This is a genomic window from Sphingomonas sp. SORGH_AS_0950, assembly GCF_030818415.1.
Lineage (GTDB): Bacteria > Pseudomonadota > Alphaproteobacteria > Sphingomonadales > Sphingomonadaceae > Sphingomonas.
In genome coordinates this window covers 3,222,119-3,273,940 of sequence record NZ_JAUTAE010000001.1, presented here as the reverse complement: position 1 = coordinate 3,273,940, position 51,822 = coordinate 3,222,119, and the positions used below count along the sequence as shown (strand labels likewise).

The following is a 51,822-nucleotide window of genomic DNA, read 5'->3' as shown; positions in this document are numbered from 1 at the left end:
CGTCGCGAATGTCTTCGCGATATTCCTGCCGCGCTTCCCAACCATTGCGCTGCGCTTCGGCAGGCAGGGCGGCAAATGCGGTGGCGGCCATGGCAACCGACAACAGAGCGATACGCATAACTCAACTCCCGATGATGATGCGGATAAAACCCGTCATCTTTCAAACTGTTGCGTGAACCGGAAACTACTTGCCGTTCACCAGAGGGACAGGCGCCCTCCCCGCCCGGCCACGAAAAAGGGCGCCACCCGCAGGTGACGCCCCTTTGAGAGCCCGGTGCGCCGTCGGATCAGCGGCAGCGGCGATTGCTCGTGCCGCGCTCGATCTCGCGACCGGCCAGCGCGCCCACGGCGGCACCGCCCAACGTACCCAGCGTACGGTCGCCGCGCGTGTCGATCGTGCGGCCCAGCAGCGCACCCGCGACGCCGCCGACGACCAGGCCGGTGGTGCCGTCCGGCTTGCGGCAGCGGACGCGGCCGCGATCGTCACGCCATTCGCGATACTTGTAGCGGCGCTGCGCATCGGCGGCGGTGGCCGGCAGGACCAGCGAGGGGACGACCATGGCGGTGCAGCCCAGAGCAAGCATCAATTTGCGCATGAGATATATCCTTCCAATTTGATCTGATGCCGTAACGTCCGCATTCTACTGTCCGTTGCATGAACATGAGATAACGCCGCATTCATCTTCGCCGCGCCCTTTCCGACCCCGGTCCGTCGCTCTAGGGTCGCGCGATGCTGCCCGAACCGACCGCCATGCTGCCCGCCGTCATGCCCTGGCTCGACCTGGCGGGTCTGGCCGTCTTTGCCGTGTCGGGCGCGCTGGCTGCGGCCCGGCATCGCCAGACGATGGTGACGCTGGTCTTCTTCGCGCTGATCACCGGGGTCGGCGGAGGCACGCTACGCGACCTGCTGCTCAATGCGCCGGTCTTCTGGGTGCATGATCCGCGCGTGCCGCTCGTCTGCCTGGTCGCCGCCGTCGCGGTCTGGGCGACGCCCGCGCGCTGGTGGCGGGGCAGCGCGCTCGACTGGTTCGACGCGGTGGGGCTGGCGGCCTATGCCGTCTATGGCGCGGCCAAGGCGAGCGGCTATGGCATCTCGCCGATCCCGGCCGCGATGCTGGGCGTGGTGTCGGCCTGTGTCGGCGGCATCATCCGCGACGTGATCGCGGGGGAGCCGTCGATCCTGATGCGGCCCGAACTCTACGTCACCGCCGCCGCGCTGGCCTCGACCAGCTATGTGCTGCTCAGCGCGCTCGGCGTGCCGGGGGCGGGACCGATCGCCGCGCTGGCGGGATTCGCCCTGCGCGGGGCGGCGATCCGGTATCGGCTCGCCTTGCCTGCCTATCCGGCGAAGGGGTAGGATCGAGCGGTAGCGCCGGGGCGTGGCCTTCGACTTCGCTCAGGCTGAACGGAGCGAGGAAGCATCCCCGAACCCCCGTTCGGGCTGAGCGAAGTCGAAGCCCAAGGGAATCCCTCACCGCCCCAACATCAACTCCGGCCGCACCACCCGGTCGAACGTCGCTTCGTCGACCAGTCCCAGTTCCAGCCCGGCTTCCTTCAGCGTCTGTCCCTTGTGATGCGCATGCTTGGCGATCTTGGCGGCATTGTCATAGCCGATCTCTGGCGCGAGCGCGGTCACCAGCATCAGCGAGCGGTCGAGCAATTCGGTGATCCGTTCGCGATTGACCGTCATGCCATCGACCGTGCGCTCGGCGAAACTCTCCATGCCGACCGACAGCAAATGGATCGAACGCAGCACATTCGCACCGATCAACGGCTTGAACACATTGAGCTCCAGATGACCCTGCAGCCCGCCGACCGTGACGGCGGCATTGTTGCCGATCACCTGCGCGGCGACCATGGTCAGCATCTCGTTCTGGGTCGGATTGACCTTGCCCGGCATGATCGAGCTGCCCGGTTCGTTGGCCGGAAGCTCCAGCTCGCCCAGCCCCGAGCGCGGGCCCGAGCCCAGCAGGCGGATGTCGTTGGCGATCTTGGTCAACGCCACGGCGAGGACATTCAAGGTGCCGTGCAGATCGACCAGCCCGTCATTGCTCGCCAGCGCCTCGAACTTGTTGGGCGCGGTGACGAAGTCGAGCCCGGTCGCCTCCGCGATTTCCGCCGCTATCGCCTCGGCAAAGCCATGGGGGGCGTTCAGCCCGGTGCCGACCGCCGTACCGCCCTGCGCCAGCGGCAGGATGTTGCGGTGGAGCGTCCCCTCGATCCGGGCGCGGGCATTGGCGAGTTGCTGGACATAACCCGAAAATTCCTGGCCCAGCGTCAGCGGGGTCGCGTCCTGCAAATGGGTGCGGCCGATCTTGACGATCGAATCCCATTCCTTCGCCTTGGCATCGAACGCGGCGTGCAGCCGGTCGAGCGCGGGATAAAGCTGCCGCGTCACGGCCAGCGCGGCGGCGACGTGCAGCGCGGTCGGGAAGGTGTCGTTGGACGACTGGCCGCGATTCACATCGTCATTGGGGTGGACGGGGCTCTTGCCGCCGCGCGTGCCGGTCAGGATTTCATTGGCGCGGCCCGCAATCACCTCATTGGCGTTCATGTTGGACTGGGTGCCCGAGCCGGTCTGCCAGATGACCAGCGGGAACTGGTCGTCATGCCGCCCGTCGATCACCTCCTGCGCCGCCGCCTCGATCGCATCGGCCTTTTCCGCCGCCAGCCCGTGCCCGCGATTGATTCGCGCGGCGGCCTTTTTGACGATAGCCAGCGCATGGACGATGCCGATCGGCATCTGCTCGCGCGCGCCAAAGGGGAAGTTTTCGAGGCTCCGCTCGGTCTGCGCGCCCCAATAGGCGTGGGCGGGGACTTCGATCGGGCCGATCGAATCGGTTTCGGTGCGGGTAGCGGTGGGGGTCTGGGTCATGGGCTAGGGACTCACCGGATGGGGAATGGGTTCCCGGTGAATATCAAGCCCTCTCCTCTCCGGGGAGAGGGTTGGGTGAGGGGTTGGGGCTTGGCGAGACGGCGGAGTGCAGGCCCGGCCCCAGCCCCTCACCCCGGCCCTCTCCCCGAGGGGGAGAGGGAGAAGGGTCTCGTCCTTCTCCGCTTCCGCTTTACTTCTTCCGCTTGAAATCCACCGCGACGACGTTGCTGCCGTCTTCGACCGGCTTGGCGACCGGCTCGTCATTCTCGGCCGAATCATGCGGATCGGGATCGCCCTGGGGATCGTCGGCGACATGGAAGCCCAGCTCGAACTGCACTTCCGGGTCATGGAAGCGGGTGATCGCCGAATAGGGAATCACCAGCTTCGACGGCACCTGGTTGAAGCTGAGCCCCACCGAAAAGCGATTCTCGTCCACCGTCAGGTCCCAGAAGCGATTCTGGAGGACGATGGTCATTTCGTCCGGGAATCGCTCGACCAGCCGCTGCGGGATGTCGACGCCGGGCGCCTGGGTCTTGAAGGTGATGTAGAAATGGTGGGTCCCGGGCAGATGCCCCGTCTCCGCCACCGGGCCGAGTACACGCCCCACCACGGCGCGCAGGGCCTCCTGCACGATGTCGTCATAGGGGATGAGGCTGTCGGGCAATCCTTCGGTCATGTCCCTTGGACTAGCGGCCTTTGATCGCGGGTCAAGATTGCATGGGACGGATAGGTGTTTAAGGGAGGGGCCATGCGCACCGCCTCCGTCCACCGCGCCACCGCGGAAACCGTCATCGACGTCACCGTCAATCTCGACGGCACCGGCGTCTATCAGAACGCCACCGGCATCGGCTTTCTCGACCATATGCTCGACCAGCTGTCGCGGCATTCGCTGATCGACCTGTCGGTCAAGGTCGAGGGCGACCTGCATATCGACGGGCATCACACGACCGAGGACAGCGCGCTGGCGATCGGACAGGCCTTCGCCAAGGCGCTGGGCGACAAGCGCGGCATCACTCGCTATGGCGAGGCGCTGTCGCCGATGGACGAGGTGCTGACCCGCACCGCGCTCGACATTTCGGGGCGGCCCTGGCTGGTGTGGAAGGTGCCGTTCACCAACCCGATGCTGGGCACGCTCCAGACCGAGATGATCGAGCACTGGTTCCACAGCTTCGCGCAGGAGGCGGGCATTACGCTGCACGTCGAGCTGCTGCACGGCCACAACAACCATCACATCGCCGAGAGCGTCTTCAAGGGCCTGGCGCGCGCCCTGCGGATGGCGGTCGAGATCGACCCGCGCAAGGCCGACGCCATCCCCTCGACCAAGGGCATGTTGTGACGCTGGCGCTGATCGACATCGAGTCGGGCAATCTCCACTCGGTCGACAATGCCCTGCGCGCGGCGGGGGCGAGCGATGTCGTCATCACCGCCGACCCGGATGTGATCGCGCACGCCGACCGGATCGTGTTGCCGGGCGTTGGCGCGTTCGGAGCGTGCGCGGCCAATCTCCGCGCGGTCGACGGGCTGGAAGAGGCGCTGCGCGAGGCGGCCCTCACCCGTGCCCGCCCGTTCCTGGGCATTTGCGTGGGCATGCAGCTGCTCGCCGACACCGGCGAGGAGATGGGCGAGCATCGCGGACTGGGCTGGATTCCCGGCCGGGTCGCGCGACTCACCCCCTCCGACCCGGCGGCCAAGGTCCCGCATATGGGCTGGAACGATGTCCGCCCGACGCGCGACCACCCGCTGATCATGCCGGGCGAGGCCTATTTCCTCCACAGCTTTGCCTTTACCGGCGAGCATGTGCTGGCGACCACCGACCATGACGGCCCCGTCACCGCCGCGATCGGTCGCGACACGGTGGTCGGCGCGCAATTCCACCCCGAGAAGAGCCAGCGTTATGGCCTCTCCTTCCTCACCCGTTTCCTGGAGTGGCATCCGTGAGCCTGATCGTCTTCCCCGCCATCGACCTGAAGGGCGGCCAAGTGGTGCGTCTGGCCGAGGGCGATATGGACCGCGCGACCGTCTATGGCGACGATCCCACCCATCAGGCGATGCTGTTCGCCGAGGCGGGCGCGCAGCATTTGCACGTCGTCGACCTCGACGGCGCCTTTGCGGGCGAGTCGGTCAATGGCGAGGCGGTGCAGGCCATCGTCAAAGCCTTTCCCGGCCATGTCCAGCTGGGCGGTGGCATCCGTAACCCTCAGAATGTCGAACGCTGGTTCGACCTGGGCGTCTCGCGCGTGGTGATCGGCACCGCGGCGCTGGAGAATCCCGACTTCGTGCGCGACATGGCCAAGGCCTATCCGGGCGGCATCGTCGTCGCGGTCGATGCCAAGGACGGCATGGTCGCCACGCGCGGCTGGGCGGACGTGTCGGACGTGTCGGTCGAGGATCTGGCGCGGCGGTTCGAGGATGCGGGCGTCGCGTCGCTGCTGTTTACGGACGTGGGCCGCGACGGTCTGCTCAAGGGCTGCAACGTGCCCGCGACCGTCGACCTGGCCCGCGCGGTGCGCATCCCGGTGATCGCCAGCGGCGGCGTGGCGGGGATCGGCGACATTCATATGCTGGCGCTTCATCATCAGGACGGAGTCGAAGGCGTCATCACCGGCCGCGCGCTCTATGACGGGCGGCTCGATCTGGCGGCGGCGCTGTCGGTGGCGGCGGCCGCATGACCGTCCGTGCGCGCGTCATCCCCTGCCTCGACGTCGCCAATGGGCGCGTGGTCAAGGGCGTCAACTTCGTCGACCTGATCGATGCGGGCGATCCCGTCGAGCAGGCGCGCGCCTATGACGCAGCGGGCGCGGACGAGCTGTGCTTCCTCGACATCACCGCCAGCCATGAGGCGCGCGGCACCATATTGGACGTGGTGCGGCGGACGGCGGCGGTGTGCTTCATGCCGCTGACCGTCGGCGGCGGGGTCCGCACGGCGGAGGATGCGCGCGCGCTGCTGCTGGCAGGCGCAGACAAGGTGGCGGTCAACTCCGCCGCGGTCAGCCGCCCGGAAGTCGTCTCGGACATTGCCGAGCGATTCGGCAGCCAGTGCTGCGTGGCCAGCATCGATGCGCGGCGGACGGCCGATGGCTGGGAGGTGTTCACCCATGGCGGGCGGCGCGCGACCGGCATCGATGCGGTGGAGCACGCGCTGCGCCTGGCAGAACTGGGCGCGGGCGAGTTGCTAGTCACCTCGATGGACCGGGACGGGACGCGGGGTGGCTATGACCTCGACCTGATCCGCACCATCGCCGACCGGACCAGCGTGCCGGTCGTGGCGTCGGGCGGCGTCGGCGGGCTGGACGATCTGGTCGCGGGCGTGCGCGACGGCCATGCCTCGGCAGTGCTGGCGGCGTCGATCTTCCACTTCGGCGATGCGTCGATCGCGGACGCCCACCGCGCGCTCGCGGCGGCGGGAGTGCCGGTTCGGGCGCATTGAGTTCGGGCGACGACGCGGAGGGTTTGGTTTCCGGGCGGTCGGCTTGGCGCCCCTTCGACCGATCCCGTCCCCCGTTCGTGCTGAGCGAAGTCGAAGCGCACGCCCTGCCCTTTACCGCGTCGGATTCCCGTGGCCTTCGACTTCGCTCAGGCTGAACGGAGGTGGGGTTGTGGCGCTATCACTTTCGATCGGGAGACCGTCCCGCATCCGGTGCGCGGGCCGGCGCCCGCCCCAGATCGAAACCCTCCGCGCCTCCGCGCCTCTGCGCGAACCAAAAAACCTTCGCGGCTTCGCGTCTTCGCGTGAAAATCTCTCTCCGATGACCGCCGCCGAACAGAGCTGCGCCCCCGGGCCACTCGCCATCCCGATCCCGGCCAACGACCCTAACGGCGTCGTCGACCTGCACAGCCATTCCGAACCGTCGGAGGATGCGGACCAATCGCTTGCGGCAGCAGGTTCGCAGGTCTGGGTTCATTAGGTTCACGCGAAGCCGCGAAGCCGCGAAGCCGCGAAGGTTTTTTGGTTCGCGCGGAGGCGCGGAGAGATTGGTCACGCGGCGGCCCCGCTTTGCCCTTTGGCACGCCGGACTCCCGTGGCCTTCGACTTCGCTCAGGCTGAACGGAGGTGGGGTTGCGGAGCCATCGCTTTCGGGCGGGAGACCTTTCCACATCGGGGGCACGGGCCAGCGCCCGCCCCAAATCGAAACCCTCCGCGCCTCCGCGCCTCCGCGCGAACCAAAAAAATTTCGCGGCTTCGCGGCTTCGCGTGGAAATCTCCCCCGATGACCGCCGCCGAACAGGCTGCTAAACATCCCCCATGCCACTCGCCATCATGACCCCGGCCAATGGCCATAGCGGTGTCGTCCGCCTGCGCAGCCATCCCGAGCTGTCGGACATCGCGCTGTTCGTCTTCGCGATCGGCGCGATCTGGTTTTTGCGGCGTGCGCTCCGTCGCCGGAATCGCAAGGATTGACGCCGCCCGCCGCCTGCGCCACCCACGCCGCCATGGACATGCTCGACCGCCTCGAAGCCACGATCCGCGCGCGCCGGGACGAGGGCGACGCCGCCACCTCCTACGCCGCCAGCCTGTTCGCCAAGGGGCGGCCCAAGATCGCGCAGAAACTGGGCGAGGAAGCGGTGGAAACCGTCATCGCCGCCATGGCGCAGCCCGACAAGATCGTGTCCGAGGCCGCCGACCTGCTCTTCCACCTGATCGTGCTGCTGACCGATGCGGGGCTGTCGCTGGACGATGTCCGCGCCGAACTCGCGCGGCGCGAGGGCATATCGGGTCACGACGAAAAGGCCGCGCGCGCGCGCTGATCCCACGGAGACCATCGATGCCGATCGACGCCACGCTTCCCTATGACGACCAGAATATCTTCGCGAAGATCCTGCGCGACGAAATCCCCTCGAAGCGCATCTATGAGGATGAATGGGCGGTCGCATTCCACGACATCGCGCCGCACGCCCCGACGCATATCCTGGTGATCCCGCGCGGCCCCTATGTGTCGTGGGACGATTTCTCGGCGCGCGCCAGCGAGGCGGAGATTGCGGGCTTCGTTCGCGCGGTCGGCCGTGTCGCGCGCGAGGCGGGCGCGGTGGCGCCGGGTTACCGCCTGCTGGCGAATATCGGCCCGGACGCCGGGCAGGAGGTGCCGCATCTCCACGTCCATATCCTGGCGGGCAAGCCGCTCGGCCCGATGCTGGCGCGCTGATCGAGCCACTTGCCCCTCCTCCTGCCGGGGCAGGGGCTTTAAACGCACGCCTTTCTCCTCCCCTGGCCGCATCGGCTGCGTCTTAGGGATTGCGCGTAATAAAATTGCAGCTAACTTCCCGGATCATTCACCGAACGCCGGGTGCGCCCCCTGTCGGGGCGGCCCTTCCCTTGGGGGGATTGGACATTCATGATTTTCGGGCGCGTTAAGCCTCTGGACGCCATTCTGGCGACCGCTGAGAAGAAGGGGCTGCAACGATCGCTAGGCGCGTTCCAGCTGACCATGCTGGGCATCGGCGCCGTCATCGGCACGGGCATCTTCGTCCTCACCTCCGAAGCCGCGCAAAAGGCGGGGCCGGGCATGATGCTGTCCTTCGTGCTGGCGGGTTTCGTCTGCGCGGTGGCGGCGCTGTGCTATTCCGAGCTGGCCTCGATGGTGCCGGTCGCGGGGTCGGCCTATACCTATACCTATGCGGTCATGGGCGAATTGCTCGCCTGGATGGTCGGCTGGGCGCTGATCCTGGAATATGCGGTCGGCGCGTCCGCCGTCGCGGTCGGCTGGTCGGGTTATGTGGTGGGGCAGATCCGCAACCTGCTGGGCATCGACATACCGATGGAATGGGTCAACGGCCCCTCCTCGGGCGGTTACATCAACCTGCCCGCCGTCATCATCTCGCTGCTGGTCACCTGGCTGCTCGTCGTCGGCACGACCGAGAGCGCGCGCGTCAACGCGATCCTGGTCGCGATCAAGGTCGCCGCGCTGACACTGTTCATCGCGCTGTCGGTGCCGGTCATGAACGGCGCGCATTTCGAACCCTTCATGCCGACCGGCCTGACCGGCGTCGCGGGGGCGGCGGCGTCGATCTTCTTCGCCTATGTCGGCTTCGACGCGGTGTCGACCGCCGCCGAGGAAACCAAGAACCCGCAGCGCAACGTGCCGATCGGGCTGATCGCCTCGCTGCTGTTCTGCACTATCTTCTACCTGCTGGTATCGGCGGGCGCGATCGGATCGCCGCTGGGCGCGCAGCCGGTGCGGGACGCCGCGGGCGTCCTGCTGTCGCCGGGCACCTCGGAACTGGCCGATCGCTGCAAGGCGATCGTCGCGGGCGGCGCGGCCGAGCCGCTGTCCTGCTCGCGCGAGGCGCTGGCGCATGTGCTGCGCACCATCGGCTGGGAAAAGATCGGCAACCTGATCGGCCTGGCCGCCACGCTGGCGCTGCCCTCGGTCGTGCTGATGATGATGTTCGGCCAGACCCGCGTGTTCTTCACCATGGCGCGCGACGGCCTGCTGCCCGAAAAGCTCGCCTCGGTGCATCCGCGCTATCGCACCCCGCACGTCGTGACGATCGTCACCGGCATCGCCGCGACCATCGCCTCGGCCTTCCTGCCGGTCGGCAAGCTGGCCGACTATTCCAACTCGGGCACGCTGTTCGCCTTCTTCATGGTGGCGCTGTCGGTGATGGTGCTGCGTCGGACCGATCCGGGCCGCAAGCGCCCCTTCCGCACCCCGGCGGTGTGGATCGTCGCCCCCGCCGCGATGATCGGGTGCGCCTATCTGTACTTCTCGCTGCCGCTGATCGCGATCCTGGTCCTGCCGGGCTGGGGTGCGGTCGGCCTGCTGATCTACTTCCTCTACAGCCGCAAGCGCAGCCATGTCGGGCGCGGCATCATCGACGTGGTCGAGGATCCCGCAATGCAGCCGGAGGTCGCCCGGCCGCTCGATCGCTGATCGGTTTCACGACCATGGAAAAGGGCCGGAGGAGCGATCCTCCGGCCCTTTCTGTTTGGGGCCCTGCCGTTCCCCCCAGGCCAAGGCCCGGGGGGCGGATGGCGGATTACAGGCTGGCGGCCAGGGCCTTCAGGTCGACCTGCGGGCGCGCGCCGAAATGGCTGATGATCTCGGCCGCACAAGCGGCGCCCAGGGTCAGCGAGGCCTGAAGGTCGCGGCCATGCGTCTGGCCATGGAGGAAGCCCGCCGCGAACAGGTCGCCCGCGCCCGTCGTGTCGACCACCTTGTCCACCGGCTGGGCGGGCACGGTCACGCGCTCGTCGCCGCGCACCGCCAGCGCGCCCTTTTCGGCGAGCGTGACGACCAGCGTCTCGACCTTGTCCTTCAGGAAGGCGATCGCCGCCTCGACATCCGCCGTCTCGGTCAGTGCGACGATCTCGGTCTCGTTGGCGAAGATCACGTCGATCAGCCCGGCATCGATCAGCGCATGGAAATCGGCGCGGTGGCGGTCGATGACGAACTCGGCCGAGGCGGTGAAGGCGATCTTGCGACCCGCCTCGCGCGCGACCTGGATCGCGGCGCGCATCGCGGCGCGCGGTTCCTCGGGATCCCAGAGATAGCCCTCGATATAGAGATAGGCGGCATCGGCGATCAGCGCGCGGTCGAGCGCCTGAGCAGGCAGGTAATGCGACGCGCCCAGGAAGGTGTTCATCGTCCGCTGCCCGTCGGGGCTGACGAAGATCATGCAGCGGCCCGTCGTCGGCTGTCCGGCGCGGACCGGCGTGTCGTAGCGGACGCCCGCCGCCCGGATGTCATGCGCGAAGACCTCGCCCAGCTGGTCGTCGGCGACCTGGCCGATGAACGCGGTCTTGCCGCCCAGCGCCGCGATCCCCGCCAGCGTATTGGCCGCCGAGCCGCCCGAAATCTCGCGCCCCGGCCCCATCTTGGCATAAAGCGCATCGGCCTCCTCGGGCGAGAAGACCAGCTGCATCGCGCCCTTGGTCATGCCGTTTTCGGCGATGAAGTCATCTTCGGCCGGGCTGAGGATGTCGACGATGGCATTGCCGATCGCCACCACGTCGTAAGTGGGGTTGGTCAAGAAAGGGACTCCGGGAAAAAGCTGTGATGCCGCCGCCCTAGTCAGCACGCTACCCCCGCGCAAGGGAGGCGCGGACGCCGCCGCCGCGCATTGACTCAAGCCTGGGCCCCGCGCCATTCCCGACGCCATGATCCGCGCCTTTTTCCTGTCGCTGGCCCAGCTTGGCGATCCTGCGATCCGCCGGGTGCTGTTTCGCTCGCTGGCGGTCACGCTTGCCCTGTTCGCGGGTGCCGGGATCGCGCTGTGGTGGGGCGTGCGCGCGGTACTGAGCGGGTGGCTGGGCGCGCAGGCGGGCGGATGGTCGGCCGCGCTGATCGTGGTGGTCGAGCTGCTGGCCTTCTGGCTCGCCTTTCGGGCGGTGGCGGTCGCGGTGGTCGGCCTGTTCGCCGACGACATCGTCGCTGCGGTCGAGGCGCGTCATTATCCCGACCGGCTGGCAAGGGCGCGGCCGGTGCCCTTCGCGCGCGGGGTCGCCATGGGCCTGGGGTCGGCGGGGCGCGTGATCGCGATCAACCTGGTCCTCCTGCCGCTCTATATCGTCCTGCTGGCAACCGGGGTGGGTACGGCCGCGGCCTTTCTGGTCGTCAATGGCTGGCTGCTCGCGCGCGATCTGGGCGACATGGTGGCGGCGCGGCACATGGACCGGGCCGCCATGCGTCGCTGGCGCAAGGCGACCGGACCCGCGCGCTTCCTGTTGGGGCTTGCCGCCGCCGCCCTGTTCGTGGTTCCGGGGGTGAACCTGCTGGCCCCCGTCCTGGGGGCGAGCATGGCGACCCATTTCTTTCACATGAGACGTAAGGCATGAACCGCCCCTTCGCGCTGATGCTGCTGCCCCCGATCGCGCTGGCGGGCTGTACCGTACCGCAGACCGCCGCGCCGGTCCGCACCGGCGGCATGGCCCCGGTGCCGGTGCCCTATACCAGCGTCGGGCTGGAGCGGGTGCTGGGGCAGGACGCCGCCGGACTGACCAAGCTGTTCGGCGCGGCCGATGCCGATGTGCGCGAGGGGACCGCGCGCAAGTTGCAATATCAGGGCCGCTTCTGCGTCCTCGACGCCTATCTCTACCCCAAGGACGGGGCCGAGCCGCGCGTCACCTATATCGACGCGCGCGAACCCGATGGCAGCGCGATCGACCGCGCCAGTTGTGTCGCGGCGCTGACCAGGCGTGACGGCGGACGCTGACCGGCGGGCGGCACCGGCTCCCGGTGTGGATGAAATGCGCCGCAGGTCCGGCGATGGCCGTGACCTGCTCATGACCGGGACGCCAAGTGGTTAACAAATCTTCATGATTTATGGGTGTTGCAAAAGGGTTCCGTGCATTTGCAAAAAATTGATGCGCTGCAGGAACAATTTTGCGGATCGAAGCGTATGCGCTATCGGGACAAAGAACAACGCCGCGTCTTGGCTGTAGTTCGCCATGGGAGAATATATATGATGAAGTTCCTGTCTGCCGTTGCTGCCACCGCCCTCGTCGCTGCTCCGGTCGCCGCTGCGCCGACCAACGCCGCTTCGAGCCTGTCGGTCGCCAAGTCGGTCCGCGCCTCGGCTCCGACCGCCAAGGGCAACAAGCTGGCCGGCGGCGGCATCCTCGCCGCGCTGATCGCTGCTGGCGTGGTCGCCATCGGCGTCGTCGCGATCGTCAAGGACGACAACTCGGACAGCAACTGATCGTCGGGGGCGGGTTGGCGCCCGCCCCGGCCATCATCGCATGGTGACATGCACGGAAAAGGGGGCCGTTTCGGCTCCCTTTTTTGTTGCCCGTAACAGGGGCTCAGGCGCCCCAGTCGGGGCCGTCCGGGTCGGGGAAGAAATCATCGCCCTGGGCGGGCGCGTCCGGGCGTAGCGGCGGCAGGCTTGGCGGCTCGCCCCCGAAGCGGACCCGGATATAGGCGACCGATCCGCTTAGCCCCTGAAAGACGGCGCGCACCACCTCGCCACGCCGGATTCGGGCGCCGATCAGCGGCGCGCGTTCGGCGGAGAGATAGCCGACCTGGACATCCCGCGCGCTGAATACCGCGACCGCATGGGGATCGTGCCGGTTGCGCGGCTCGGGCCGCAGCGTCACGGGATCGCCGATGGCCGATGCCAGCAGTTCGAAGCGCCGGTTGCTCCGCGCCTTGTCCTCATTGGGAAAGTCGATCCCGACCACGGCCAGCGTCAATTCATCCATGCGCCCCTAACTGGGTATCCCGGCCGCCCGGGTCCAGAGCCCTCCCAATCCGGGCCGGGCGGGCTATAGTGCAATCATCCTGTCCCATCCGGAGTATCCATGTCCGTTGCCGCCCTGGCGATGCTGCTCGCCGCCCAAAGCCCCGCCCCGACCGTCGCGCCTGTCCTGGCCAGCCCCGATGCGCGCGACGTGCACAGCTATGCCCGACCGCTGGAGGCGCGGGTCACGCATGTCTCGCTGAACCTCTATGCCGATTTCGACACCCATGTGATGCGCGGCATCGCGACCCTGTCGGTCGATGCGAAGCCGGATGCCCGGCAGCTGGTCGTCGACGACAACGGCCTGCGCATCGTCACCGTCACCGATGCGCAGGACCGGCCCCTGCCCTATAGCGTGGGCGCGAACGACAAGGTGCACGGCGCGCCGCTGACCATCACGCTGAACGGCAATCGCACGGTGAAGATCGCCTATGCCTCCGCGCCGGGGGCCAAGGCGCTGCAATGGCTGTCGCCCGAGCAGACGGCGGGCAAGAAACAACCCTATCTGTTCAGCCAGGGCGAGGCGATCCTCAACCGCAGCTGGATTCCGACCCAGGATTCGCCCGGCATCCGCCAGACCTGGGACGCCACCGTCAACGCCCCCTGCGCGCTGACCGTGGTGATGAGCGGCGAGCGGACCGGCGAGACGCCCTGCAACGATGGCCGTCACACCGCCAGCTATCGCATGGACAAGCCGGTCGCCCCCTATCTGATCGCGCTCGCGATCGGCGACCTGAAGTTCAAGCCGCTCAGCGCCCATACCGGCATCTGGACCGAGCCCGCGATGCTCGACAAGGCGGCGTGGGAGTTCGCCGGGCTCGACAAGTTCGTCACCGCCGCCGAGGGGCTGTACGGCCCCTATCGCTGGGGCCGCTATGACGTACTGGTCCTGCCGCCCAGCTTTCCGTTCGGCGGCATGGAAAACCCGATGCTGACCTTCGCCACGCCGACCGTGCTGGCGGGCGACCGCAGCCTCGTCAGCCTGATCGCGCATGAGCTGGCGCATAGCTGGTCGGGCAATCTCGTCACCAACGCGACCTGGGACGATTTCTGGCTGAACGAGGGCTTCACCAGCTATTTCGAGAACCGGATCATGGAGTCGATGTACGGCAAGCGCCGCGCCGCGATGGAGGCGGACCTGGCCTGGACCGACATGCAGAACGCGGTGAAGGAAGCCGGTGGCCCGCAGTCGCCCGACACCAAGCTGCATCTCGACCTGAATGCCGCGCGCGATCCCGATGATGGCATGACCCAGATCGCCTATGACAAGGGCGCGACCTTCCTGCGGACGATCGAGTCCGTCGTCGGGCGCGCACGCTGGGACGCCTATCTGCGCGGCTATTTCGACCGCCATGCCTTCCAGCCGCAGACCAGCGCCGGGTTCCTGGCCGATTTGCGCCAGAACCTGCTCAAGCCCGGCGAGGACGCCAGGATCGGCGTCGACCAATGGGTCTATCAGCCCGGCATTCCCGCCAATGCGGTCCATGTCCGCTCCGACGCCTTTCCCGCGATCGACGCGGCGGCCAAGGCCTTCGCGGCGGGTGGCCCGGTCTCGGCGGTGCCGGACAAGGTCACGACGCAGGAATATGTCCGCTTCCTCGACCAGTTGCCCCGCCAGCTGTCCGCCGAACGGCTCGCCACGCTCGATGGCCGTTTCCACTGGAACGGGACGGGCAATAGCGAAATCCGCTTCGCCTGGCTCCGCCTCGCGCTCGCCAACCGCTATCCGCCCGCCGAGGCGTCGGCCGAGCAATTCCTGACCGCGCAGGGCCGCCGCAAGTTCGTCGCACCGCTGTTCCAGCAGCTTCAGGGACAGGGCGAATGGGGCCAGGCGCTGGCCAGGCGAATCTATGACAAGGCGCGTCCCGGCTATCATTCGGTGACCCAGGTTACGGTCGACCGCCTGCTCGGACGATAAAGCGAGCCTGCCGCGCGGCGAAACGAGGAACGAAAAACTCGTTTCGCCGCCGGATTTTCAAGTCATCGCCGCCGCAACACCGTTCACCGGATATGGTTGCGCCTGCGCTTTCCAACCCGTTTAGCCCCGGTTAATCGACACTCACACCGACATTCCGACCGGGGGGTCATGTGAAGTTCAAGGCATTTGCAGTGCGATTCGCGCTGATGGCATCGTGCGGCCTGATGATGGCCACCCCTGCTGCGGCGCAGTTCTGGCAGTGCGCACCCTATGCCCGCGAGATTTCGGGCATCGATCTTCACGGCAACGCCAACACCTGGTGGGGCCAGGCCGAGGGCCGTTACGAGCGCGGCCACATCCCGAAGGAAGGATCGGTCCTCGCCTTCGAAGCGACCCATCGGATGCGCGTCGGCCATGTCGCGATGGTCAGCCGGGTCGTCAGCAACCGCGAAGTCCTGCTCACCCATGCCAACTGGTCGCGCCGCGGCGGCATCGAGCGCGACGTCCGCGCGATCGACGTCTCGCCCGACAATGACTGGTCGATGGTCAAGGTGTGGTACGGCCCCAATGGCGACCTGGGCACGTCGGCCTATCCGACCAAGGGCTTCATCTATGCGGACCATGCGCCGAGCAGCGCCATGCCCGCCAACGAGATCGCCTCGCGCACCGACAGCCGCGTCTCGGGCATCCTGACCTTCGCGGCCCCGACCCAGTAAGATTTTCCGCCCGGCCCGCATCGACGATGGTCGGGAGAGCCCAGCGCATCACGCGGGACATACGCTTCGACGTCGCACAGCGTGACTAGATAAGGTCGAACGGGGCGGAAGCTGCCCCCATTCCTCTCCCAAACCCCCGTTCAGCCTGAGCGAAGTCGAAGGCCAAGGGAACACCCCACCCCCAGCGCGCAGCCTATGCTTCGATTGCGCTCAGCGTGAAGGGCCGTTTCCCCCTCACCCCGCCCGAAACGTCATCGCCACGCCGTTCATGCAATAACGCTTGCCCGTCGGCTTGGGCCCGTCGTCGAAGACATGGCCGAGATGCCCGCCGCAGCGGCTGCAATGCACCTCCACCCGCTCCATCATCAGCGATCGGTCGGACGTGGTGCCGACCGCGCGGGGCAGGGATGCCCAGAAGCTCGGCCAGCCGGTGCCGCTGTCGAACTTCGTCCTGGACGAAAAGAGCGGCTGGCCACAGCCCTTGCACCCGAAGATACCGGCGCGATGCTCCTCGTTGAGCGGGCTGCTATAAGGCCGCTCGGTCCCTTCCTTCCGCAACACCGCATAGGCCGCCGGGCCAAGCTTCTGCCGCCATGCCGCCTCGCTCATCGCCACCGGATAGCGCTCGGCGGCCACCGCCTCGCGGCCGCAGGCGGAAAGGCCCATCCCCGCCAGCCCCAGACCGGCAAGCGAGAGAAAGGCGCGGCGATCGGCAGGTTGCGTGCTCATGCCGCCAAGATAGGAAGGCCGCCGCCCGATGACAGGGGGTCAGCCCTTGCGCCGCCAGAAGGGCCGCGTGCTGCCCGATTGCAGCACGCCGCGCCGGAACAGCCGCGCCCCCAGCGTCACGAAGATCGCCACCCACAGCGCCTGCCACGCCAGCGCCAGCGCATGCGGCCAGAGCGAGGGGCTCGCCGCCGCCATGCCCGCCATCGCGAAGGGCGAGGATAGCGGGAATATCTCCGCCACCCGTGCCAGCCAGCTGTCGGGCTTGGACAGGCCGCTCAGCGTCAGGGTGAACATGCCGACCTGGACGATCGTGATGGGCAGCGAGAGCATCTGGATCTCGCGCATCGTGGTCGCCTGCGCGCCGATCGTCAGGAATACCGATCCCAGCAACAGATAGGCCATGGTGAAATAGCTGACGAACAGGATCGCGAATATCGGCAGCCCGACCGCCGGGGACAATTCGCCGACCACCCCGCTGAACGCCGGGGGAAGGACGCTCGTCACCTGGCCCAGCACCGTGCCCCAGAAGCCGACGAACAGCACCGCCACCCCGAACATGCCCAGCAGCTTGCCCAGGAACACCGCCTCCAGCGGCACGGCGGCGGCCAGCACCTCGATCACCTTGTTCGAGCGTTCCTCCGCCATGGTGCCGACGACCTGCCCCGCCAGGAACAGGGTCAGGAAGAACACGCCGAACACCGCCAGGAACGCGGTCTGGTTCTGCCCGCCCAGCGTCGCGCGCTGGCGCGAAAAGCTGATCTTGGTCGGCGTGACGCGCGGCAATTTTCCGCCCAGCCGCTCGGCCGCCAGCGCGCTGCCCGCCAGCACGGCCAGATAATCCGCCGCGCGCGAGCCGCGTGCGCCATAGAGCAGGGTCGGCCGGTCGAGCGGGCCATAGAGCACCGCGGTCGCGTCATAATCCCGCGATTCGAACGCGGCGCGCGCCTGGGCCGCCGGATCGCGTGCCGGGGCAAGGGTGACCAGCGCGGGCGGCTCCTCATCGCGGCGGAAGATCGCGCGCGACCGCCGGTCGGCCTCCACGAAGCTGCCCGCCAGGGCGTCGGGGACGATCGCGACGATGCGGACATGGTCGGCGCCGTGATCGGCGGCCTGCGCCGCGCCCATCGCGCCGATGGTGCTGAACGCGACCATGATGAGCGGCGCGAACAGGAACAGGAGGAAGATCGGCGTGAAGACGGTCGCGATGAAATCGCGGCGTGCGATCGTCATCGTCTGGCGGATCAGGCGGCGGGTGGAATTCATGCCGCAATCTCCTCGGCGGGCGCACCGACGATGCGGACAAAGGCTTCGTGCAGGCTGGGGCGCTCGATCGACAGGTTCAGCACCCCGGCCCCGGCCGCGAGCAGCCGTCCGAGCACCGGCTCGATCCCCTCATCGGGCAACGGGAATCGCCAGTCCTCGCCGTCGCGCACCGCATCGGCGGGCAAGAGCGGCGGCAGGACCTGCACGGGATCGCGCGGACGATACCGGACCCAGGAGCGCAGCGTGCCGCGCGCCTCGTCCACCGTCCCCTCAAACCGCCGCTGTCCGCCCGCGATGATCGCCAGCCGGTCGCACAGCCGCTCGGCATGCGCCATGACATGGGTGGAGAACAGGATCGTCGCTCCCCGGTCGCGCTCACCCAGGATCAGCGATTCCAGCCGTTCCTGGTTGACCGGGTCGAGGCCCGAGAACGGCTCGTCCAGCACCAGCAGCTTCGGGCGGTGCACGACCGAGCCGAGCAGCTGGACCAGCTGCGCCATGCCCTTGGACAATTTGCGGATCTTGTTGTCGGCGGCGTGGCCGAGCCCGGCCTGCTCCAGCAGTTCGACCGCGCGGGCGCGCCCGGTCGCCCAGTCGAGCCCGCGCAGCGCGCCCATGAAGGCGATCGCCTCGCGCGCCTTCATCGCCGGGTACAGCCCGCGCTCCTCCGGAAGATAGCCGACCATGTCGCTGGCATCGCGCGGATGGGCATGGCCCAGCAGCGTGCGCTGCCCCTCATCGGGTTCGATGATGCCGAGCAGCATCCGAAGCGTGGTCGTCTTGCCGGCGCCGTTGGGGCCCAGCACGCCGTACACCGCGCCGGTCGGCACCGCGATGTCGACCCCATCGACCACCCGGCGATCCCCGAAGCGTTTGGCGAGGCCCGAGGCGCTGACCGCCCACTGATTATCCACGCAACTGTTCCTCCCTGAATGCCTGTGGTAGCGGGCTGATGTGGCGCAAGACAAGCTGGAAACCCGGATCAAGGCGAAGGCGGCCGAACTGGGCTTTGCCGCGATCGGCATCACCCATGCCGACGCCGCGCCCAGGACCGTCGAGCGGCTGCACCAATGGCTGGCCGAGGGGCGGCACGGATCGATGATCTGGATGGCCGACCGCGCGCACCAGCGGCAGAGCCCCGCCAGCCTGTGGCCCGAGGTGAAGAGCATCATCTCGCTGGGCGTCAGCTATGCCCCCGCCGAGGACCCGATGCGGCTGGCCGATCACGGGCGGATCGGGCGCATCTCGGTCTATGCGCAGGGGGCCGATTATCACGACGTGGTGAAGCGGCAACTGAAGGCGTTGGGCCGCTGGCTGGCGCAGGAGGGGGCTTGCGACCTCAAGGTCTTTGTCGACACCGCGCCGGTCATGGAAAAGCCGCTGGCCGAGGCGGCCGGGCTGGGCTGGCAAGGCAAGCATACCAACCTCGTCAGTCGCGAGCATGGCAGCTGGCTGTTCCTGGGGGCGATCTACACCACGCTGGAACTGGAGCCCGACGCGGTGGCGCGCGACACCTGCGGCCGGTGCGACGCGTGCCAGCGGGCGTGCCCGACCGACGCCTTTCCCGCGCCCTATCAGCTCGATGCGCGGCGGTGCATTTCGTATCTCACGATCGAACATGCGGGGCCGATCCCGGAGGAATTCCGAGCGGCGATGGGCAACCGCATCTATGGCTGCGACGATTGCCTGGCGGTGTGCCCGTGGAACAAGTTCGCGGCGGCCGCGCAGGCGAACATGGCGTTCCATCCGCGTGCCGAACTGACCGCGCCGGAGTTGGGGGATTTGCTGTCGCTCGACGACGCGGGTTTCCGGCAGGTTTTCGCCGGGTCGCCGATCAAGCGGATCGGGCGGAACCGGATGGTGCGCAATGCTGCGATTGCGGCGGGGAATAGCGGGGCGGCGGAGCTGATGCCGGTGTTGCGGGGGTTGTTGGGGGATGCCGATCCGGTTGTCGTCGAAGCCGCAGAATGGGCCTTGGGGCGGTTGGGTGAGGTTGGTGCCTAGCCCCCGGCCCTCCCCCATCCCCTCCCGCTTGCGGGAGGGGTGCGTTGCTTGGCGAGTGGTCTGCAGAAGTAACGAGCGCGTCGCTTTTTGAAGCGCAAATCCGTGCGGCTAGGCACGCCCCTCCCGCAAGCGGGAGGGGATGGGGGAGGGCAAGGTGTCTCACCGAGCCCCCACCCCAAATAATCAATCCACCCAATCCAACCCGATATCCTTATAGACCGAGCGATCCTCGTCCCAGCCCGGCTTCACCTTCACGTGCAGATACAGATGCACCTTGTGCCCCAGGATGCGCGACAGTTCCTCGCGGGCCTTGGCGCCGATCTCCTTGATCCGCACGCCGTTCTTGCCCAGCACGATCGCGCGCTGGGTCGGGCGTTCGACCAGGATCTGCTGGTGGATCTCGACCGATCCGTCCTCGCGCTCCTTATAGGCCTCGGTCTCGACCGCGCTGGCATAGGGCAGTTCGGCATGGAGCTGGAGATAGATCTGCTCGCGCGTCACCTCGGCGGCCAGCGCGCGCTCGGTCGCGTCGGAGACCTGGTCCTCCGGATAATGCCAGGGCCCCTCGGGCATCAGCTTGGCCAGATGCGCCTTCAGCTCGGGCAGGCCGTCGCCGGTCTGCGCCGAGACGAACCAGATCTCGTCGAACGCCACCACCGCGTTCAGCTTTTCGGCATGGCCCAGCAACCGCGCCTTGTCGGCGATGTCGACCTTGTTGAGGATCAGGTGCTTGGGCTCGGGCCGGTGCGCGATCGACTCCGCGATGGCGGTCACCTTCGGCCCGATCCCGCCCTTGCCGTCGACGACCAGCGCCAGGATGTCGGCCCCCTCCGCACCTTCCCAGGCGGCGGCGACCATCGCGCGGTCCAGGCGGCGCTTGGGCTCGAAGATGCCGGGGGTGTCGACCAGCAGGATCTGCGCATCCCCCTCGATCGCCACGCCGAGCAGCTTGGCGCGAGTCGTCTGCGCCTTGGGGCTGACGATCGCGACCTTCTGGCCGACCAGCGCATTGACGAGGGTGGATTTTCCGGCATTGGGCGCGCCGACGACGGCCACGAGGCCGCAACGTTGTTCAGTCATGCCCCAGCGGTACAGGCGAAGCGGCCCTGCCTGCAAGGAAAAGCCCGCATGGACGGATCGTCACATCGCGATCAGTACCCGGCCATTCGTCACCGGCCATATCCCCGCTCCGTTTTCGCAAAGGAATGCATGTCATGAAGACCCTGATGACCACCCTGTCGGCCGCGATCCTGCTGACGGCGGCGGGCCCCGCCTCGGCCAAGGGCTGCCTCAAGGGCGCGGCGGTCGGCGGCGTCGCCGGGCATTTCGTCGGCAAGGGCCATGCGGTGCTGGGCGCGGTCGCGGGTTGCGCGATCGGACACCACCGCGCGAAGGTTCAGGCCAGGAAGGAAGCGGCGGCCGCCAGGGGACGTTGATTTCGGTGCTTGGGCGGGGTCGGGGCTTGGCCTTCGACTTCGCTCAGGCTGAACGGCTGTTGTTCAAAACGGCCTTCTTCCCCAACCTCCGTTCAGGCTGAGCGAAGTCGAAGCCCACGCCCCGGCCCTTCCCCCCGCTCAGGCCTTCAGCTTCGCCAGCAACGCCTTGGCGGCGGCCGTCTCCGCTTCCTGCTTGTTCGCGCCGCTCGCGCTGGCCTCCGCCGTGCGACCGATCCGCACGGCCACGGTAAAGCGCGGCGCATGGTGCGGTCCCGAGCGATCCGTCACCACATATTCGGGCGCCTTGCGATTATGCGCGGCGGCCCATTCCTGCAGCGCCGACTTGGGATGCTGCGGCGCCTTGCCCTGCGCATGCACGCGGTCGCCCCAGGCCTTGCGGATGAAGCCGCGCGCCGCGTCCAGCCCCGCCTCGCGATACCAGGCACCGATCAGCGCCTCCATCACGTCGCCCAGCACATTGTCGCTGTCCGACGCGCCGTCATCGCGCGCCTGCTTGCCCAGCCGCAGATGCTCGCGCACCCCCAGGTCGCGCGCGACATCGGCGCAGACCGCACCCGTCACCAGCGAATTGAGACGCCGCGACAGCTGCCCCTCGGGCTCGTTCGGGAATTGCTCCCACAGCCATTCGGCCATGACCAGCCCCAGCACCCGGTCGCCGAGAAACTCCAGCCGCTCGTAATTTTCGGCCGCCTGGCTGCCATGGGTCAGCGCACGCTGGAACGGCGCGGTGTCGGCGGGCGCGCGGCCGAAGATCGCCTTCAGCCAGTCATCCACCGCGCTCAAAACCCTTCTCCGATCCGCTTCCAGCGCGCGGCGGTCACCCAGGTCCATGGCTTGATCCATTCGGCCGAACCATCGGTCGAGAAGAAGGTCACCGCGGCGCGCCCCTCCAGCCGGTCCATCGGGATCATCCCCATGCCCATCGGCGGCGCGAAGCGGCTGTCGGCCGAATCGTCGCGATTGTCGCCCATCAGGAAGACCCGCCCGGCGGGCACGGTATAGACGCCGGTATCGTCGCGATCGGGGAAATTGCCCTGGTCGATCACGTCGTAGCTCTTGCCACCCGGCAGCGTCTCGCGGAACCGGGGATAGCGGCAGACCGACCGGCCGCCGACCGAGTCGAGATAGGCCGCGCCGCACTCGGTCGGCCCGAAATTGGGGGTCAGCGGCAGGACGAAATCGGCGACGCGCTGCTTGGGGACAGGACGGCCGTTCAGGATCACCTGCCCGTTCGTCACCTGGATCGTATCGCCGGGCAGGCCGATTACCCGCTTGATGACGTCATGATCGTCGGGCCCCGGCGAGCGGAACACCACCACATCGCCGCGCGCCGGATCGCGGCCCAGGATACGGCCGGGCAGCAACGGCACGCCGAACGGAAGGGACCAGCGCGAATAGCCGTAATTCCACTTCGTCACGAACAGGTAATCGCCGATCAACAGCCGTGGCAGCATCGATTCCGACGGGATCACGAAGGACGTGACGATGAAGCTGCGCAGGATGAAGACGAACAGTGCCAGCTTCAGGAAGAAGCGTAGCGTATCCTTCGCTTCCGACGATTTGGGCGATGAGGGGGACGTGTCGGCCATGGTCGTCGGGTTCGCGCAACCCGCTCGCCTCGTCAAGCGGCTTCCCCCTTTCGCCGCGTTCGCCTCGGCGATACGGGAACCGCCCCTGCGTTCGGCGGTACAGTCCATCAAGCATGACCGATTTCATCCTCAACCTGATCGCCTGGGGCGGCTATTTCGGCATCTTCCTGCTGATGGCGCTGGAAAATATCCTGCCCCCCATCCCGTCCGAGGTCATCATGGGCCTGGGCGGCATGGCGGTCGCGCGCGGGCAGATGGAGATGATTCCGCTGATCCTGTGGGGCACGGCGGGGACCACGGCGGGCAATTATGCCTGGTACGCGGTCGGCCGCCATATCGGCTATGAGCGGTTCCGCCCCTTTATCGATCGCCATGGCCGCTGGCTGACGATGGAATGGCGCGATGTCGAGCGGCTGCACGAGTTCTTCGTCCGGCATGGCGGCTGGGTGGTGTTCGTGTTCCGCTTCATGCCCGCCTTCCGCACCCTGATCTCGCTTCCCGCCGGGATCACGCGAATGCCGCTGGCCAAGTTCCTGATCTGGACCTTTGCGGGCAGCACGATCTGGAATGCCATCCTGGCCTATGCGGGGCTTTGGCTGGGCGCCAATTTCGAGGCGATCGACCGCTATGTCGGTCCCGCCGCCATCGTGATGACGGGGGCGATCGCGGTCGGCTATCTCTGGCGGGTCTTCACCTGGAAGCCACGCGGCGAGCGATGATCCGCCCGCGCCTCAGGCGCGAGGATGCGCGGTCCGATAGATGTCGAGCAGCCTTGCGGCATCGACCTCGGTATAGATTTGCGTCGAACTCAGGCTGGCATGGCCGAGCAGTTCCTGAAGCTGGCGCAGATCGGCGCCCCGGCCCAGCAAATGGGTGGCGAAACTGTGCCGCAGCGCATGCGGCGTCGTCCGCGCTGCCAGCCCCAGCCGCTCCCGCGCCGCCTGGACCGCGCGCCGGATGATCGTGGGCGACAGCGGCCCGCCCTTGGCACCCCGGAACAGCGGCTCGTCGCCCGCCACCGCAAAGGGCATCTGCGCGGCATAGGCCTCGATCGCGGCGCGCAGTTCGGGCAGCAGCGGCACGATCCGCGTCTTGTTGCGCTTGCCGGTGACGCGGATCGTCTCGCCCAGCGGCAGGATGCCCGCCGGCAGCGACAGCGCCTCCCCGATCCGCAGCCCCGCGCCATAGAGCAGCATCAACACCGCCCAGTCGCGTGCGGCGATCCAGGGCTCGGCGGCGTTTTCCGCGACATCCTCGCCCAGCGCCATGATGTCGGCGGGGGCCTGGGGGCGGGGGATCGTCCGTTTGCGGCGCGGGCCCTTCATCGGCGGCGGCTCAGCGCCCGCCCAGCGAAGGAAATGGCGCACCGCCGACAATTCCCGCGCCGTCGACGCCGATGTCAGCCCCTCCCCGCGACGCCGCGCGAGATAGGCGCGCAGGTCGGCGGCGGTCAGGCGGGCGAGCGCCCCGCCGTCCATGGCCTCGCCCCAATGCTCGCCCAGGAAGCCGCACAGCCGCCCGGCCGTGGCGACATAGGCCCGCACCGTATGGTCGGACCGTCGCAGGTCCACTGTGAGATGGCGGTAATAATCGGCGATCAGCGCGGTCATAGGCGCGAAACGATGACAGGCAGCGGCGCGGCGGCAAAGATAAATCGGTTAGGATTCAGATGAAACGGTCGTCATAAAGACCATGATCTCGCCCGTTTCGTCCGCCTCTCCGATCCGCTTCAGCCCGTTGTCGGGCCAGGACGCCCCGGCGTCGGCGCCATCGCCTTTCGACAAGCCGAAGGGGCCGACCACCATCTCGATTTCCCGCGAGGCGTTCGAGGCGCTGGAGACCTTGGAGAAGGGGGCCGTCGCGAAACCCCAGGACCCCGTGACCTATGACAAGACGGTCAAGGCGCTGCTCGCCGCCCGCCAGGACGTGATCGGGCGCGGCGGGGGTATCGATCTGGGCGATACCGGCAACACGCTCGTCACCAATCCCTATACCGCGCCCTTCGCGGCCGATGTCGCCCCGCTCTATGGGATGCTGAAGGACGGCGCATCGGCGAACGAGGCTCTCACTGCCGCGCTGACGAGCGTCCTGCCGCAGCAGGGGCAGCGCACCGACACCACCTATGCGGCCGAATTCGCACTGAAGCATATGAAGATGACCGCAATCGCCGACCGCCTGATCGCCCCCGAGCATAAGGAGGAAGCCACCGCGATCCTCGGCCGGGTGTTCGACAGCATGGCCGACGCCACCCCGATCCGGGCCGACCTCGCCGCATCGACCCTCACCATCGCCCGCAGCGGCGAGGATGCCGACACACGCGTTTCGCAGATCGTCGCGCTGGTGAACAAGTCCTTGGATGCCGGTCGTCAAAATATGCTGACCGACCGGCAACGCCACGAACTGACGGAAATGACGGACTCCTGGCAGGACTTCCAAAAACTCCTGCCCCGTGACGCCAGCGCCCCCGTCACAGCATAAGGCCGATCGACGTTCGGGATGGCCTTTCCTTCCCTCGCCCCTCGCAGAGGGGAGAGGGTTGCGCAGACTTGGCCTTTGCGAGAGCAAAGGCTTAGTCGGAGCTGGGTGAGGGGTGGGCGCTCGCAAAGCGAGCGCGCGAGCCCTTGGGCTCGCTCAACCCCTCACCCAAGCTGCGCTAGCCAGCAAGCTGACAAGCTCCGCTAACCCTCTCCCCTGTCCAGGGGAGAGGGAAGAAGAAATACCGAACGTCGATCCCCCTTGGAAACGTGCAACGAAAAAGGGGGCCGCTCCCGATCGGAAGCGGCCCCCTTTGCCATTGCGTCATGCGGTCGGTCAGCGATCGAGGATCGCGTCGATCGCCGCACCCACATCGTCCATGCCGGCCATGCCGTCGACCCGCGTCACGATGCCGCGCGCCTCATAGATCGGCAGGATCGGCGCGGTCTTGGCGCGATATTCGGCCATCCGCGTCCGCACCGTCTCGGCATTGTCGTCGGGACGCCGCTTAAACTCGGTCGAGCCGCAGACGTCGCAGACGCCCTCGACCTGGGTCGGCTTGAAGCTGTCATGATAGCCCGCGCCGCACGAGGCGCAGGTGAAGCGGCCGGTGATCCGCTCGACCAGCGCATCCTCGTCCACCGCCAGCTCGATGACATGGTCCAGTGACTTGCCGCGCTCGGCGAGCAGCACGTCCAGCGCCTCGGCCTGCGCCGCGGTGCGCGGATAGCCGTCGAAGATCGCGCCGCCTTCGGCCTCGGCCGCATCCAGCCGCTCGCCGATCAGCGCCGAAACGATCGCGTCCGACACCAGCTCGCCCGCATCCATCACCGCCTTGGCCTGAAGCCCGACGGGGGTGCCCGCCTTGACCGCCGCGCGCAGCATGTCGCCGGTCGACAGCTGCACCATGCCGCGATTCGCCACCAGCCGCTGCGCCTGGGTCCCCTTGCCCGCGCCCGGCGGCCCCAGCAGGATGATGTTCACGCCCACGTCATTCTCCCCTGTTTTCCGCTAGTCCCGTCCGCGCCTCAGCGCAGGCGGCCACCCTTCAGCTTCGCCTTCTTGATCAGGTCGCCATATTGATGCGCCAGCAGATGGCTCTGGATCTGGGTCACCGTGTCCATCGTCACGTTGACGACGATCAGCAGGCTGGTCCCACCCAGATAGAAGGGAATCTGCAGCGCCGACACCAGATATTCGGGCAGCAGACAGATGATCGTCAGATAGGCCGCGCCGATCACCGTGATACGGGTCAGCACGTAATCGAGATAGGTCTCGGTGTTCTTGCCCGGACGGATGCCCGGAATGAAGCCGCCATAGCGCTTCAGATTGTCCGCCGTCTCCTCCGGGTTGAAGACAACCGCGGTGTAGAAGAACGAGAAGAAGATGATGCCAGCGCCGTAAAGCAGCATGTACACGGGGCTGCCGTGCTGCAGATACTGGTTGAGGCTGATGATGAAGTCGCCCCAGCGGCTCTCGCCCGCGACGCGCTGCCCTGCGAACTGCGAGATGGTCAGCGGCATCAGCAGCAGCGACGAGGCGAAGATCGGAGGGATCACGCCTGCGGTGTTGATCTTCAGCGGCAGGTGGCTGCGATCGGCCTGCATCCCGCGCTGCGTCGCGCGCTTGGGATACTGGATCAGGATCCGGCGCTGCGCGCGCTCCATGAAGCAGATGAACAGGACGAGGACGACGACCGCGACGATGATGCCGATCAGGCGGACCGGATCGATGCTGCCGGTACGGCCGCCTTCGAGCAGGTTGACCAGCGTCGTCGGCAGATGCGCGACGATACCCGCCATGATGATCAGCGACACGCCGTTGCCGATACCGCGGCTGGTGATCTGCTCACCCAGCCACATCAGGAACATCGTACCGCCGATCAGCGAGATGACCGCCGCGATGCGGAAGGTCATGCCCGGCTCGATCACCGCCTGGATGCCCTGGCTGGCGCCCAGCGTCTCGAGGCCCACGGCGATGAAATAGCCCTGGATCGCGGTCAGCAGCACCGTGCCGTAGCGGGTGTACTGGTTCAGCTTCTTGCGGCCGCTCTCGCCTTCCTTCTTGATGGCGGCGAGCTGCGGGCTCAGCGAGGTCGCGAGCTGGATGACGATCGACGCCGTGATGTACGGCATCACGCCCAGCGCGATCAGCGACATGCGACTGAGCGAACCGCCCGAGAAGGTGTTGAAGAAGTCGAGCACGCCGCCCGTGGTCTTCTGGCTCAGCAGGCCCAGCGCGGTCGGGTCGACGCCCGGCAGCGGGACATAGCTGAGCAGGCGGAAGACGATCAGCGCGCCGATCGTGAACCACAGCCGCTTCTTGAGGTCGGTGGCCTTGGCGAATTTCGCCAGGCTGATGCTTTGCGCCATCTGGTCGGCTGCGGATGCCATAGCTGTTGCGTTATCCTGGAAACGAAAAACGGCGGGATGCGTTTTGAACCGCCCCGCCGCTCATATAGGCGCGAAGACGCGCTTGTCTAACCCGGATGCAAAATCCGCCGCTGTCAGGGATGGCGTGGCGCCATTCGACAGCGGCGGATCCTATCCGGTTCAGGCCTTGGCGGCGAGCTTCGCGGCGCGGGCCTGGCCCTTCTTCGCGGCGGCCTTCTCGGCGGCGGGCACGACGTGCGGCACGTCGACCGAACCACCGGCCTTCTCGACCGCTTCACGTGCCGAGGCCGACACGCCCTGCACCACGAACGACAGCTTGGCGGTCAGTTCGCCCTTGCCGAGCAGACGGACGCCGTCCTTGCCGCCACGGGCGAGGCCGGCGGCCTTCAGCGCGGCGTGATCGATCGTGCCGTCGGTCTTCAGCTTGCCCGAGTCGACCGCCTTCTGGATCGCGCCCAGGTTCACCTCGGCATAGTCCTTGGCGAAGATGTTGTTGAAGCCGCGCTTCGGCAGGCGCATGTGGAGCGGCATCTGACCGCCCTCGAAGCCCGCGATGGACACGCCCTCACGGCTCTTCTGACCCTTGACGCCGCGACCACCGGTCTTGCCCTTGCCCGAACCGATACCGCGACCGACGCGGATCTTGGACTTGCGGGCACCCTGGTTGTCGAAAAGTTCGTTCAGCTTCATGATTTGCACTCGCTTTCGCTTGTTTCGCGCATGGCCGTCATTCGAGAAGAATCACGACCGCTGGATAAAAGGAAGGGGGCCGCATAGCCCCCTTCCCCGTGTTTGTCACTGTTCAATGTGACGGATATGAGACCGGGACCTCATCCCTCTCTCCGTTCGCACTGAGCGAAGTCGAAGTGCAAGCCGAGCGGCGTGGCCTTCGACTACGCTCAGGCTGAACGGAGCGCAGGATCGATCCCGAAGTGCCTCAGTCCACCACCTGAACCATGTGCTGCACCTTGCGGATCATGCCACGGACTTCAGGGCTGTCCTGAAGCTCGGCGACCTTGTGCATCTTGTTGAGGCCCAGGCCGACGAGGGTCGCGCGCTGGTCCTTGGTGCGGCGGATCGGCGAACCGGTCTGCTTGATCTTGATGGTTGCCATGGTCGCTTACTCCACGACGGCCGCGGCTTCCGCCTCGGCAGTCTGCTGGGTGGCACCGTGACCGCGACCCAGCAGGTCGGCGATCTTCTTGCCACGACGCTGCGCCACCGCCTTGGGCGAGGTCTGGTCGCCAAGCGCTTCGAAGGTGGCACGGATCATGTTGTACGGGTTCGAGGTGCCGATCGACTTCGTCACCACGTCGGCAACGCCAAGCGATTCGAAGATCGCGCGCATCGGACCACCGGCGATGATGCCGGTACCCTGCGGCGCCGAACGCACCGTCACGCGGCCCGCACCGAAATGGCCGTTGCCATCATGATGCAGCGTGCGACCGTCCTTCAGCGGAACGCGGACCATCGCCTTCTTGGCGGCAGCCGTCGCCTTCGAGATGGCTTCCGGCACTTCGCGCGCCTTGCCATGACCAAAGCCCGCACGTCCCTTGCCGTCGCCGACCACGACGAGCGCGGCGAAGCCGAAGCGCTTACCGCCCTTCACGGTCTTCGAGACACGGTTGATGTGGACGAGCTTTTCGATCAGCTCTTCGCCCTGCTCCTCGGCGCCACCGCGACGGTCGTCGCGACGACCACGGTTGCCGTCACGGCCGCCACGGCCGCGATCGCCGCCCGGACCACGGCCACGGCCGCCCCGGGGACCGCGACCCTGGGTCGCGTCCTGCGCGGCGCCTTCGGCACCGGCAACGGCCACGTTGTTCTCGTCAGCCATATTAGAACTCCAATCCCGCTTCGCGTGCCGCCTCGGCCAGCGCCTTGACGCGACCGTGGAACAGGAAGCCGCCACGGTCGAAAACGACCTGCGTGACGCCGGCGGCCTTGGCCTTCTCGGCCACGCGCTTGCCGACTTCGCTCGCCGCTGCGACGTTCGCGCCCGACTGGCCGCGTGCGTCCTTTTCCAGCGTCGAGGCCGAAGCCACGGTACGACCGGCCTCGTCGTCGATCACCTGGGCATAGATGTGCTTGCCCGAGCGATGCACCGACAGGCGCGGACGGGTGCCCGCACGCGCACGCAGCGCGGTACGGTTGCGCCGACGGCGCTTCTCGAAAAGAGAGAGACCCTTGGTCATTACTTCTTCTTCCCTTCCTTGCGGAAGATGAACTCGCCGTCGTACTTGATGCCCTTGCCCTTATACGGCTCGGGCTTGCGCCAGCGACGGATCTCGGCGGCCAGCTGGCCGACCTTCTGCTTGTCCGAACCGCTGATCTCGACGGTGGTGGCGTCCGGCGTCTTCACCTCGATGCCTTCCGGCACGTCGATATTGACGTCGTGGCTGTAGCCGAGCTGCAGCTTCAGGGTCTTGCCCTGCGCGGCGGCGCGGTAGCCGACGCCGGTGATGACCAGCTTCTTCGAGAAGCCTGCGGTCACACCGGTCACGAGGTTCTGCACCATGGTGCGCTGCATGCCCCAGAAGGCGCGGGCGCGCTTCGTGGCGTTGGCAGGCTGCACCGCGATGGCGTCCGCCTGGACGTCATAGGTGATCTCGTCAACGAGCGGCATGGACAGGGTGCCCTTGGGACCCTTCACGCTCAGCACCTTGTCGGCGATGGTCGCGGTGACGCCGGCCGGAACCGGGACCGCCTTCTTACCGATGCGGCTCATCAGAACACCTCCGCCAGGACTTCGCCACCGACATTCTGCTCGCGCGCTTCGGCGTCCGACAGAACGCCACGCGGCGTCGACACGATGGTGATGCCCAGGCCGTTGCGAACGCGCGGAAGCTCCTGCGCGCCCGAATAGATACGGCGGCCGGGCTTGGACACGCGCGCGACATGCTTGATCGCGGGCTGGCCTTCGAAATACTTCAGCTCGATGCGGATGCCGGCCGCAGGGCCCATCTGCTCTTCGCTGTAGCCACGGATATAGCCTTCGCGCTGGAGCACGTCGAGCACGCGGGCGCGCAGCTTCGACGCAGGCGTCAGGACGGAGTCCTTGCGCGCGCGCTGGCCGTTGCGGATGCGGGTGAGCAGGTCACCCAGGGGATCGGTCACTGCCATCTCAAATGGTCCTTACCAGCTCGACTTGGTGACGCCGGGGATCAGGCCCTTGTTGGCCAGATCGCGCAGCATGACGCGAGCGAGACGGAACTTGCGGTAATACGCACGCGGGCGACCGGTGATCTCGCAGCGGTTGCGGATACGGGTCGGATTGCCGTTGCGGGGGATCTCGGCCATCTTCAGGCGCGCGATCAGACGCTCGGTCTCATCGAGGCTCTGGTCGTTCGCGATCGCCTTCAGCTTCGCGTACTTGCCGGCATACTTCTTGACGAGAAGGCGACGCTTCTCGTTCTTGTTGATTGAACTCAGTTTCGCCATGGACTTAAGCTCTTTCTGTAAGGACCCCCTCCCCGGCGTGGAGAGGGGGCAGTCCGGTTACGCCGCCTTCTTCTCGTCGGCAGCGTCTTCCTTGGGGAACGGGAAGCCGAAGAGACGGAGCAGCTCGCGCGCCTCGTCGTCGGTCTTCGCCGTGGTGGTCACGATCACATCCATGCCGCGCACCTTGTCGATGCGGTCATAGTTGATTTCGGGGAAGATGATCTGTTCCTTGATGCCGCAGGCATAGTTGCCGCGACCGTCAAAGGACTTCGGATTCAGGCCGCGGAAGTCGCGAACGCGCGGCAGCGCAATCGTGATGAAGCGGTCCAGGAATTCGTACATGCGCTCGCGACGCAGCGTGACCTTCACACCGATCGGCATGCCTTCACGCAGCTTGAACTGCGCGATCGACTTCTTCGCCTTGGTGATGACGGGCTTCTGACCCGCGATCAGCTCCATCTCGGAGGCAGCCTGGTCGACGCGCTTCTTGTCCTGCGTCGCTTCGCCCACGCCCATGTTGAGCACGATCTTCTCGATCCGGGGGATCTCGTTGACGTTCTTGTAACCGAACTTGTCGGTCATCGCCTTGATGATGCTATCGTCGTAGATAGCCTTCATGCGGGGCTTGTAATCAGCCATCGATCTTCTCCCCGGTCTTGACGGCGACACGGACCTTCTTGCCATCCTGCGTCTCGAAACGGACGCGGGTCGGCTTGCCATCGGCGGTCACGTGCGCGACCTTCGAGATGTGCAGCGGCGCAGCGGTGCGCTCCAGGCCACCCTGCGGGTTCGCCTGGGTGGGCTTGCGGTGACGGGTGGCGATGTTGACGCCGTCCACGACGACCTTGCCGTCCTTCGGCATCGCCAGCGACACGGTGCCGGTCTTGCCCTTGTCCTTGCCGGACAGGACGATGACGCGATCGCCCTTCTTGATCTTGGCGGCGGCCATTACAGCACCTCCGGAGCCAGCGAGATGATCTTCATGTGCTTCTTGCCGCGAAGCTCACGCACCACCGGGCCAAAGATACGGGTGCCGATCGGCTCCTCGTTCTTGTTGACCAGCACGGCGGCGTTACCGTCGAAACGGATCACCGAACCGTCGGCGCGACGGATGTCCTTGGCGGTACGCACGATCACCGCGCGGTGAACGTCGCCCTTCTTCACGCGGCCACGCGGCTGCGCTTCCTTGACGCTGACGACGATGATGTCGCCGACCGATGCGGTACGGCGCTTCGAGCCGCCCAGCACCTTGATGCACTGCACCCGCTTCGCGCCGCTGTTGTCAGCGACGTCGAGATTGGACTGCATCTGGATCATGGATCCGCTTCCTTCTCTCTACCTGGGGTGGATACCGACCCGACCCCGCCTTAAAAAACGACCCCCGGCGCAGGGATGACCCGCGCCAGGGGGAGAGGCCCCATAGCCACTCCTGGTGCGAAAGGCAAGCGAGTCGCTTGGGCCTTTCGACCAATCCGCTCGATGCCCCGAAGGGCGCCCTTTTCAACCCGAACCCCGCCCTTTCACGCGGAAAGAGCGGGGTCGGATGTCAAAAGGTTCAGCCCTCTGCCGAGGCCCGTTCCGGCGTCGTGTGGGTGTTCACCCGCTCGATCACCTTCCAGGTCTTCAGCTTCGAGATCGGGGCGGTCTCTTCGATCCGCACCGTCTCCCCGGCCTTGAACTCATTGCTCTCGTCGTGAGCATGATACTTCTTCGACCGACGGATGATCTTGCCGTAGAGGGGGTGCTTGACCTTCCGCTCCACATTGACGACGACCGTCTTGTCGGTCTTGTCCGAGACAATCACCCCGGTCAGCACGCGCTTCGGCATGTGTCTCGGTCCTTACTTGGCAGCCGCAGCGGTGCGCTGCGCCTGGATGGTCTTGATCCGCGCGATGTCGCGACGGACTTCCTTGACCCGGCTGGGCTTTTCGAGCTGGCTCGTGGCCGCCTGGAAGCGCAGGTTGAACTGCTCACGCTTCAGGTTGCCCAGCGCCTCGACGAGCTGGTCGTCGCTCTGGCCGGTATATTCAGTCTTGGCCATTACTCGCCTCCGAGGTGCGAGGTGTCGCCCAGGCGGGCAACGACCTTGGTCTTGATGGGCAGCTTCATCGCGGCGCGCTCGAATGCCTCAGCGGCCAGCGGGCCGTCGACGCCGTCGAGTTCGAACAGGATGCGACCCGGCTTCACGCGGGCGGCCCAGAATTCCGGCGAACCCTTACCCGAGCCCATGCGGACTTCGGCGGGCTTCGACGAGACGGGGACGTCCGGGAAGATGCGGATCCAGAGACGACCCTGGCGCTTGATGTGACGCGTGATCGCGCGGCGAGCCGCCTCGATCTGGCGAGCGGTGATCCGCTCCGGCTCCATGGCCTTCAGGCCATAGGAACCGAAGTTCAGGCTCGTGCCGCCCTTCGCATCGCCGTGGATGCGGCCCTTGAAGGCCTTGCGGAACTTGGTGCGCTTTGGTTGCAGCATGTTCTTTGATCCTTAGCGGCGATGATCGTCGCGCGCCGGGCGCACGCCGGAGGTCTGAGCCTCCATCATCAGCCGGTCCTGCGCCATGGGGTCATGGCCCAGGATCTCGCCCTTGAAGATCCACACCTTCACGCCGCACACGCCATAAGCGGTGTGCGCCTGCGCTTCGGCATAGTCGACGTTCGCGCGCAGCGTGTGCAGCGGAACGCGGCCTTCACGATACCATTCGGTCCGCGCGATTTCCGCGCCGCCCAGACGGCCGCCGCAGGTGATACGGATGCCTTCGGCGCCCAGACGGAGCGCCGACTGCACCGCACGCTTCATGGCGCGGCGGAACGCGATACGGCGCTCCAGCTGGTCGGCGACGCCCTGTGCGACGAGCTTGGCGTCGATCTCGGGCTTGCGGATCTCGACGATGTTCAGCGACACGTCGGACGAGGTCATCGAACCCAGCTTCTTGCGAAGCTTTTCGATGTCGGCGCCCTTCTTGCCGATGATCACGCCCGGACGCGCCGCGAAGATCGAGATGCGGCACAGCTTGGCCGGACGCTCGATGACGACCTTCGAGATCGCGGCCTGGGGCAGCGTCTTCATGATGTACTGGCGGATCTTCAGATCCTCCAGCAGCAGGCGGCCATAATCATGGCCTTCGGCGAACCAGCGGCTGTCCCAGGTGCGGTTGATCTGGAGACGCAGGCCGATCGGATTGCTCTTCTGACCCATTATGCTTCTTCCTGCTCGCGGACGACGATGCGGAGCCGCGAAAACGGCTTCAGGATGCGGGTGGACTTGCCACGGCCGCGCGTCGCGAAACGCTTCATGGTGATCGACTTGCCGACCGACGCCTCGGCGACGACGAGCGAGTCGACGTCGAGGTTGTGGTTGTTCTCGGCATTGGCGATCGCGGAGGCCAGGATCTTGCGCGCGTCGACAGCCATCGCCTTCGTCGAGAAGGCCAGGATGTTCATCGCGTCGCCGACCTTCTTGCCGCGGATCAGGGCCGCGACCAGATTCAGCTTCTGCGCCGAACCACGGATCTGCGTGCCGACCGACAGCGCTTCCTTGTCACCGACCTTGCGGGGGGATGCGGGCTTCGACATCAGCGCTTACCCTTCTTGTCGGCAGCGTGGCCGGGGAAGTAGCGCGTGGGCGCGAATTCACCGAGCTTCATGCCGACCATGTCCTCGTTCACCGAGACGGGAACGAACTTGCGACCATTGTAGACGTTGAAGGTCAGGCCGACGAACGACGGCAGGATGGTCGAGCGACGCGACCAGGTCTTGATCGGACCTGCGCGGTTGCCAGCATCCTGAGCCACTTCGGCCTTCTTCAGGAGATGGAGGTCCACGAAAGGACCCTTCCAAACGGAACGAGCCATTGCGTGTTAGCCCTTCTTCTTGGCGTGACGGCTACGGATGATCATCTTGTCCGTCGCCTTGTTGTGACGAGTGCGCGCACCCTTCGTCGGCTTGCCCCACGGGGTGACCGGATGACGGCCGCCCGAGGTCCGGCCTTCACCACCGCCGTGCGGGTGGTCGACCGGGTTCTTCGCAACACCGCGGGTCAGCGGGCGATGGCCCTTCCAACGGTTGCGACCAGCCTTCGCCAGGTTGGTGTTGCCGTTGTCGGGGTTCGACACCGCGCCGACGGTCGCCATGCAGTTCGCATGGATGTAGCGCTGCTCGCCCGAGTTCAGACGGACGATGACCATGCCCTTGTCGCGGCCCACGACCTGCACATAGGTGCCGGCCGAACGTGCGATCTGACCGCCCTTGCCGGGCTTCATCTCGACGTTGTGGACGATCGTGCCGACCGGCATCTGGCCCAGTTCCATGGCGTTGCCCGGCTTCACGTCGGTCTTCTTGCCCGCGATCACCTTGTCGCCGACAGCGAGGCGCTGCGGAGCGATGATGTAGGACTGGTCGACCTTGCCGGCTTCGTCGGTGCCATAGTTGATGAGCGCGATGAAGGCGGTGCGGTTGGGATCATATTCGATCCGCTCCACGGTGCCCTCGACGTCCCACTGGCGACGCTTGAAGTCGATGAAACGGTAGCGCTGCTTGTGGCCGCCCGCGATGCCGCGGCTGGTCACATGGCCCTTGTTGTTGCGGCCGCCGGTCTTACGCTTGCCTTCGGTGAGCGCCTTGACGGGCGCGCCCTTCCAGAGCGCCGAGCGGTCGACGAGGATCAGGCCGCGGCGGGCCGGGCTCGTCGGGTTATAATGCTTGAGTGCCATCGGCTCAGATCCCCGTCGTCACGTCAATGGACTGACCGTCCTTGAGGGTGACGATCGCCTTCTTCATGTCCGAGCGCTGGTACGGAGCGCCCTTCCACTTCTTGGTCTTGCCCTTCTGGACGATGGTGTTCACGCCGGTGACGTTGACGTCGAACAGCGCTTCCACCGCCGCCTTGATCTCGGGCTTGGTAGCACCGGGGGCGACCTTGAACACCACGGCGTTGTGCTCGCTCAGGAGCGTCGCCTTCTCGGTGATGTGCGGCGCGACGATCACGTCGTAATGACGCGGATCGACCGCCTTCTGCTGCTTAGCCATGGAAACGGGCCTCCAGCTTTTCGACAGCCGAGCGCGTCAGCACCAGGGTGTCATGCTTCAGAATGTCGTAGACATTGGCGCCAGCAGCCGGAAGGACGTTGATTTCCTTCAGGTTGCCTGCTGCCAGTGCGAACGACGTCTCGACGGCGTCGCCATCGATGACCAGCGCGGTCTTGCCGAAGCCGAGCTTCGCCAGATCGCCCTGCAGCGTCTTCGTCTTGTTACCGGCAACCGCCAGATCGTTCATCACGATCAGCGAACCCGCCTTGGCATGGCTCGACAGTGCCATCTTCAGGCCCAGGGCGCGAACCTTCTTGTTCAGACCCGGGTTGAAGTCGCGGACGCGGGCGCCGTGCGCCTTACCACCGCCGATGAAGACGGGGGCCCGACGATCGCCGTGACGAGCGACACCGCCGCCCTTCTGGCGACCGAGCTTCTTGCCCGAACGCGCGACATCGGCGCGCTCACGGGTGCCGCGCGCGGTGGCGCGACGCTTTTCCAGCTGCCAGGTCACAACGCGGTGCAGGATGTCGGCGCGCGGATCGAGGCCGAAGACCTCGTCGTTGAGCTCGATGTCCGCGGCGTCGGTGCCGGCGAAGGATTGAACCTTGACCTTCACGACTTAGCCCTCCTGGCTCTCGGTGGCTTCCGGAGCAGGCTCGGCAGAAGCGTTGTTGTTGGCGGCCGCCTTGATGCTGGCGGGGAACGGGGCGTCCGCGTGGCGCGAAACCTTGACCGCGTCCTTGACGATCAGCCAGCCACCCTTCGAGCCGGGCACCGAGCCCTTGACGAAGATCAGGCCGCGCTCGACGTCGGTCGACACGATTTCGAGGTTCTGCTGCGTGCGGTTCTTGTCGCCCATGTGGCCGGCCATCTTCTTGTTCTTGAAGACGCGGCCCGGATCCTGACGGTTACCGGTCGAACCATGCGAACGGTGCGAGACCGAGACGCCGTGGGTCGCGCGCAGACCACCGAAGTTCCAGCGCTTCATCGCACCGGCAAAGCCCTTACCCTGGGTACGACCCTGGATATCGACATACTGGCCGGGGACAAAATGGTCGGCGGAGATTTCCGCGCCGACGTCCAGCAGGCCGTCTTCGTTCACGCGGAACTCGACCAGCACCTGCTTGGGCTCGACTTCGGCCTTGCCGAAGTGGCCACGCTGCGGCTTGGCAACATTCTTGGTCTTGGCGACACCTGCACCAAGCTGGACGGCGGTGTAGCCGTCACGATCCATCTCGCGGCGAGCGACGACCTGTACGCCTTCAAGCGCCAGGACGGTGACCGGCACGTGCCGACCATCGTCCTGGAACAGGCGGGTCATCCCCAGCTTCTTCGCGATCACGCCGGTACGCATGATCCTGTTCCTTCCTCGACAGAGGCCCCCAAGAACCATTCAAGGGGGGCATATCCAGCCCGATTAAAGCGAAACGAGCCCCCGTCCCGGGCTGGCGACCGGCGAACCGGTCAGACGGGGGACGCTGCCCCGGCACCATCCCGCTTGCGCGAGACCACCGGGCGGTATCCCTTAAGAGTGCCGGATCGCGGGAGCGACCTCGGCGCGTTCTCCGGTAGCTTCAGGCCGGAGAAACGCCAAAATCCCGTGGGACGGAATCGTCGACCACGGGAATGCCGGCTCTCTTACGCCAGCTTGATCTCGACATCAACACCTGCGGCGAGGTCGAGCTTCATCAGCGCATCGACGGTCTGCGGGGTCGGCTGCACGATGTCCAGCATCCGCTTGTAGGTGCGGACCTCGAACTGCTCGCGCGACTTCTTGTCGATGTGCGGACCACGGTTGACCGTGAACTTCTCGATGCGCGTCGGAAGCGGGATCGGACCGCGGATAAGAGCGCCGGTGCGGCGCGCGGTGTCGGCGATGTCGCCGGTCGCCTGATCGAGCACGCGATGGTCGAACGCCTTCAGACGAATGCGGATATTGCTGTCCATGATCCCTACCGATGCGAAAGAGCGGGCTTTCCGGTTGCGATCGCGGTGAGCGGCAAGTGCGATCGGCTATCCGACCGGGCACTCGACCGTTCGCCGTGAAGGCGACCCTGGGCCGAAACAAACTCTGGGTTACGACAAGAGCGGAAAACCACCCCTGCCCTCACTAAAAGCAAACGGCCGACTCCGGTGTGCCCGGTGCCAGCCGATTCCCTCAAGGCGTGTGCCTATACGCATATGCCGGGGGTGCCGCAAGGGGTGGGTGCGGTTTTTGTTGAGGGGGATGGAACCAGAGCCCCCAATCCGGAAAACCCCTAACCCCGTTCAGCCTGAGCGAAGTCGAAGGCCACGGGAAAACAGCGACCGCCGGGCGTGCACTTCGACTTCGCTCAGTGCGAACGGTGTCGGACCGCCCTCACCCTTCCCACCCGCTGGCGCGGGCGGGCCCCCTCCCTCTCCCGGCGGGAGAGGGAGGGAGGCGCGTAGCGCCGGAAGGGTGAGGGTGTCGTGTCCCGGAAATCGCAAACGAAAAAGGCCGACCCCGTCGCCGGGGCCGGCCCTTTCTTAACAAGTTTCAGGCTTTCGCCCGAGACTTACTTGTCGATCGAGCTGACGACGCCCGCGCCGACGGTACGGCCGCCTTCACGGATCGTGAAGCGCTGACCGATGTCCATGGCGATCGGAGCGATCAGCTTCACGCCCAGAGCGACGTTGTCGCCCGGCATGACCATCTCGGTGCCCTCGGGCAGCTCGACGGTGCCGGTCACGTCGGTCGTGCGGAAGTAGAACTGCGGACGATAGTTCGCGAAGAACGGGGTGTGACGGCCGCCTTCTTCCTTCGACAGGACGTACACTTCCGACTGGAAGTCGGTGTGCGGGGTGATCGAACCCGGCTTGGCCAGAACCTGACCACGCTCGACTTCGTCACGGGCAACGCCACGGATCAGCGCGCCGATGTTGTCGCCAGCCTGGCCCGAGTCGAGCAGCTTGCGGAACATTTCGACGCCGGTGACGGTGGTCTTGCGGGTGTCGTTGATGCCAACGATCTCGACTTCTTCACCAACCTTGATGATGCCGGTTTCGACGCGGCCGGTGACGACGGTGCCGCGACCCGAGATCGAGAACACGTCTTCGATCGGCATCATGAACGGCTTGTCGAGCGGACGCTCCGGCTGCGGGATGTATTCGTCGACCTGCTTCATCAGCTCGAGAACGGCATCCTTGCCGAACTTGTCGTTCGAACCCGACAGCGCGCAGGTCGCCGAACCCTTGACGACGGGGATGTCGTCGCCCGGGAATTCGTACGAGCTCAGCAGCTCGCGGATTTCCAGCTCGACCAGCTCGAGGATTTCCTCGTCGTCGACCAGGTCGACCTTGTTCATGAACACGACCATCGCGGGCACGCCGACCTGGCGGGCGAGCAGGATGTGCTCGCGGGTCTGCGGCATCGGGCCGTCGGTCGACGAAACGACGAGGATCGCGCCGTCCATCTGCGCCGCGCCGGTGATCATGTTCTTCACATAGTCGGCGTGGCCGGGGCAGTCGACGTGCGCATAGTGGCGCGCTTCGGTCTCATACTCGACGTGGGCGGTCGAGATGGTGATGCCGCGCTCACGCTCTTCCGGCGCCTTGTCGATGTTCGCGAAGTCCACCGCCGCGTTGCCGGCGACGTTGTCGGCCAGAACCTTGGTGATCGCTGCGGTCAGCGAGGTCTTGCCGTGGTCGACGTGGCCGATGGTGCCGATGTTGAGGTGCGGCTTGTTCCGCTCGAATTTTGCCTTTGCCATTTTCCTACCTTCTGAATCGAATTCGGTGCCGCATCCGAGGCCACGCGAACGCGGCCCCATAGCGGGTGTTTGAAGCGATTGCCAGCCCCTAGCGTGTCCGCGCCCCCAGTTGCCCCGAGGGCGCGACGGACGCTGTTAGGCCATCTTCGCCTTGACCTCGTCCGCAACATTCTGCGGCACTTCGTCATAGTGCGAGAACTGCATCGAGTACTGCGCACGACCCTGGGTGAACGAGCGGAGCGCGTTCACATAGCCGAACATGTTGGCCAGCGGGACCATCGCCTCGACCGTCTGCGCGTTGCCGCGCGTGTCGGTGCCCTGGATCTGGCCGCGACGGCTGTTCATGTCGCCGATGACGTCGCCCAGATAGTCTTCCGGGGTCACGACCTCGACCTTCATGACCGGCTCGAGCAGCGTGATGCCCGACTTCTGGGCCGCTTCGCGCATCGCGCCGCGGGCACAGATTTCGAACGCCAGCGCCGACGAGTCGACGTCGTGATACGCGCCGTCATACAGCAGGACCTCGAAGTCGATGATCGGGAAGCCGACCAGCGAACCGGTTTCCGCGGTTTCACGGAAGCCCTTCTCAATCGCGGGGATATATTCCTTCGGAATGTTACCGCCCTTGATCTCGTCCTTGAAGACGAAGCCCGAACCACGCTCGCCCGGGGTCAGCTTGACCTTCACGCGGCCGAACTGGCCGGTGCCGCCCGACTGCTTCTTGTGCGTGTAGTCGATGTCGACCGGCTTCTTGAGGTATTCGCGATACGCCACCTGCGGCGCACCGACGTTCGCCTCGACCTTGAACTCGCGCTTCATGCGGTCGACCAGGATCTCGAGATGGAGCTCGCCCATGCCCTTGATGATGGTCTGGCCCGACTCGGCGTCCGAGGTCACGCGGAACGAGGGGTCCTCGCGAGCGAGACGATTGAGCGCGACGCCCATCTTCTCCTGGTCGGCCTTGGTCTTCGGCTCCACCGACAGCTCGATCACGGGCTCGGGGAATTCCATCCGCTCGAGGATGATCGGGGCGTTCTGCGCGCAGAGCGTGTCACCGGTCGTGGTGTCCTTGAGGCCCGCCAGAGCGACGATGTCGCCGGCATAGGCTTCCTGGATGTCCTCACGGCTGTTCGCATGCATCAGCAGCATGCGGCCGATCTTTTCCTTCTTGTCCTTGACCGAGTTCAGGACCTGCGACGAGGTCTCGAGCTTGCCCGAATAGATGCGGGCGAAGGTCAGCGAACCGACGAACGGGTCGTTCATGATCTTGAACGCCAGCGCCGAGAAGGGCTCGGTGTCCGACGAAGGACGCTCGTCCGGCGTCTCGCCGTCGAGCTTCACGCCCTTGATGGCCGGAACGTCGAGCGGCGACGGCAGATAGTCGATGACCGCGTCGAGCAGGGGCTGCACGCCCTTGTTCTTGAACGCCGAGCCGCAGACCACGGGGACGAACGCCATTTCCAGCGTGCCCTTGCGGATCAGCGCCTTGAGTTCGGCGACCGAAGGCTCGTTGCCTTCCAGATACGCTTCCATCGCGGCGTCGTCCTGCTCGACGGCCATTTCGATCAGGTCGCTGCGATACTTCGCGGCCTTTTCCTTCAGGTCATCGGGGATGTCCTGATATTCGAACTTGGCGCCCAGCGACTCTTCGAGCCAGATGATCGCGCGGTTCTCGACCAGGTCGACCAGGCCCTTGAAGCCGCCCTCGATGCCGATCGGCAGATACAGGACCGCCGGACGCGCGCCCAGGCGCTCGATGATCGAGTTCACGCAGAAATAGAAGTCGGCGCCGGTGCGGTCGAGCTTGTTGACGAAGCACATGCGCGGCACGCCGTACTTGTCGGCCTGACGCCACACGGTTTCCGACTGCGGCTCAACACCCGCCACGCCGTCGAAACAGGCGACCGCGCCGTCGAGCACGCGGAGCGAACGCTCCACCTCGATGGTGAAGTCGACGTGCCCGGGGGTGTCGATGATGTTGATGCGGTTGTCGTTCCAGAAACAGGTCGTCGCGGCCGACGTGATGGTGATGCCGCGCTCCTGCTCCTGCTCCATCCAGTCCATGGTGGCGGTGCCTTCGTGCACTTCGCCGATCTTGTAGGACTTGCCGGTGTAATAAAGAATGCGCTCGGTCGTGGTCGTCTTGCCGGCATCGATGTGCGCCATGATGCCGATGTTGCGATACTTCTCGAGCGGATGGCTGCGGGCCATGATCGATCTTCCTCAAGCGTAGGGGGGAGCCGGTTGGCCCGGCTCCCCCTTATATAGGCTGTTTGCGTGACCAGCGGAAGACCGCCGGCACCGCACCCCGAAAAGGTTGCGGCAGAGCGGAAAGGAATCCGGTCCGCCGCAAGGCCCTTACCAGCGGTAGTGCGAGAAGGCGCGATTCGCTTCCGCCATGCGGTGCGTATCTTCGCGCTTCTTGACCGCGTTGCCGCGGTTGTTCGCGGCGTCCATCAGCTCGCCCGACAGACGCGCGGCCATCGTGTTCTCCGAACGGGCGCGCGACGCGCCGATCAGCCAACGGATGGCCAGAGCCTGGGCACGCTCCGGACGGACTTCGACCGGGACCTGGTAGGTCGCACCGCCGACGCGGCGCGAACGGACTTCGATGCCCGGCTTGATGTTGTTCAGCGCATCGTGGAACACGCCGATCGGATCGCGCTTGGCGCGCGTCTCGACGGTTTCCAGGGCACCGTACACGATGGCTTCGGCCACGGACTTCTTACCGTCCAGCATGACCGAGTTCATGAACTTCGACAGGACCACATCCCCGAACTTGGGATCCGGCAGGATTTCCCGCTTTTCGGGACGACGACGACGAGCCATTCTCGTATTTCCTTACAAAACTTCAGCCTTTGATGGTCGAGGAGCCTCAATTGAGGCCCGACCGGCTTACTTCGGACGCTTCGCGCCGTACTTCGAGCGGGACTGCTTGCGATCCTTCACGCCCTGCGTGTCGAGGACGCCGCGCAGCACGTGGTAGCGCACGCCGGGAAGGTCGCGCACACGGCCGCCGCGGATGAGCACCACCGAGTGCTCCTGCAGGTTGTGGCCTTCGCCCGGGATGTACGAGATGACTTCGCGGCTGTTGGTCAGACGGACCTTGGCCACCTTGCGAAGGGCCGAGTTCGGCTTCTTCGGGGTCGTCGTGTAGACACGGGTGCAAACGCCGCGCTTCTGCGGGTTCTGCTCCATTGCAGGGACCTTGGACTTGGCCTTCTGCAGTTCGCGGCCCTTGCGGACCAGCTGGTTGATCGTCGGCATTGAAGCCTTCACCTTTCCATGAGGTTACTTTGCTGGAGCCATCACAGCACTTAGGAATACAAAAAGGGGCCATCGCGGCTTGCGCCCGGCCCATATTCGCATCCAGCAATGTTCAAGCTTGCCCGACGGACATGTCCCGATTCCCGAGAAATCCCCTTCGTGCAGCGGCGGCCTATACGCGGGAGTCGCCCTGGGGTCAATGTCGCCGCCCCGCGCCGCTCCCGACGCATCGGGCGAGCGATTCCGCGAAAATAGTGAAACAGCCTATTGCCCTGCCCGATCAGCCGGGCTAATGGCGGCCGCCTCGCAGGAGTGTAGCTCAGTTGGTAGAGCATCGGTCTCCAAAACCGAGGGCCCACGGTTCGAGTCCGTGCACTCCTGCCACTTTTCTGTCGTAGCACGGTATAAGTGCACGCATTTGAACGCTAAGTCGTACATCGCCGTCGCTTAGGAACTTGCACAAGTCACGCCTAATTTAAAGGCATGCGAAAAGCGCTCCGATAAAAGCGGTGTGCTCTTTCTGTGTGAATGAGTGAATCGCCTGTCAGGACGTTGGCGACATCACATTATCGCCGGCGTTTCATGGTTGACGGGATCGGTGGATCGACGATCATATCGCCATGTCCGACCCTTCAGCATTCCGATCGACCGCCTCTGTGGCGCATCACCTTGCCAAGGTGGTGGCAAAAACTGTCGAATTGGAGACGACGCAGTCAGGGCTTCGAGGGTCATGCCCTTTCCACCCGGATGCGACCCGTGGCCTCTACGTTCACAACGGCCGCTTTCACTGTTTTTCGTGCGGCGCGGGCGGGGACGTGGTCGACTGGTGGATGCGGCTCCATCGAGCCGACGAAGAGACTGCGGCAGCATATCTCACGCGAGGCGCATCCGGTGACGGCGCCGATCACGACAAAAAGCCTTGCTGATCGGACCGGACGGCCGCTCAGCAAGGCTTCGGATGACGCAAATACCCTTGGCGTGTCTCAAGTACGTCGAGGCTTCGTCGCCGCCTGGTACAAGCGTCGCCTAAGTCTGCGGTGACCTAGATGCTACAACCAGCCCGAGCAGGTGCTGCGTGAATGCATCGCCTCCCTTGCTGTAGGCCATGCGTCCCCAGTGATCCCAATTGTCGACCCTCGCCGCGATCCAGGCGAACAGGTTATCGCGCACGCTCTGGTCATCGAACGCCAGGGACCAAGTCACCCGCCTGACCGGCATCCTGGCGGGACTTCCGCTCGCCATCGAGGTCAGGGTGATCGCGTGCGACTGCCCCACCGTCTCGCGCGCGAAGACGTGACGCCGCAACCCGATCGCGCGCTCGAAATTTTGCAGCGCCTGTTCCCGGTCCCGATCGGACGCATCGCGCGAGGCCGCGACCGCCGCCGCCATGACGTCCGCAATGGGCAGATCCTCCCACTCCGGGTCGCGGGTCGCGATCAGCATCATGAGCACCGACCGGCCCTCGGGACTAAGATCGTCCGTCGACCCGCGCTGCAGCAGACCGACCGTACCAAGCCAGCACATATAGAAAGTCCGGAAAACCGGATTGCCGCGGAAGAGATCAAATCGGCGTTCGCTTTCACCACATTCTGCCATATCGACAGACAGCAGGACCCGGAGGAGGAACTCGAGCTGCTCCCGTAAGGCGTACGTGTCGGGAAGACCCAACTCGCCCCGCCAAAAGGCATCACGCACCGACGTCCACTTGCGGCCATCCTCGTCCTCGAAATGAGCGCCGTTGGCTCGCAGCCACCAGCCCCACGGCAGCTCGCCCGGCCGATGCCGCTCCCTAGCTGTCGCCATCATCCGACACTCGGCTCGAGGCCGATGGGCGGGAGCGGCGGCCCGTCGCGGGCCGGAACCGGGCAACCGTCACGGATCGCGGCGAGCTGCGCCGCGAGATTGCGGATTTCCCGCACGACATATCCGTCGTCGCGGTACCTTGCATCGATCCCGGCGCCGATCAGGCTCTGGCGATCACCCACGCGGCTCGCCAAGCCGATCTTCATCGCGACGGCCGTCAGCGCGGCGACGATGAACGGCACGGTGCGCATCGAGCACAGTACGGCGAACAGCATCCAGGACGCTGTCGGGCGGATAAGCGCGGCAATGGCGGTCGCCATCACGACGGCGAAGCCAAGCGGATCAGAATTGCTGAAAAGCGTCACGATCATGCCCGGGGCGATCAGAAAGAAGCCGCCAAGGATGAAGATCGGGACGAACGGAACGGTCTGTATAGGCATGGCTCAGCCCTCGAAGGCCAGCATCGATCCCGTCGTCGTGGCCATCCCGGCCAGCATGTCCATGTACTCGGCTTGATTCCCGATCATCGTCGCCTCCCTGGTGGAAGGACGCCACCCCAGTCGGCGGCATCCCGTGGAACGGGATGCCGGCCCCCTGAGCCGGGTGTTGGAAACCTGAATTGGAACAGGCGCGGAAACTTGTGGGTTAGCTGCTGCCCAGGCGACGGCGAGAGGCGTATCCTTTTTCGGTCAACGGTGACGGGAAAGGAGCAGGTCATGTCGAAGAAGATCGTGGCGCCGGCCTATGTCGCGGCGATGGCGCGGGCGGAGGTGGATCCGGCGTCAGCGCGGTTCTGGGTGGAGCTAGACATCGGGTTCAAGAGCACGGCGGTGTGCGTCGTGGATGTCGATGGTGCGGTGGTCCACCAGGTGTCGATGAAGAGCCATGCGACCGAGATCGGCCGCTATGGGAAGATGCAGTTCAATCGCCCCCAAGCCTCATCAGATAGCCAAAACAACTATGAAAATCGTTACCATAAAGTATGCACAAGTTAATGTACTTGTCGGACATCCAGATCAGACTAAGACTCGACGTAGCGCTTCCGAGCCAGATGATTAGAAATACCATTGATTCGGAAGCGCTGTGCCGGCTATATCAGCACGCCTTTTTGATCATTACCCTCCGACCACACCGTCAAAGATCGCTTGGCCGCCTTGCCAGTGGCCGTATTGAGGCTGATATCCATGAATGTCAATTTGAAGAGCTTCGGCAGCACTTGCGCCGAAGTCATCTGCATAGGCCTCGTTGTCACCAAAATAACTGCTGTCGGCATAATCTTGATGTATATGTGTCTGGCCATTTTCCTGTGTTAGCCATCGCTGCTCGTCTTGTTGATTTGAAAAGCCGTACTGATTGAGGTGGCCTAACTCGTGCAGCATGATGCCATTCATGCCACCATTTCCAAAAGCTCCCCAACCTTTTCCTGGTGCAAATTGCGAGTAATCTAAGTAATCAACATGATTCGGGAAGTCAGATGCTCCGACGCCAGATGGATTCATCTTTGACGGATTGTCCGTGATTACGAACTTATTATTTGCAATGGTTGTATAAAGAGCGAAACCCGACATCTTTTCCCCGTCCGGAAACTGGAACTGGGCATTAGGATTTGCCTTTGCCGCGTCGGCTAGTCGAGCGAGCGTTGCCGCTACATTTTTAGCACTCTCAATGGCTTGAGCTTGGTGCTCAGCCGACACTTGAACAGAAACGTTGATGGTGGTTGGAGTATTTGGCGCGGCAGATGTTCCTGCTGGTATTGTATCTGGAGGACCATTATCTGTTCTCCACGTTTGGGAAAACTGCATTGATGTATCTCCGGTCTCAGCCTGAGCAGTCACAACGATTTCTGGGTTCGCTTCCACGTCTAAGATCCCTCACATCCACGTTGTTACAGTTTTGGCCTTAACGGGACTTAATAATTCTACATTTTTTCCATTAAGCATTATCGATGCATATATCTCTTTACCAATTACATGTCTCTCCCCTTTGTCGCTAAACTGTATCTTGAATTCATAGGCATTGCCCATCTCAAGATTGTTAATGGCGATATAAGATATATTTGATGGATTCAGATCCAAATAGTATCCACCAGCGCACTTGCTGTCGACATCCCTGGAAGATACGCATATCCTCTTACCGTATCGCGCCAAAATCATTTTGGAAATATTTAGCGCCCTCCACAAATCAATACTACCTGAGTATCCAAAGTAATTCTGTACATCATTGTTGTTACACGGCTTGCCCCTGTGGAGAGTACGCCAATCGTAAAATTTGTAAAGATGACTAGATTTTACCGAAGACGCCTTCATTGGAATATTTGATGGCAAAAGCGCAGCGTCTTTTTCGGCCGGTGATAGTTCGACATCATATTGATCAGCGATACAGCCACCGTTAGGCAGTGATTCTGCTGAAGATATGAGTGTCAAGCGAGTGAGATTGGTTATGGCCCTAGTTCCGATTGGGCGGAATACGAATTTTATATCTTTATGCCCGGAAGGCAAAATTCGGTCCGCTACCTCTTGAGGCGAAAGTTCAAGCGCCTCCCTCGCGCTTATGGCAGAGGGTGCAGCTACAACCTGCAGAGCCCCAATTAATGAAATAAAGTTCATGTTCGCTGGCGCCCTCGCATATATTCCAAAGGTCATACTTAAAATTTAGCTGTTATCGAAACATAGTACTTTAAAATTACAGAATAAAGATGCAATAATTTATGCACCATGAGGCTGTCATTCTATAAAATTTTTCATGATAGCAGCATGTTAAATGTAAGGCCCGATCATTGTCAGGAGGTGCGTACGGTTAGGATGGCGACGTTTGATAGAAATCTGGCGGTGATTTAATCGCAACGGGCTTCAGCGCAGCCGCAGTTGCTGAGGCGGCAGAAGGCATTTCCTATCAGGCATCAGTCACATAGGGCGGTTCCTATCTGATTAAGCCTGCCCAGAGTTGCAGGAACGGCTTCAGCGCCACAGAGCTAATGGCGCAGCCGGTCGGCATCGTAGCCTTGTCAGCAAGGAGTTAGCGCATGCGAGCAGCGCATTTGAGAAGCGACGTCGCCGCCCTGCACGCCACTGACATTGCCGGCGGCGAGCATCAGGGCATCGGACGACTGATGACATCGGTGAGCATGCGGACCTTGTTCATCTTGTTCATCCAGCCACCGCGCGAGCGACCGGTTGCCTGGATCTGGCGCCCCCTTTTCCGCGAAAGGCGGCGCGTTGCGCCCTGATGCAGGAGCTGCCGATCGCGATACTCTTCGTGACCACGCTAGCATACACCAATGGATCAAGCAGCTTGAGCCAAGAGAAACGGCACGACCAGCGGTCAAACTGGTTATAGATCGTCGTGGATGGCCTGTAATCGATCGGGCAGTACACCAGCGGTAGCCGACCTTCCGCACATGTCCGATCCTGGAAATCACCCGCTGGTCGTCTATCCGCTCGGCGCCGGGCTGGTTCTTCGGCAAATGCAGTCCGATCGCTGCTCACGCTTCATAGACAATCAGAACAGCGCCATGCCCCACTAATGCTGAACCATGCATCAGTGAATCAAGAAAAATCACCACTCAACGTGCTGATTGGGGTCAGATCCTAGCTACACTAAATGCAGGACACATATAATTTTTTAGGCGACAGGCTATTTGTCATAGGGCGGCATTATAAGATCAACTCATGACAACCACTGAACACAGGGCGGAAGTGAAGCAATCTCTGACACTTCAGTCTGCAATTCTCGTGTTAATAGGTCAGGCAACATATTGATTATGAACATGCATTCTGCGATGGCGACATGCTGGCGTCATTTTTTTGCTGCAGCGATTTTCAGCGCGCTGGTCAATGTCCTGTACGTCGTGCCCACCATCTATATGCTGCAGGTGTATGACCGGGTCGTCCCGACACGGGGGCATCAGACGCTGTTCTTCCTGACGCTGTTCCTGCTGTTCTCGCTGGCAACGCTGGCCTTGCTCGATCGCGTCCGCACGCGTCTGCTGGTTCGCGCCGGGGTTCAGATGGATGCGGTGTTGGCGCCTGCACTGCTCGACGCTACGCTGGGGCGTCCCGACAAGCCGGTCGCGCGCCAGGCGCTGCGCGAATTCGACAATCTGCGCCAGACCTTGAGTGGTCCGGGGGTGCTTGCGCTGTTCGACGCACCATGGATGCCAATCTATGTGCTGATTTGCTTTCTCGTCCACCCGGCGCTGGGTATCGTCGCACTGGCCGGGGGCGGGGTGCTAGCGCTTATCGCGTGGCGGAGCGAGCGGCGGAACAAGCCGATGCTCGAGCACGCACAGTCGGCCGCGGCGAACAGCTATGCCGGGCAGGGCGCGCTGCTGAACGGCGCCGAGCCAGTTCGTGCCTTGGGGATGCGCCGCGCTATGGTGTTGCGCCAGCTGGCCAGCCGCAACAAGATGCTGTCGCTCCAGACCGAGGCCGGTCTGGCGGCGGGCAACTATATGACCATGACCAAGTTTGTCCGGCTGGCATTGCAGAGCCTGGCGCTGGGTCTGGGGGCGCTGCTCGCCATCGACAATCTGATCTCGGGTGGTGCGATCTTTGCGGCCTCTTTCCTAATCGCCCGTGCACTCGCCCCCATCGAACAGATCATCGGCAACTGGAAGGGGCTGCTCCAAGCGCGCAACAGCTATAAGCAATTGGGGGAGCTGCTGGCCGAAACCGACACCGGGCCGGTCAAGACCCAGCTGCCTGCCCCCCGGGGTACGATCCTGCTCGACAGCGTGACCGTGCTCAACGATACGCGGGAGATCGCGATCGTCGCGGACGTCAGCATTGCCCTGGAGTCTGGCGAGGTCGTCGCAATCATCGGCCCCAGCGGAGCGGGCAAGTCGACCCTGGCGCGGGTGATCGCCGGCGCTATCCGCCCCAATCGCGGCTGCCTGCGAGTCGATGGCACCGACACAGCCGACTGGGACCCGGAACGTCTAGCCCTCCATATCGGCTATCTGCCGCAGGACCCAACGCTGTTCGCCGGGACCATCAAGGAAAACGTCGCCCGCTTCGCGACGGAACTGCCCGGCGCGGATCTGGAAGCCATCGACGAAGCCGTCATCCGGGCTGCAGATCGCGCCCAGGCGCGGCCGCTCATCCAGCAGCTTACAGGTGGGTTCGACTATGAACTGAAGCCCGGAGGACGCGGACTGTCGGCTGGCCAGTCGCAACGGATCGCACTGGCACGGGCGATGTATGGCGACCCCGCCATCCTGATCCTGGACGAACCCAATGCACACCTGGACAGCGAAGGAGACGCCGCGCTGGTCCAGTCGATCGACCATTACAAGCGGGCCGGGCATACGGTGATCATCGTCAGCCACAAGCTGGGTATCTTGCCCGTCGTCGACAAGTTGCTTGTGATACGGGCGGGCCGCGTCGAGCTGTTCGGGCCGCGGGACGAGGTCCTGCAGAAGATCGCGCCTTCGCGTCCCCGCCCCGTGACCACTGTTCCTGCGAGCGCCTGACCATGACCAGCATAACTACAACCACCATCTCGCACCTGCCCGCCAACCCCGGTCGGGACATTCGCAACGGCACGATCATCGCCGTGATTTTCTTCGTGCTGTTCCTGGGCGCGGCGGCCTTCGTACGGCTCGATGCTGCCAGCTATGCCGAAGGCGTGCTAACCGTGGAGGGGCAGCGCCAAGCGGTGCAGCACCGAGATGGCGGCGTGATCGAGCGGATTTATGTTCACGAGGGCCAGCGTGTCACCCGAGGCGCGTTGCTGATACGGCTGTCGGCACCCGAGGTTCAGGCGTCGGAGCGCGCGATCGCCTCCCAGGCCATTGGCCTGCTCGCGCAGCGAGCCCGGCTGCGCGCGGAGCAACTGGGGCAGTCCAGCTTGGCGATACCTGCGGAATTGGCCGCTTTTCCCGCCAGTGACGCATCGGAAATCACGCTTGCGATGCGCTTGCAGACCAACGAGCTAAAAGCGCGAGTGGCTACATTGGCCGCGCAAACTGATGCACTAGGTGAGCGCAGCGCGCAATCCCGGGAACAGGGCAAGGGCTATGGCGAGCAGGTCGTGTCGACCACCGATCAGCTGCGCCTGATCAACGCCCAGATCGAATCGCTACAACCGCTGGCGGCCAAGGGCTTCGTATCCAAGACCCGGCTGCGCGAACTCGAGCGGGTGCGCGCCGAGTTGCAGGGGCAGCGCGGGCAATTCGTCGCCAATGTCGCCCAGACCCGCGAGGCGAGTCAGGAAAGCCGGTTACAGCGGCTTCAGGCCGAGCGCAGCTTTGCCGAGCGGACTGCAGCTGAACTTCGCGATGTCGAGGTCCGGTTGGGCGATGTCCTTCCTCGGCTGGGTGCAGCGCGTGAGCAACTGGCCCGCACTGAAATCCGCTCGCCCGCGACCGGGGCCGTTGTCGGCCTCACCGTCTTCACCCCGGGCGGCGTCATCATGGCCGGACAGAAGCTCATGGACATCGTACCCGAGGAGACCCGGCTGGTCATCCAGGCGCGGATCTCGCCCGATGATGCCGATGATCTGTCCATCGGACAGGAGGCCCGCGTGAAATTTCCCGGCTTGCACGAACGCAATCTCCCCGACTTGAAGGGCCAGCTGACACGCCTGTCCGCCGACAGCTTCACCGATGAGAAGACCGGCGTGAGCTATTATACCGCCGAGGTCACGGTGCCCGTCGAGGAGCTGAAGATCCTGTCATCTCTGCGCGGCGGAAAATTCCAGTTGCGCGCCGGCATGCCCGTGCAAATCCTAGTTCCCCTCCGCCCGAGAACCGCCTTGGATTACGCTTTGGAACCTCTTGTTGGGAGCTTCTGGTCTTCGTTTAGGGAGCATTAATTGCGTTACCGGGCTGATCGAAGATCGCCACACGTCGAGCAGGCGATAGGATGGTCTTGGTTGGCATCAGCTTCCTGCTCCTCACGAAACAGGAATGCGGGCCTGTTCATGAAGCATGGACCAGAAGACGGGGGATGCGACA

67 protein-coding genes and 1 tRNA gene (1 of these 68 running past the window's edge) are annotated in these 51,822 nt (G+C 65.0%); 24 read left to right on the top strand and 44 right to left on the bottom strand.

Annotated elements, in window-relative coordinates; all coding sequences use genetic code 11:
- Positions 1-118 carry the start of a glycine zipper 2TM domain-containing protein gene (locus QE385_RS14745; protein WP_307103067.1) on the bottom strand. The gene continues 446 nt to the left of window position 1, outside the view, so only the first 118 of its 564 coding nucleotides appear in the window; its start codon is at positions 116-118; its stop codon lies off the left edge, out of view.
- 169 nt (positions 119-287) lie between these two features.
- Positions 288-596, bottom strand: a complete 309-nt coding sequence (locus QE385_RS14740; protein ID WP_058715332.1) for a glycine zipper 2TM domain-containing protein — start codon at positions 594-596, stop codon at positions 288-290.
- A gap of 134 nt (positions 597-730) precedes the next feature.
- On the opposite strand from QE385_RS14740, the gene QE385_RS14735 reads away from it, so the two are divergent.
- A complete protein-coding gene (locus QE385_RS14735; RefSeq protein WP_307103064.1) occupies positions 731-1,357 on the top strand; it encodes a trimeric intracellular cation channel family protein in 627 nt (208 codons plus the stop codon).
- A gap of 114 nt (positions 1,358-1,471) precedes the next feature.
- On the opposite strand, the gene fumC is transcribed toward QE385_RS14735, so the two are convergent.
- Together fumC and QE385_RS14725 are read right to left on the bottom strand one after the other, a co-directional pair.
- Positions 1,472-2,875 carry a class II fumarate hydratase gene (gene fumC, locus QE385_RS14730; RefSeq protein ID WP_307103062.1) on the bottom strand — a complete coding sequence of 468 codons (1,404 nt, stop codon included), beginning with the start codon at positions 2,873-2,875 and terminating at the stop codon, positions 1,472-1,474.
- 190 nt (positions 2,876-3,065) lie between these two features.
- On the bottom strand, positions 3,066-3,551 hold the full coding sequence (locus tag QE385_RS14725; RefSeq protein ID WP_261269238.1) for an SspB family protein: 486 nt from the start codon (positions 3,549-3,551) through the stop codon (positions 3,066-3,068).
- 72 nt (positions 3,552-3,623) lie between these two features.
- On the opposite strand from QE385_RS14725, the gene hisB reads away from it, so the two are divergent.
- The 8 genes from hisB to QE385_RS14685 all read left to right on the top strand — a co-directional run bounded on the left by hisB (position 3,624) and on the right by QE385_RS14685 (position 9,744).
- On the top strand, positions 3,624-4,211 hold the full coding sequence (hisB, locus tag QE385_RS14720; protein WP_307103058.1) for an imidazoleglycerol-phosphate dehydratase HisB: 588 nt from the start codon (positions 3,624-3,626) through the stop codon (positions 4,209-4,211).
- On the top strand, positions 4,208-4,813 hold the full coding sequence (hisH, locus tag QE385_RS14715) for an imidazole glycerol phosphate synthase subunit HisH (protein WP_307103056.1): 606 nt from the start codon (positions 4,208-4,210) through the stop codon (positions 4,811-4,813). Before hisB ends, hisH begins: the two co-directional genes overlap by 4 nt.
- A complete protein-coding gene (hisA, locus tag QE385_RS14710) occupies positions 4,810-5,544 on the top strand; it encodes a 1-(5-phosphoribosyl)-5-[(5-phosphoribosylamino)methylideneamino]imidazole-4-carboxamide isomerase (RefSeq protein WP_307103054.1) in 735 nt (244 codons plus the stop codon). Before hisH ends, hisA begins: the two co-directional genes overlap by 4 nt.
- Positions 5,541-6,302 carry an imidazole glycerol phosphate synthase subunit HisF gene (gene hisF / locus QE385_RS14705; protein ID WP_307103052.1) on the top strand — a complete coding sequence of 254 codons (762 nt, stop codon included), beginning with the start codon at positions 5,541-5,543 and terminating at the stop codon, positions 6,300-6,302. The genes hisA and hisF overlap by 4 nt, the downstream gene beginning before the upstream one ends.
- A gap of 816 nt (positions 6,303-7,118) precedes the next feature.
- On the top strand, positions 7,119-7,274 hold the full coding sequence (locus tag QE385_RS14700) for a hypothetical protein (RefSeq protein ID WP_307103050.1): 156 nt from the start codon (positions 7,119-7,121) through the stop codon (positions 7,272-7,274).
- A gap of 32 nt (positions 7,275-7,306) precedes the next feature.
- On the top strand, positions 7,307-7,621 hold the full coding sequence (locus QE385_RS14695) for a phosphoribosyl-ATP diphosphatase (protein ID WP_307104744.1): 315 nt from the start codon (positions 7,307-7,309) through the stop codon (positions 7,619-7,621).
- Between the two features lie 17 nt (positions 7,622-7,638).
- The gene (locus QE385_RS14690) at positions 7,639-8,016 is read left to right on the top strand and encodes a histidine triad nucleotide-binding protein (protein WP_307103048.1); all 378 of its coding nucleotides are present in this window, start codon (positions 7,639-7,641) and stop codon (positions 8,014-8,016) included.
- 189 nt (positions 8,017-8,205) lie between these two features.
- Entirely contained in the window at positions 8,206-9,744 is a 1,539-nt protein-coding gene (locus QE385_RS14685) for an amino acid permease (protein ID WP_307103046.1), read from the top strand.
- A gap of 106 nt (positions 9,745-9,850) precedes the next feature.
- Here QE385_RS14685 and QE385_RS14680 read toward each other — a convergent pair whose 3' ends face one another.
- Positions 9,851-10,843, bottom strand: coding sequence for an adenosine kinase (locus QE385_RS14680; protein WP_307103043.1), 993 nt, complete (start codon positions 10,841-10,843; stop codon positions 9,851-9,853).
- A gap of 127 nt (positions 10,844-10,970) precedes the next feature.
- Here QE385_RS14680 and QE385_RS14675 point away from each other — a divergent pair, with 127 nt between their 5' ends.
- The 3 genes from QE385_RS14675 to QE385_RS14665 all read left to right on the top strand — a co-directional run bounded on the left by QE385_RS14675 (position 10,971) and on the right by QE385_RS14665 (position 12,511).
- Complete coding sequence (locus QE385_RS14675) at positions 10,971-11,648, top strand: EI24 domain-containing protein (RefSeq protein ID WP_307103041.1); 678 nt, start codon at positions 10,971-10,973, stop codon at positions 11,646-11,648.
- A complete protein-coding gene (locus QE385_RS14670) occupies positions 11,645-12,025 on the top strand; it encodes a hypothetical protein (RefSeq protein ID WP_307103039.1) in 381 nt (126 codons plus the stop codon). Before QE385_RS14675 ends, QE385_RS14670 begins: the two co-directional genes overlap by 4 nt.
- Positions 12,026-12,274: 249 nt before the next feature.
- Positions 12,275-12,511, top strand: coding sequence for a hypothetical protein (locus QE385_RS14665; protein ID WP_307103037.1), 237 nt, complete (start codon positions 12,275-12,277; stop codon positions 12,509-12,511).
- A gap of 103 nt (positions 12,512-12,614) precedes the next feature.
- Here the strand turns inward: QE385_RS14665 and QE385_RS14660 are convergent, their stop codons facing one another.
- Positions 12,615-13,013 carry an HIRAN domain-containing protein gene (locus tag QE385_RS14660; protein ID WP_307103035.1) on the bottom strand — a complete coding sequence of 133 codons (399 nt, stop codon included), beginning with the start codon at positions 13,011-13,013 and terminating at the stop codon, positions 12,615-12,617.
- A gap of 99 nt (positions 13,014-13,112) precedes the next feature.
- On the opposite strand from QE385_RS14660, the gene QE385_RS14655 reads away from it, so the two are divergent.
- A complete protein-coding gene (locus QE385_RS14655) occupies positions 13,113-14,969 on the top strand; it encodes a M1 family metallopeptidase (RefSeq protein ID WP_307103033.1) in 1,857 nt (618 codons plus the stop codon).
- 206 nt (positions 14,970-15,175) lie between these two features.
- On the top strand, positions 15,176-15,685 hold the full coding sequence (locus QE385_RS14650) for a CHAP domain-containing protein (protein ID WP_307104742.1): 510 nt from the start codon (positions 15,176-15,178) through the stop codon (positions 15,683-15,685).
- A gap of 234 nt (positions 15,686-15,919) precedes the next feature.
- Here QE385_RS14650 and msrB read toward each other — a convergent pair whose 3' ends face one another.
- The 3 genes from msrB to QE385_RS14635 are packed head-to-tail and all read right to left on the bottom strand — an operon-like array spanning position 15,920 to position 18,591.
- Entirely contained in the window at positions 15,920-16,414 is a 495-nt protein-coding gene (gene msrB, locus QE385_RS14645; protein ID WP_307103031.1) for a peptide-methionine (R)-S-oxide reductase MsrB, read from the bottom strand.
- Between the two features lie 39 nt (positions 16,415-16,453).
- Complete coding sequence (locus tag QE385_RS14640; protein WP_307103029.1) at positions 16,454-17,677, bottom strand: ABC transporter permease; 1,224 nt, start codon at positions 17,675-17,677, stop codon at positions 16,454-16,456.
- Positions 17,674-18,591 (bottom strand): ABC transporter ATP-binding protein, encoded by a 918-nt coding sequence (locus QE385_RS14635; protein ID WP_307103027.1) that lies wholly within the window; start codon positions 18,589-18,591, stop codon positions 17,674-17,676. The genes QE385_RS14640 and QE385_RS14635 overlap by 4 nt, the downstream gene beginning before the upstream one ends.
- 40 nt (positions 18,592-18,631) lie before the next feature.
- Here QE385_RS14635 and queG point away from each other — a divergent pair, with 40 nt between their 5' ends.
- The gene (queG, locus tag QE385_RS14630) at positions 18,632-19,681 is read left to right on the top strand and encodes a tRNA epoxyqueuosine(34) reductase QueG (RefSeq protein ID WP_307103025.1); all 1,050 of its coding nucleotides are present in this window, start codon (positions 18,632-18,634) and stop codon (positions 19,679-19,681) included.
- 183 nt (positions 19,682-19,864) lie between these two features.
- Here the strand turns inward: queG and era are convergent, their stop codons facing one another.
- Positions 19,865-20,761, bottom strand: a complete 897-nt coding sequence (gene era / locus QE385_RS14625; RefSeq protein ID WP_307103023.1) for a GTPase Era — start codon at positions 20,759-20,761, stop codon at positions 19,865-19,867.
- Between the two features lie 134 nt (positions 20,762-20,895).
- Here era and QE385_RS14620 point away from each other — a divergent pair, with 134 nt between their 5' ends.
- Positions 20,896-21,117, top strand: coding sequence for a hypothetical protein (locus QE385_RS14620; RefSeq protein WP_307103021.1), 222 nt, complete (start codon positions 20,896-20,898; stop codon positions 21,115-21,117).
- A 138-nt stretch (positions 21,118-21,255) separates the two neighbouring features.
- Here the strand turns inward: QE385_RS14620 and rnc are convergent, their stop codons facing one another.
- Together rnc and lepB are read right to left on the bottom strand one after the other, a co-directional pair.
- Positions 21,256-21,963 carry a ribonuclease III gene (gene rnc / locus QE385_RS14615; protein WP_373424724.1) on the bottom strand — a complete coding sequence of 236 codons (708 nt, stop codon included), beginning with the start codon at positions 21,961-21,963 and terminating at the stop codon, positions 21,256-21,258.
- On the bottom strand, positions 21,918-22,727 hold the full coding sequence (gene lepB / locus QE385_RS14610) for a signal peptidase I (protein WP_307103017.1): 810 nt from the start codon (positions 22,725-22,727) through the stop codon (positions 21,918-21,920). Before lepB ends, rnc begins: the two co-directional genes overlap by 46 nt.
- 113 nt (positions 22,728-22,840) lie before the next feature.
- Here lepB and QE385_RS14605 point away from each other — a divergent pair, with 113 nt between their 5' ends.
- On the top strand, positions 22,841-23,446 hold the full coding sequence (locus tag QE385_RS14605; protein WP_307103015.1) for a DedA family protein: 606 nt from the start codon (positions 22,841-22,843) through the stop codon (positions 23,444-23,446).
- 12 nt (positions 23,447-23,458) lie between these two features.
- On the opposite strand, the gene QE385_RS14600 is transcribed toward QE385_RS14605, so the two are convergent.
- Complete coding sequence (locus tag QE385_RS14600; protein ID WP_307103013.1) at positions 23,459-24,337, bottom strand: tyrosine recombinase XerC; 879 nt, start codon at positions 24,335-24,337, stop codon at positions 23,459-23,461.
- A gap of 82 nt (positions 24,338-24,419) precedes the next feature.
- On the opposite strand from QE385_RS14600, the gene QE385_RS14595 reads away from it, so the two are divergent.
- Complete coding sequence (locus QE385_RS14595; protein WP_307103010.1) at positions 24,420-25,205, top strand: hypothetical protein; 786 nt, start codon at positions 24,420-24,422, stop codon at positions 25,203-25,205.
- Positions 25,206-25,538: 333 nt separating this feature from the next.
- Here QE385_RS14595 and QE385_RS14590 read toward each other — a convergent pair whose 3' ends face one another.
- From QE385_RS14590 to rpsL, 27 genes are all read right to left on the bottom strand, one after another.
- Positions 25,539-26,186: an adenylate kinase gene (locus QE385_RS14590; protein WP_307104741.1), complete on the bottom strand. Its 648-nt coding sequence runs from the start codon at positions 26,184-26,186 to the stop codon at positions 25,539-25,541.
- Between the two features lie 44 nt (positions 26,187-26,230).
- Complete coding sequence (gene secY, locus QE385_RS14585) at positions 26,231-27,595, bottom strand: preprotein translocase subunit SecY (protein ID WP_307103009.1); 1,365 nt, start codon at positions 27,593-27,595, stop codon at positions 26,231-26,233.
- Between the two features lie 159 nt (positions 27,596-27,754).
- A complete protein-coding gene (gene rplO, locus QE385_RS14580) occupies positions 27,755-28,285 on the bottom strand; it encodes a 50S ribosomal protein L15 (protein WP_307103006.1) in 531 nt (176 codons plus the stop codon).
- Positions 28,286-28,532: 247 nt separating this feature from the next.
- On the bottom strand, positions 28,533-28,709 hold the full coding sequence (gene rpmD / locus QE385_RS14575; protein ID WP_307103004.1) for a 50S ribosomal protein L30: 177 nt from the start codon (positions 28,707-28,709) through the stop codon (positions 28,533-28,535).
- 6 nt (positions 28,710-28,715) lie between these two features.
- Positions 28,716-29,432: a 30S ribosomal protein S5 gene (gene rpsE, locus QE385_RS14570; RefSeq protein ID WP_307103002.1), complete on the bottom strand. Its 717-nt coding sequence runs from the start codon at positions 29,430-29,432 to the stop codon at positions 28,716-28,718.
- 1 nt (position 29,433) lies between these two features.
- On the bottom strand, positions 29,434-29,790 hold the full coding sequence (gene rplR / locus QE385_RS14565; RefSeq protein ID WP_007406066.1) for a 50S ribosomal protein L18: 357 nt from the start codon (positions 29,788-29,790) through the stop codon (positions 29,434-29,436).
- On the bottom strand, positions 29,790-30,323 hold the full coding sequence (gene rplF / locus QE385_RS14560; protein ID WP_307102999.1) for a 50S ribosomal protein L6: 534 nt from the start codon (positions 30,321-30,323) through the stop codon (positions 29,790-29,792). The genes rplR and rplF overlap by 1 nt, the downstream gene beginning before the upstream one ends.
- Complete coding sequence (gene rpsH, locus QE385_RS14555; protein ID WP_037569377.1) at positions 30,323-30,718, bottom strand: 30S ribosomal protein S8; 396 nt, start codon at positions 30,716-30,718, stop codon at positions 30,323-30,325. The genes rplF and rpsH overlap by 1 nt, the downstream gene beginning before the upstream one ends.
- Positions 30,719-30,730: 12 nt before the next feature.
- The gene (rpsN, locus tag QE385_RS14550; RefSeq protein ID WP_007406083.1) at positions 30,731-31,036 is read right to left on the bottom strand and encodes a 30S ribosomal protein S14; all 306 of its coding nucleotides are present in this window, start codon (positions 31,034-31,036) and stop codon (positions 30,731-30,733) included.
- 57 nt (positions 31,037-31,093) lie between these two features.
- A complete protein-coding gene (rplE, locus tag QE385_RS14545) occupies positions 31,094-31,675 on the bottom strand; it encodes a 50S ribosomal protein L5 (protein ID WP_307102997.1) in 582 nt (193 codons plus the stop codon).
- Positions 31,668-31,985 carry a 50S ribosomal protein L24 gene (gene rplX, locus QE385_RS14540; protein ID WP_261269266.1) on the bottom strand — a complete coding sequence of 106 codons (318 nt, stop codon included), beginning with the start codon at positions 31,983-31,985 and terminating at the stop codon, positions 31,668-31,670. Before rplX ends, rplE begins: the two co-directional genes overlap by 8 nt.
- Positions 31,985-32,353 (bottom strand): 50S ribosomal protein L14, encoded by a 369-nt coding sequence (gene rplN / locus QE385_RS14535; RefSeq protein WP_007406105.1) that lies wholly within the window; start codon positions 32,351-32,353, stop codon positions 31,985-31,987. Before rplN ends, rplX begins: the two co-directional genes overlap by 1 nt.
- Positions 32,354-32,591: 238 nt before the next feature.
- On the bottom strand, positions 32,592-32,864 hold the full coding sequence (gene rpsQ / locus QE385_RS14530) for a 30S ribosomal protein S17 (RefSeq protein WP_037569382.1): 273 nt from the start codon (positions 32,862-32,864) through the stop codon (positions 32,592-32,594).
- Positions 32,865-32,876: 12 nt separating this feature from the next.
- Positions 32,877-33,077, bottom strand: coding sequence for a 50S ribosomal protein L29 (rpmC, locus tag QE385_RS14525; RefSeq protein ID WP_007406063.1), 201 nt, complete (start codon positions 33,075-33,077; stop codon positions 32,877-32,879).
- Complete coding sequence (rplP, locus tag QE385_RS14520; RefSeq protein WP_007406071.1) at positions 33,077-33,511, bottom strand: 50S ribosomal protein L16; 435 nt, start codon at positions 33,509-33,511, stop codon at positions 33,077-33,079. Before rplP ends, rpmC begins: the two co-directional genes overlap by 1 nt.
- A gap of 12 nt (positions 33,512-33,523) precedes the next feature.
- Positions 33,524-34,234, bottom strand: a complete 711-nt coding sequence (gene rpsC, locus QE385_RS14515) for a 30S ribosomal protein S3 (RefSeq protein ID WP_007406047.1) — start codon at positions 34,232-34,234, stop codon at positions 33,524-33,526.
- Positions 34,234-34,611 (bottom strand): 50S ribosomal protein L22, encoded by a 378-nt coding sequence (gene rplV, locus QE385_RS14510; protein ID WP_042491177.1) that lies wholly within the window; start codon positions 34,609-34,611, stop codon positions 34,234-34,236. The genes rpsC and rplV overlap by 1 nt, the downstream gene beginning before the upstream one ends.
- Positions 34,611-34,889, bottom strand: coding sequence for a 30S ribosomal protein S19 (gene rpsS, locus QE385_RS14505; protein WP_037569384.1), 279 nt, complete (start codon positions 34,887-34,889; stop codon positions 34,611-34,613). Before rpsS ends, rplV begins: the two co-directional genes overlap by 1 nt.
- A gap of 6 nt (positions 34,890-34,895) precedes the next feature.
- Positions 34,896-35,747, bottom strand: coding sequence for a 50S ribosomal protein L2 (gene rplB / locus QE385_RS14500; RefSeq protein ID WP_042491179.1), 852 nt, complete (start codon positions 35,745-35,747; stop codon positions 34,896-34,898).
- 4 nt (positions 35,748-35,751) lie between these two features.
- Entirely contained in the window at positions 35,752-36,063 is a 312-nt protein-coding gene (locus tag QE385_RS14495; protein ID WP_042491181.1) for a 50S ribosomal protein L23, read from the bottom strand.
- The gene (rplD, locus tag QE385_RS14490; RefSeq protein ID WP_056430747.1) at positions 36,056-36,682 is read right to left on the bottom strand and encodes a 50S ribosomal protein L4; all 627 of its coding nucleotides are present in this window, start codon (positions 36,680-36,682) and stop codon (positions 36,056-36,058) included. The genes QE385_RS14495 and rplD overlap by 8 nt, the downstream gene beginning before the upstream one ends.
- Before the next feature lie 3 nt (positions 36,683-36,685).
- Complete coding sequence (gene rplC, locus QE385_RS14485) at positions 36,686-37,420, bottom strand: 50S ribosomal protein L3 (RefSeq protein ID WP_056430750.1); 735 nt, start codon at positions 37,418-37,420, stop codon at positions 36,686-36,688.
- 284 nt (positions 37,421-37,704) lie between these two features.
- Positions 37,705-38,013 (bottom strand): 30S ribosomal protein S10, encoded by a 309-nt coding sequence (rpsJ, locus tag QE385_RS14480; RefSeq protein WP_007406109.1) that lies wholly within the window; start codon positions 38,011-38,013, stop codon positions 37,705-37,707.
- A 590-nt stretch (positions 38,014-38,603) separates the two neighbouring features.
- Complete coding sequence (gene tuf, locus QE385_RS14475; protein ID WP_007406059.1) at positions 38,604-39,797, bottom strand: elongation factor Tu; 1,194 nt, start codon at positions 39,795-39,797, stop codon at positions 38,604-38,606.
- 135 nt (positions 39,798-39,932) lie between these two features.
- The gene (gene fusA, locus QE385_RS14470; protein WP_294235119.1) at positions 39,933-42,008 is read right to left on the bottom strand and encodes an elongation factor G; all 2,076 of its coding nucleotides are present in this window, start codon (positions 42,006-42,008) and stop codon (positions 39,933-39,935) included.
- Between the two features lie 147 nt (positions 42,009-42,155).
- The gene (rpsG, locus tag QE385_RS14465; RefSeq protein ID WP_007406077.1) at positions 42,156-42,626 is read right to left on the bottom strand and encodes a 30S ribosomal protein S7; all 471 of its coding nucleotides are present in this window, start codon (positions 42,624-42,626) and stop codon (positions 42,156-42,158) included.
- Positions 42,627-42,692: 66 nt separating this feature from the next.
- Positions 42,693-43,064, bottom strand: a complete 372-nt coding sequence (rpsL, locus tag QE385_RS14460; protein ID WP_007406072.1) for a 30S ribosomal protein S12 — start codon at positions 43,062-43,064, stop codon at positions 42,693-42,695.
- A gap of 308 nt (positions 43,065-43,372) precedes the next feature.
- Here rpsL and QE385_RS14455 point away from each other — a divergent pair.
- Positions 43,373-43,448: transfer RNA gene (locus tag QE385_RS14455), tRNA-Trp, on the top strand.
- Positions 43,449-43,684: 236 nt separating this feature from the next.
- Complete coding sequence (locus QE385_RS19875) at positions 43,685-43,990, top strand: CHC2 zinc finger domain-containing protein (RefSeq protein WP_367113509.1); 306 nt, start codon at positions 43,685-43,687, stop codon at positions 43,988-43,990.
- A 100-nt stretch (positions 43,991-44,090) separates the two neighbouring features.
- Here the strand turns inward: QE385_RS19875 and QE385_RS14450 are convergent, their stop codons facing one another.
- Together QE385_RS14450 and QE385_RS14445 are read right to left on the bottom strand one after the other, a co-directional pair.
- Positions 44,091-44,870, bottom strand: a complete 780-nt coding sequence (locus QE385_RS14450) for a hypothetical protein (RefSeq protein WP_307102992.1) — start codon at positions 44,868-44,870, stop codon at positions 44,091-44,093.
- Positions 44,867-45,307, bottom strand: a complete 441-nt coding sequence (locus tag QE385_RS14445; RefSeq protein ID WP_307102990.1) for a hypothetical protein — start codon at positions 45,305-45,307, stop codon at positions 44,867-44,869. The genes QE385_RS14450 and QE385_RS14445 overlap by 4 nt, the downstream gene beginning before the upstream one ends.
- A 276-nt stretch (positions 45,308-45,583) precedes the next feature.
- On the opposite strand from QE385_RS14445, the gene QE385_RS14440 reads away from it, so the two are divergent.
- Positions 45,584-45,862, top strand: coding sequence for a hypothetical protein (locus tag QE385_RS14440; RefSeq protein ID WP_307102988.1), 279 nt, complete (start codon positions 45,584-45,586; stop codon positions 45,860-45,862).
- A gap of 120 nt (positions 45,863-45,982) precedes the next feature.
- Here the strand turns inward: QE385_RS14440 and QE385_RS14435 are convergent, their stop codons facing one another.
- Entirely contained in the window at positions 45,983-46,726 is a 744-nt protein-coding gene (locus tag QE385_RS14435) for a hypothetical protein (RefSeq protein ID WP_307102986.1), read from the bottom strand.
- 12 nt (positions 46,727-46,738) lie between these two features.
- Complete coding sequence (locus QE385_RS14430) at positions 46,739-47,509, bottom strand: hypothetical protein (protein WP_307102985.1); 771 nt, start codon at positions 47,507-47,509, stop codon at positions 46,739-46,741.
- A gap of 380 nt (positions 47,510-47,889) precedes the next feature.
- On the opposite strand from QE385_RS14430, the gene QE385_RS14425 reads away from it, so the two are divergent.
- From QE385_RS14425 to QE385_RS14415, 3 genes are all read left to right on the top strand, one after another.
- The gene (locus QE385_RS14425) at positions 47,890-48,093 is read left to right on the top strand and encodes a hypothetical protein (RefSeq protein WP_307102983.1); all 204 of its coding nucleotides are present in this window, start codon (positions 47,890-47,892) and stop codon (positions 48,091-48,093) included.
- 534 nt (positions 48,094-48,627) lie between these two features.
- Positions 48,628-50,337 (top strand): type I secretion system permease/ATPase, encoded by a 1,710-nt coding sequence (locus QE385_RS14420; RefSeq protein ID WP_307104739.1) that lies wholly within the window; start codon positions 48,628-48,630, stop codon positions 50,335-50,337.
- Positions 50,338-50,339: 2 nt separating this feature from the next.
- On the top strand, positions 50,340-51,680 hold the full coding sequence (locus tag QE385_RS14415) for an HlyD family type I secretion periplasmic adaptor subunit (RefSeq protein WP_307102981.1): 1,341 nt from the start codon (positions 50,340-50,342) through the stop codon (positions 51,678-51,680).
- Positions 51,681-51,822 lie beyond the last annotated feature (142 nt).

Excerpts from the sequence above, each read along its gene's own strand:
- QE385_RS14690 (WP_307103048.1), top strand. The coding sequence starts at position 7,639 with ATGCCGATCGACGCCACGCTTCCCTATGACGACCAGAATATCTTCGCG.
- rplV (WP_042491177.1), bottom strand. The coding sequence starts at position 34,611 with ATGTCGAAGCCCGCATCCCCCCGCAAGGTCGGTGACAAGGAAGCGCTG.
- QE385_RS14735 (WP_307103064.1), top strand. The coding sequence starts at position 731 with ATGCTGCCCGAACCGACCGCCATGCTGCCCGCCGTCATGCCCTGGCTC.
- QE385_RS14600 (WP_307103013.1), bottom strand. The coding sequence starts at position 24,337 with ATGACCGCGCTGATCGCCGATTATTACCGCCATCTCACAGTGGACCTG.
- rplC (WP_056430750.1), bottom strand. The coding sequence starts at position 37,420 with ATGCGTACCGGCGTGATCGCGAAGAAGCTGGGGATGACCCGCCTGTTC.
- QE385_RS14740 (WP_058715332.1), bottom strand. The coding sequence starts at position 596 with ATGCGCAAATTGATGCTTGCTCTGGGCTGCACCGCCATGGTCGTCCCC.
- fumC (WP_307103062.1), bottom strand. The coding sequence starts at position 2,875 with ATGACCCAGACCCCCACCGCTACCCGCACCGAAACCGATTCGATCGGC.
- rplN (WP_007406105.1), bottom strand. The coding sequence starts at position 32,353 with ATGATCCAGATGCAGTCCAATCTCGACGTCGCTGACAACAGCGGCGCG.
- rpsQ (WP_037569382.1), bottom strand. The coding sequence starts at position 32,864 with ATGCCGAAGCGCGTGCTGACCGGGGTGATTGTCTCGGACAAGACCGAC.
- QE385_RS14440 (WP_307102988.1), top strand. The coding sequence starts at position 45,584 with ATGTCGAAGAAGATCGTGGCGCCGGCCTATGTCGCGGCGATGGCGCGG.
- rplE (WP_307102997.1), bottom strand. The coding sequence starts at position 31,675 with ATGGCTGATTACAAGCCCCGCATGAAGGCTATCTACGACGATAGCATC.
- QE385_RS14640 (WP_307103029.1), bottom strand. The coding sequence starts at position 17,677 with ATGAATTCCACCCGCCGCCTGATCCGCCAGACGATGACGATCGCACGC.
- hisF (WP_307103052.1), top strand. The coding sequence starts at position 5,541 with ATGACCGTCCGTGCGCGCGTCATCCCCTGCCTCGACGTCGCCAATGGG.
- rpmD (WP_307103004.1), bottom strand. The coding sequence starts at position 28,709 with ATGGCAACCATCAAGATCAAGCAGACCGGTTCGCCGATCCGCCGCACC.
- hisB (WP_307103058.1), top strand. The coding sequence starts at position 3,624 with ATGCGCACCGCCTCCGTCCACCGCGCCACCGCGGAAACCGTCATCGAC.
- msrB (WP_307103031.1), bottom strand. The coding sequence starts at position 16,414 with ATGAGCACGCAACCTGCCGATCGCCGCGCCTTTCTCTCGCTTGCCGGT.
- rpsN (WP_007406083.1), bottom strand. The coding sequence starts at position 31,036 with ATGGCGAAACTGAGTTCAATCAACAAGAACGAGAAGCGTCGCCTTCTC.
- rpsJ (WP_007406109.1), bottom strand. The coding sequence starts at position 38,013 with ATGGACAGCAATATCCGCATTCGTCTGAAGGCGTTCGACCATCGCGTG.
- QE385_RS14450 (WP_307102992.1), bottom strand. The coding sequence starts at position 44,870 with ATGATGGCGACAGCTAGGGAGCGGCATCGGCCGGGCGAGCTGCCGTGG.
- rplX (WP_261269266.1), bottom strand. The coding sequence starts at position 31,985 with ATGGCCGCCGCCAAGATCAAGAAGGGCGATCGCGTCATCGTCCTGTCC.
- rplP (WP_007406071.1), bottom strand. The coding sequence starts at position 33,511 with ATGCTGCAACCAAAGCGCACCAAGTTCCGCAAGGCCTTCAAGGGCCGC.
- rpsG (WP_007406077.1), bottom strand. The coding sequence starts at position 42,626 with ATGGCTCGTCGTCGTCGTCCCGAAAAGCGGGAAATCCTGCCGGATCCC.
- QE385_RS14660 (WP_307103035.1), bottom strand. The coding sequence starts at position 13,013 with ATGGATGAATTGACGCTGGCCGTGGTCGGGATCGACTTTCCCAATGAG.
- QE385_RS14605 (WP_307103015.1), top strand. The coding sequence starts at position 22,841 with ATGACCGATTTCATCCTCAACCTGATCGCCTGGGGCGGCTATTTCGGC.
- QE385_RS14495 (WP_042491181.1), bottom strand. The coding sequence starts at position 36,063 with ATGGCTAAGCAGCAGAAGGCGGTCGATCCGCGTCATTACGACGTGATC.
- rpmC (WP_007406063.1), bottom strand. The coding sequence starts at position 33,077 with ATGGCCAAGACTGAATATACCGGCCAGAGCGACGACCAGCTCGTCGAG.
- QE385_RS14620 (WP_307103021.1), top strand. The coding sequence starts at position 20,896 with ATGAAGACCCTGATGACCACCCTGTCGGCCGCGATCCTGCTGACGGCG.
- rpsS (WP_037569384.1), bottom strand. The coding sequence starts at position 34,889 with ATGGCTCGTTCCGTTTGGAAGGGTCCTTTCGTGGACCTCCATCTCCTG.
- QE385_RS14415 (WP_307102981.1), top strand. The coding sequence starts at position 50,340 with ATGACCAGCATAACTACAACCACCATCTCGCACCTGCCCGCCAACCCC.
- QE385_RS14700 (WP_307103050.1), top strand. The coding sequence starts at position 7,119 with ATGCCACTCGCCATCATGACCCCGGCCAATGGCCATAGCGGTGTCGTC.
- QE385_RS14685 (WP_307103046.1), top strand. The coding sequence starts at position 8,206 with ATGATTTTCGGGCGCGTTAAGCCTCTGGACGCCATTCTGGCGACCGCT.
- QE385_RS14425 (WP_307102983.1), top strand. The coding sequence starts at position 47,890 with ATGCGAGCAGCGCATTTGAGAAGCGACGTCGCCGCCCTGCACGCCACT.
- rplO (WP_307103006.1), bottom strand. The coding sequence starts at position 28,285 with ATGAAGCTGAACGAACTTTTCGACAACCAGGGTGCCCGCAAGTCCAAG.
- QE385_RS14445 (WP_307102990.1), bottom strand. The coding sequence starts at position 45,307 with ATGCCTATACAGACCGTTCCGTTCGTCCCGATCTTCATCCTTGGCGGC.
- rplR (WP_007406066.1), bottom strand. The coding sequence starts at position 29,790 with ATGACCAAGGGTCTCTCTCTTTTCGAGAAGCGCCGTCGGCGCAACCGT.
- secY (WP_307103009.1), bottom strand. The coding sequence starts at position 27,595 with ATGGCATCCGCAGCCGACCAGATGGCGCAAAGCATCAGCCTGGCGAAA.
- rpsL (WP_007406072.1), bottom strand. The coding sequence starts at position 43,064 with ATGCCGACGATCAACCAGCTGGTCCGCAAGGGCCGCGAACTGCAGAAG.
- rplB (WP_042491179.1), bottom strand. The coding sequence starts at position 35,747 with ATGGCACTCAAGCATTATAACCCGACGAGCCCGGCCCGCCGCGGCCTG.
- rpsC (WP_007406047.1), bottom strand. The coding sequence starts at position 34,234 with ATGGGTCAGAAGAGCAATCCGATCGGCCTGCGTCTCCAGATCAACCGC.
- tuf (WP_007406059.1), bottom strand. The coding sequence starts at position 39,797 with ATGGCAAAGGCAAAATTCGAGCGGAACAAGCCGCACCTCAACATCGGC.
- QE385_RS14650 (WP_307104742.1), top strand. The coding sequence starts at position 15,176 with ATGGCATCGTGCGGCCTGATGATGGCCACCCCTGCTGCGGCGCAGTTC.
- QE385_RS19875 (WP_367113509.1), top strand. The coding sequence starts at position 43,685 with ATGTCCGACCCTTCAGCATTCCGATCGACCGCCTCTGTGGCGCATCAC.
- fusA (WP_294235119.1), bottom strand. The coding sequence starts at position 42,008 with ATGGCCCGCAGCCATCCGCTCGAGAAGTATCGCAACATCGGCATCATG.
- QE385_RS14665 (WP_307103037.1), top strand. The coding sequence starts at position 12,275 with ATGATGAAGTTCCTGTCTGCCGTTGCTGCCACCGCCCTCGTCGCTGCT.
- rplF (WP_307102999.1), bottom strand. The coding sequence starts at position 30,323 with ATGAGCCGCATCGGTAAGAAGGCGGTCCCGGTTCCGGCCGGCGTCACC.
- QE385_RS14595 (WP_307103010.1), top strand. The coding sequence starts at position 24,420 with ATGATCTCGCCCGTTTCGTCCGCCTCTCCGATCCGCTTCAGCCCGTTG.
- QE385_RS14670 (WP_307103039.1), top strand. The coding sequence starts at position 11,645 with ATGAACCGCCCCTTCGCGCTGATGCTGCTGCCCCCGATCGCGCTGGCG.
- QE385_RS14725 (WP_261269238.1), bottom strand. The coding sequence starts at position 3,551 with ATGACCGAAGGATTGCCCGACAGCCTCATCCCCTATGACGACATCGTG.
- rpsE (WP_307103002.1), bottom strand. The coding sequence starts at position 29,432 with ATGGCTGACGAGAACAACGTGGCCGTTGCCGGTGCCGAAGGCGCCGCG.
- QE385_RS14655 (WP_307103033.1), top strand. The coding sequence starts at position 13,113 with ATGTCCGTTGCCGCCCTGGCGATGCTGCTCGCCGCCCAAAGCCCCGCC.
- QE385_RS14675 (WP_307103041.1), top strand. The coding sequence starts at position 10,971 with ATGATCCGCGCCTTTTTCCTGTCGCTGGCCCAGCTTGGCGATCCTGCG.
- era (WP_307103023.1), bottom strand. The coding sequence starts at position 20,761 with ATGACTGAACAACGTTGCGGCCTCGTGGCCGTCGTCGGCGCGCCCAAT.
- lepB (WP_307103017.1), bottom strand. The coding sequence starts at position 22,727 with ATGGCCGACACGTCCCCCTCATCGCCCAAATCGTCGGAAGCGAAGGAT.
- rpsH (WP_037569377.1), bottom strand. The coding sequence starts at position 30,718 with ATGGCAGTGACCGATCCCCTGGGTGACCTGCTCACCCGCATCCGCAAC.
- QE385_RS14430 (WP_307102985.1), bottom strand. The coding sequence starts at position 47,509 with ATGACCTTTGGAATATATGCGAGGGCGCCAGCGAACATGAACTTTATT.
- QE385_RS14420 (WP_307104739.1), top strand. The coding sequence starts at position 48,628 with ATGAACATGCATTCTGCGATGGCGACATGCTGGCGTCATTTTTTTGCT.
- QE385_RS14695 (WP_307104744.1), top strand. The coding sequence starts at position 7,307 with ATGGACATGCTCGACCGCCTCGAAGCCACGATCCGCGCGCGCCGGGAC.